Genomic DNA, 57,671 nt, shown 5'->3' with positions numbered 1-57,671 from the left:
ACTTGCTCAACAAAGTCATCAGCAGCGAAAAACTGGGTTTGAAAGAGTCAAAATTTAACATTCCCGACTTCTCAGACAGCGGTACAATAGTCGAATGATTCAAACCCCAAATTAATAATGGCACTGCCGCAACTAAACCCGCCAGGGGCCCGGCAATACTAACATCAAATAAAGCTCGGCGGTTGGGAATTGGGCTCCGTATTTGAATGAATGCCCCAAAAGTTCCCAAGAAAAAAGGAATCGGAATAAAATAAGGCAAAGTCGTGCGAATTTTGTAAAATCTGGCCGCTAAATAGTGGCCGGATTCGTGAATTCCCAAAAATGTAATGAGAGCCAGCGAGTAAGGCAAACCCTGCAGCAACATTGATGGGTTGGACTGCAAAGCTTGTTCAGTAACTCCGGCAAGTCGCGCCCCGACAAGCGTAGTCGTAAACACCGCGATCAGCAGCAAAGCTAATGCAAAAAATGGTCGGGTTACAGATTCGGTTTTGACAGGAGTTTCGCCTGATTGGTGGCTGGGATTGGGAACTATAGCAAAAAAAGGTTGACCGCTCAAGCTGTTTTGAAATACTACTAAAAAGCGATCGCCAAAAAGTCTCTCCACATTCTCCCGAATTGCCTCGTAAGCCGCCTCCGGGTTGGTTCGCAACTGTCCGCGACAAATTACAGCCTGGGGCCGAAATTCCAAATCTCGCAAAAAGTAAATTGACCAAGGAAAACAATCGCGCAAACTCGCTTCTTCTGCAGCATCGATCGGGCGCAGGGGCGGTTTTGGCTTTGCAGGTTCAGTCTCCGAGTCTGCTACCTGCTGTGCAGTTTCGGCGGTAATTTTCTTGCGCCCCAACTGTACCAAAAACCAATACAAAAAAGGGCAAACCAGAAAAGGTATAATTACCAACTCCGGCGGTACAGTTTTGCTGGTGCCGTAAACTAACATCCAACCAGTCCAAATCAGCGCGGGCGCCATCATTACCAGCCACAGCAGCCATATCGGAGTCCTGGTGATGCGGCTGGTGCCGTTTTGCAACAAGAAGTACGATATCAGCCCCAATACGAACAACCATAGTAAAAAGAACATAATATTTATCCCATTCCCTTCTGAAATACTTCCTTGAAACAACAGAGTTCAGTCTCCAAACAACCCAGGCCCGTGCTCGACAATATCCTGGCTTTCCCCCCTAACCGGGATACCCTGGGTGCAACAGCCTATTTCATTGTAGAAAACCAAACTAACATCCTGGTGGATTGTCCCGCTTGGGATGAGATTAATCAAACTTTTTTGCGGGATCGCGGCGGCTTGGGACTGCTGTTTCTCACCCACCGCGGCGCTATCGGCAAGGCGCGCGAGATTCAGGAAGCCACGGGATGCCAGATCCTGATTCAAGAGCAGGAAGCTTATTTACTGCCGGGTTTGAAGGTGACGGTTTTTGAGCGAGAATTTGTTGTGAGCGATCGAATCAAAGCATTTTGGACTCCCGGCCATTCTCCTGGTTCCTCTTGCCTTTATCATAGTGGCAGCGGTGGAGTGCTGTTTTCGGGCAGGCACTTGCTTCCCAACCGAGAAGCCGCCCCAGTACCGCTGTTGACGGCAAAAACTTTTCACTGGCCCAGGCAAATTAACAGCGTGAAGTCAATTATCGATCGATTTTCGCCGGAAACTTTACAGTATATTTGTCCCGGTGCAAATACTGGTTTTTTGCGGGGAAAAGGATCGATCGATCGAGCTTTTGAGAAATTAGCCAATCTGGATTTAGCTGTTTGTTTGCAGTCAAAACCTGAACCCTAAATGTATGCTACAACATTAAAAAACGCTCTGACGCGCTAATTATAGCGGTAAGGTGCGCCTAGCGCACCTATATTATCCCTCTTCTGTCACTTTCGGTAGAGATGATTATCCTACTCCTATTCTAATTAAAGTACGGTGCGTCGCCACCAGAATTCTGATTGTTTGCGACAATCAATGAGCGACGCACCCTACCGCTATACTCTCGCCCGAAGTGACAAAAGAGAGTTATTATTCAATCTCTTAGAGAGGAAGTTCGTTGGCGAATTAGCCGTTTCAACCGCCGATTCTTACCGTGGAAAAAACTGTGGAAAAAACCGAAAAACAAAAAATGCTCGCCGGCGAATTGTATTTAGCGGCCGACGAGCAATTAATTTTAGAGCGCCAGCGAGCCCGCCGCCTCGCCAGAACCTACAATTCTACCCGCGAAGACGAACCAGACAAGCGGTTAGAAATTCTCGCAGAATGGTTCGGTGCAGTTGGGCCAACAGTAGAAATCGAGCCACCTTTCTACTGCGACTACGGCAGCAATATTTATGCTGGAAACGGATTGTATATGAATTTTGGCTGCGTGATTCTCGACTGCAATCGAGTTAACATTGGCGAGAATTTGCTGTGCGGGCCCAACGTACAAATTTACACCGCTCTTCACCCCACAGACCCGGAAATTAGGCTTTCTGGCCTAGAACTCGCCGCTTCCATTAATATTGGCAATAATGTTTGGATTGGCGGGGGCAGTATTATTTGTCCGGGAGTCACTATTGGCGACAATAGCACGATCGGCGCAGGCAGTGTGGTTGTCAAAGATATTCCCGCAAACGTCGTGGCGGCGGGGAATCCTTGCCGAATCATCCGGCATCTACCTTGATGTGGTACGATCGACACAATCGTGCGATCGGCTCCTTGGAGCTTAACCAAAAAATTTTAGCTATTAGAACCGCCGGTTTGAGATTTTTTACGTAAAATCCCCGAAAAAAACCGTGGAATAAATCTCAAATCTCAAATCTCAAATCGCTTAATTTCTCGTTCCCGGTTTCCACACTACCAAGCTTTTCTTATGACTACTGCAACAGTTTATCCCAACGCTCCCGACCTCTGCACCGACGACTACATAGCAGTCGGTGTAGCTACCTGCTTCATCAAAGAAGAAGGCGAAGTTTTTCAAGTGCCCGTAATCGAAGCTATTCCCTCAGCAGCTTTAGAAGCAATTGTCAAGGGAATTCCGACATCCTATTTAATGATTTGCGGGACGACTTTGGGAGCAGTGCTCGACGGCGAAACACCCAAAATGTTGCCGGAATTCCCGACATCATCTCAGTTTAGCGAAGAATTTGGCTTTCGGGCGATCGCCGCTGCCCGCACTTACAAAATCCGCCCCCAAGCTCAACTTCACATTCCCTTGGGAACAGTTCGCAACGACTTTACTTATTCCTTAGAACGCAAAAGGGTGCTCAACTCCGAGCGCATCATTCGCACTGAAGACAATGTGAAACAGCACGAACACACTCACAAGGTTCTTTAAACAAATCCCGCAACTGGGGCAATTTAACAGTGCCTCAGCCAGCGGATGCACCGCAAAAATTTTTGATTGTTGAGATGTAAATTAAAGATTTAACAAGTTTTTCCTTCATTAATAATGAACGAAAAACTTTTAACCTTTCGTTATTAAGCAATACTGCTGACAGTTTTTGATGACAACCGTAGAATAAGGGTTTTAAGGCGATTCAGCAATCGAACTATCAACTGAAAATCTAGGGTTTCAGACTACCAAGTAAAAACCGTCAGGACTTTTGATTAAGACACACACCAAGCATCTCAACCTAAAAAGTCTACTTCTCACATCACCTAAATAACATCAATTATTAACGCCTGTCAAAAAGAATTAAGTAGTTGATGAATCTTTTTAATTTGTCAAAAAAGTGGTATAATATTATTCCTGTTTAACAAAGTGATATCAAATCGAGTAGCATCAGAATTAATATTACCCACCGCTTTCGACACGGCAGTGCCGTGTCCTTACAATTAATCTGGGTAGGAAAACGGCACTGCCGTGTCCTTTATATCATAAGGAGTGTAACCGGAAACGATAGGAGCCGCTCGGCGGGAAAAAAATTAAAAAATCCCGGCAATTATTAAATGCTAGTAGTTTAAGACTACTAGCGGGCGGGCGAGTATATCGTAGGTGAGCTAAAGATTTCAATATCACAAATTGGTCAAACCATGCGAAGCTTTGCGAGAGTAAAGTGGTGGAAATTAACTAGACTATTGCCAGCGGGATTAAAGGGCGAATACCATCTTGGGTACCAAACTGCGCTCTTAATTTTGGGCGTAACAATTCTGGCAGCTAGCATTACTGGTTGTATCAGCTATCAAAGCGTTCGCCGCTTGATTATTACCAAAAGCGAGCAAAATGCTTTGTTAGAAGTTAGGGAGCGCGCCAACAAGATCGATCGCTGGCTCGGCACTAGAAAGGCTGAGATCGAAATCCTTGCCAATACTGCTCCCGTTCGTTCGATGAATTGGTCAGTGGCAGAGCCTTATTTAAAATCGGAAGTAAATCGACTACAAAAATTCCAATACTTGGCATTAATTGATCCCGACGGTTCTTATTTCACCACAAAAGTGGGCAGAGCGTTGATTAATATTAGCGACCGCCAACACTTTAAAAAGGCAATGGCTGGGGAAGTCTATGTTTCAGATCCTACCATGTCTCGCACGCTCAAAAAACAAAAGATTGTTCCCATTTCGGCTCCGGTGTGGTCAAGTTCGGTAAATTCTATTGGTAAAACAGCACAAAAGCCGATCGGAGTAATGAACGGCGTCATTAGCATGGATCGAATTGCCCAAGTAATAAGAAAGCTGGAATATGACCCCGGAACTTACGCTTTTGTTCTCAATTCTCAAGGAGTGCCGATTGTCCATTCCGACGCTAGGTTAATCGGAAATATCGACAATTCTGCTCCCAGTCTTTTAGAGTCTGCAGATGCTAATTTGGCAAATGTAGCGCGGGAGATGGTTTATCAAAAAACTGGCATTGTGCTGACTCAAATCGACGACGCCAGAGTTTATGTTGCCTATCTTCCTTTAGAACAAGCTGAATGGTCGATCGCCCTTGTAATTCCCCGCGACAATCTCGAAAAAGAACTCCTTCCTTTCAAGATACTAGCAGTAGCCGTCGGCATACTTGCCGCCGCAGCTATTTTCTGTGCAATTGTGGCGCTCAAGCTGTTTGCCCTAAATGGCATTCGCAGTCGCACAGAAGCCCTTCTCCACCGCTTGACCGGCCGCATTCGCGCTTGCTTGGAGCTCGATCGCATCCTCCAAACTACAGTAGACGAACTCGGTACTTTGCTGAAGCTCGATCGAGCAATTTTCGCATGGTACGATCCCCGACAAGATACTTTAGAATTTGGCTGGGAATATTGCCGGGAAGGTTTGCCGGGGCGCTTGGGAATCTTTGGCGTTCCAGGAGGGCCCTCTGGAGATTTAGCTGCACGGCTTCACCGCTGCGAAACGGTACTGCTACATAAAACCGGTACCCCTGATGCCACAGCGTCTGAGGAACACCCCCATATCGAACTTACAAATAGTCGCTACGCAGCAGTACCCGTACTAACCGAGAATCATCGGCTGGGATACCTGTTGGCCTGTGCAAACCGCCGATTTGCGACTTCTGACGAGGTGCAAGTTTTGGAAGCAATTGCCGACTCGCTGGCGATTGCAATTTCCCAATCCCAACTCCACGGCCAAGTTCAAGAAGAACTCAAACTTTTGGAAGAAGTATTAGCCAAACTCAGAATCACCGAAGAGCATTTAGCACAAAGCGAAAAAATTACAATGGTGGGTCAACTAGCCGCCGAAGTTGCCCGGGAAATCAATAACCCGATTAACTTTATTTACGGTCGCCTGATACACCTCAATGATTATATCAAAGATTTGCTCCATATAATTCGCCTCTATCGCCAACAATATCCCGAACCTGTGCCGCGAATTGCCAAAAAGATAGAGACTTGCGACCTAGATTTTATCAGCCAAGAGTTGCCGCAAATCCTCAATTTTTTGAAAATAGGAGCCGATGGCATTCGCCAGATAGTCCTGGCTTTGCGAAAATTTTCACTTCCTGACGAAGCCAACAAAGAACACGCCAACGTTAATGAGAGCATCGACAATATTTTGCTGTTGCTGGCTCACAGACTGGAGCAAAAAATATTAGTAGTCAAGGAGTACAACAACCTGCCACCAATTTTGTGTTATCCCGGTCAACTGAGCCAGGTATTCGGGAGTCTCATCATCCATGCTATAGATGCAGTTAAAACTATTGAAAGGTCGGCTCAAATTATTACTATCAAAACCGATATTTTTGAGGATGATACAGGCAGGTTTATTGTTGTATCGATCGCCCACAATGGTTCGACAATTCCGCCGGAAATTCAACAAATAATATTTGAGAAATTTGGCCATACTAAATCGTTTAAAAAATTTACAGGATTGGATCTGTCGGTGTGCTATAAAATTATTGTAGAGTTGCACGGTGGCAGGCTGAAAGTTGAATCTCCGGTTCAACCTAAAATTAAATCTCAAACTGGGGGCGGTGCTGAGTTTATGATAAAATTGCCGATCGTTTGATATCGCATTTTGCCGCCAGGGAAACCCGTCGCCAATCTTGCTAGCAAGCGGCGCGAAAAGCTTAATTTGGCTTCATAGGATCGTCAATTAAATAATTTCACTTTATTCTTGTAGGATGGGCGGGACGCCCATCCCACAAAGGACGGGCAGGACGCCCACCCACAAAGGACGGGCGGGACGCCCACCCACAAAGGACGGGCGGGACGCCCACCCACAAAGGACGGGCGGGACGCCCACCCAGAAAGGACGGGCGGGACGCCCATCCCACAAAGGACGGGCGGGACGCCCATCCCACAAAGGACGGGCGGGACGCCCATCCCACAACATTGATGAAAAGTGGATTTTATTTAATTCTCATCCCATAGTCAAGACTTTAGTCATCATAAAACGGAGGGCTGAAGTCCTCAGTATAGAGCTAACTATCATTTGTTAATAAAAATTGATAGCCTAGGATTTTAGGGAAATAATAAAGGTGCAACCACAGCAAACAACCAGCCTCCCATTACCAAGACTTCCGCAACAATTAATAAAATATTTCTGTTCATTTTCACATTAAGCATTTTCACATTAAGAGCGATCGACCAAAGAGCGAATTTTCTTCCACCAAGCAGCCGGCGAATCTTCCGGGCGATATGCGGCATCAAACATCGACAAAATTAGCGGCCAACCCCCCACCTTCGCACTCATCAACAAGTGCATTGCCAGACAAAATACCAATACCACCCAACCAGAAGCGTGTAAATAATACCAAACCTGCGTCAATTCCCCAGCCGGCAGCCATTCTTCCTTAACCATACTGCCAGAAGCGATCGCCCATGTGAGTGCCAGCAACATCAACGTATTCACAATCCGGTGCAAACTGTACCACCAAATCGGTTTTCCCAACTGCGTTAGTTTCCCAAAAGAATCCGGCTGCACCAAGCGTTTTTGACCTGCGCGGAAACTGTACAATGCAAAAGCCGGCATTATTCCTAACAGCAACATCTTGCCAAAAGTGCCGTGAATCCCGATAATATCGGCAATCTGAGGCACGGGGACTTTGCCAAACCGCCCATCGTAGGTGTTGTAAACCAGAAATGCGCTCAAAATTGCTAAAAGGGCGATCGCAGCGTTAACCCCATGCAGTAACCTAAGCAGCAATGGCTGGTAGGGTCTAGATTGCGGCATAGTCAATTCTGCTACTTGATAAATAATCTTTTACAGAATATAGCTAAGCGCTGATTTTTTCAACCCTCGCCAATTGTGAAATAAATGTGAGTCAAAAATGAATATATTATGATAAAAACGCAATTATATCAAAATATCGTGTAAACTAAAACAGTCAAGAGGAATACTTTACTTAGGAATGAGAATAAAATAACTTCCACAAGTTTGTGGGATGGGCGTCCCGCCCGTCCTTTTTGGCCCATCCCACAATAACAATAAAAATTGTAAGTTATTTAATTCGCGCTCCTTATAACACCTAACATTTTACAAAAATGGATGCAGCAACTACCGTTTTACTTTCCTTGGGACTAGCAGCAGATGCTTTTGCTGTCGCTGTTTCTAGCGGTTTCGCAATCAAACACATGAAGGTGAATAAAGCTTTTAAAATCGCCTTATTTTTCGGAGGTTTTCAAGCTTTAATGCCTCTGATAGGATGGTTGCTCGGTCTTAGTTTTAGTTTTTTAATAACACCGATAGACCATTGGATAGCTTTTGGGATTTTGAGTTTCATTGGCGGGAGAATGATTTATGAATCGCTGCAAAACGAAGAATGCGAGAAAAAGTTCAATCCCTTAGATACGGGGACTTTGATAACGCTGTCGGTGGCGACGAGTATCGATGCCCTCGCAGTTGGCATCGGATTTGCAGTGCTAAAAACTTCGATCGGCCCTGTCGTTAGTGCGATCGGATTTATTACTTTCTTTGTCGTATTTGCTGGCGTGTTCATCGGCCACAAGTGTGGCAAGTTATTTGGAAATAAAATAGAGTTTCTCGGAGGCGTAATTTTAATTGCGATCGGCAGCAATATCTTATTTTCGCATTTAACAGAAGTGTCGGCAGTCATCATTCATTAGAATGCTACAATAATAATATTGCGTTAAAGGATAAAAATTCCGTGCTGAAACTTTACGGCGGAGCTCGCAGCAGAGCATCAATTGTCAAGTGGTATTTAGAAGAAATCGGCGTTCCCTACGAATTTGTGATGCTAGATATGCAAGCAGGGGCACACTTGCAGCCAGAGTATCTCGAAATTAACCCGATCGGCAAAGTACCAGCGATCGCCGACGGAGATTTTAAGCTTTGGGAATCCGGCGCAATTCTGCTGTATTTAGCTCAAAAACATGGTAAAATGCCAGACACTTTGGAGCAGCAAGCTCAAATCGTGCAGTGGGTCACGTTTGCTAACGCCACCCTGGGGCCGGGAATATTTACAGAAGCAACTCGCGATCGCGAAACTCCCAAGTTGTTAAAACCGTTAAATGAAATCTTCGAGAAACAGCCATTTTTAATGGGCGATGAATTCGGCGTAGCCGACGCAGCAGTCGGGTCAATGTTGGCTTACATTCCGATGATGCTAAAACTAGACCTCAGTGCTTATCCCGCCGTTGTAGATTACATCAAGCGGATCTCAGATAGACCGGCATTCAAAAGTGCGATCGGCGGTAGCTGAAGGAAGGCACTACACGGACTAATTATTCATCTCTCTCTTCTCGAACTCTGCGGTCTCTGCGGTCTCTGCGGTTAAATCATTCCGAAACAACCGTAAACGAGATCGGCCCAAAAACTCAACACGTAAAAGCAGGAGCAATTCATAAATTGCCCCTGCTTTTAGCAAAATCAAACTTATCTGAACCCGACAGCCGCCTGCCAAACAAAAGCCAGCAGCAAGAAAAATACGGGAATGACCGGCAAAACATTAACCAAAGGCTCAAAAATCGAATAAGCTTCGGGCAGTTTTGCTAAGAGTAATGCAGCTTCCATGAATCAACCTACCTATCCAACACAATTTTCATAATTGTCGCATATCTTCACCCAAGGCAATCACGATCGATCGACTCTCGGTGCAAGCCAGTAGGCAAACTCTTGTGTAAATCGATCGGCCAAAATCGCCTCCCGCATCCTCCCAGTAAAGCGAATCAACTCCGTCACATTGTGAATCGCCAGCAAAGTATAGCCCAGCACTTCGTTAGCCCGCGCCAAATGGGCCAAATAAGCCCGACTGAATTTTTGGCAGGTATAACAAGGACAAGACTCATCCAGCGGAGCAAAATCCTCCCGGAACCGAGCATTTTTCAAACTCCAGCGTTCCCCACGAACAAAAGCCGTCCCGTGGCGGGCCAGCCGAGTCGGAATCACGCAGTCAAACATATCTACTCCACTCGCCACCGCCAGCGCCATTTCCCGATAAGTCCCAATCCCCATCAAATAACGCGGTTTATTTGCTGGCAACAGAGGCGCAGTCACCTTCACAATCTCTGCGATCAAATCCCCCGATTCCCCGACACTAACGCCGCCGATGGCGTAGCCTGGTAAATCCAAATCTACCAACTGGTTCGCCGCGCGCGATCGCAAATCGGGGAAAACGCCCCCCTGGACGATCCCGAACAAAGCTTGATCCGGGCGCGAGTGAGCTTGAATGCAGCGTTGCAGCCAGCGGTAAGTGCGATTTGTGGCAGCCTCCACCTCCTCCCGCGTAGCGGGGTAAGGAGGACACTCGTCAAAGGCCATAATCACATCGGCGCCCAACTGATTCTGAATTTCGATCGATCGTTCCGGCGTCAAATTAATCATGCGGCCATCGCGGGGAGAGCGAAAAGTCACCCCATCATCAGTAATCTTCCGCATTTGGCTCAAGCTAAACACCTGAAAGCCGCCCGAATCCGTCAGCATCGGGCCCGGCCAAGCCATAAATTTGTGCAATCCGCCCGCGCCTGCGACAATCGCTTCCCCCGGCTGCAAGTGCAAGTGATAAGTATTTGCCAAAACCATTTGAGAACCCGCCGCCTCAAGATGTGCCGGGGTCAAAGTTTTGACATTAGCTAGCGTCCCCACTGGCATAAACTTAGGGGTTTCCACAACACCGTGGGGAGTGGCAAAAACCCCTGCACGCGCTTGGGTATGGCTGCAATTAGCCTGACATTTAAAAGTAAATCTCGCGTTGTCTTCAGTCATTAGTCCCCGACGATCGTTAACCGCTACTCGGCAGTCCGTGTTATCTAATCTATTGTTGATGACATCGCGACAAAAAACTCATGACCGAGAATTTCTAGATGGTACCCGCCACGCGATTTATCCGTGGAATCAATCCAAAATCGACAATCTAAAATCCTCAAGCCCCCGAATTTATAAGAGCGCAAGTCAATCCAAAATCCACAATCGAAAATCTAAAATCGAATGACCCAGCCCAAAAACGGATACAAGTTTCCGACAATCGCCGTGGAGGGCAAAAAATTTTAGACCTTAGTTCTAACTCCCAGATTCACTGCGCTGCAAGTAAATCTAAAATCTAAAATCTAAAATCTAAAATCGACTGACTGACCATTAAAAGGGGGAATCATCTTCGTCCAATTGCAGATCCCAGTTGCCTGAGAGTACCTGATCGACAACCGCATCCAAAGCCGCAGCATTTAAATTTCGGGCGAATTGCTCTTGCAAAGGATTGGAGAGGGGAATTAACCGCAACTGCCGTCCATCTTGAATCAGGTCAAAATAAGCACCATCTTCGGGGGACTGTTTCAGTTCCAGGTAATCAAAACTATACACGTTCAAATAAAGCGCATGGTTGGCAATCAGGGTAGAACGGTGGGGGTTGGCGAAGACTTCGAGCACATAACCTTCCCCTTCGCTGTAAATCTTGCCATCTTGTATGTGAAGGTAGCGGACACGTCCTAAATCAAACAGCAATCTTTTGATATCGCGTTTGTTGACGACAATCCCTGTATCGATGATGCAAGGAGCAACTACCCTGTTATTCAATTGGTCGTGACTCATGGAGTAAAAGCCTCTGTTGTAGTGTATGTTCCCGTCTTGAAAATCAGGGAGTTAGCTAGAATTCTTGGTACGGGAAACGCGGATATTGAGTTTAGTCATTTTAGATAGGGAGCTTTGGGATCGCTGCCGACAGAGGTTTTCCGGGGAAAAGAGGGGGCGACAGGAGGAATGCTCGATCCAAAAAACTAGGGTGTTACAGTCCAATTCTGGCACACGCTAATCGATTGACAACTGCATACCAGATGAAAAATTTTCTATCTTATGGTGCATGATAAATGGGTTCGCTCTACGATCGACTTTTTCCGGAATCAAGGCGCTGCCATCGCAGCCGCAGTCGCTTTTTATACTTGTTTGCCGGTACCGGTGTCTTGGACTTTGGAGTTTCGGGGCATTGCCCGCTTGGCACCGGCGATCGGGCTGTTGGTTGGGGGGATGCTGGGACTGGCGGATGTTGGGTTGCAGTTGTTGGGAATGCCTGCTCTGACTCGATCGGCCTTGGTGGTAGTATCGGGCATCGCCGTGACTGGCGGGCTGCACCTAGACGGCGCTATGGACGCGGCAGACGGGCTGGCTGTACCCGACCCCGTGCGCCGGCTGGAAGTCATGCGGGACAGCGTTACAGGAGCCTTTGGGGCGATGGCTGCGATCGCGATCGTCCTGCTGAAAACTGCCGCTCTCTCGGACTTGAATAACTATCGGTGGCTGGCTTTGATGGGTGTCGCCGGTTGGGGGAGGTGGGCCCAACTGGTGGCGATCGCCCGCTATCCCTATCTCCGGGCCGAGGGTAAGGGAGCTTTTCACAAAGAATCGATTTATTCTCCTTTTGATTTTATCCCCGGTGTGCTGTTGCTGCTTAGTTTGAGCGTGGTGCAAGTTGTCTTGGAGGGCGATCGGTGGCTGCTGGCGGCGGGGATGGCTTTGGGGGGAAGTGCGATCGGAATTTTTGCCGGAGCCTGGTTTAACTACCGTTTGGGCGGCCACACGGGCGATACTTACGGTGCTGTAGTCGAGTGGACGGAGGCTTTATTGCTGTGTCTTTTGGCGGCTTTGGAAGGTTAAATTGTTTCTGAGTTAACGGCATCATTCTGCATCATCCAAACGAAAAAGCTGAGGATTTGCTCAACAGGAGGCAGAGGATAGACGGATAAGTCGATCGTCACAATTTGGTTTTCGAGTTTGATAAATTGCCATTGAATGCCATTACTCACGCTCCCATAGATGATGGGGATGTTTTTTTCTTTGGCTTGATTGAAGCGTTGAGCGGCAACCATTTCGGCAATACACTGACCCAATCCGCTTTTGAGGTCGGTCTTTTTAGCTTCGACAATTACAACGGCGGGGGCTTCAATTTCTAGGACTTCGGACGATCGCGCCAGCAGAAAATCAAACACTCCATTCAGTCCGACAGCTTCGTCGATGGTGAAGTCTTCGCCGGAAAAAAGGCTAATTTGGCGATCGAGAATCCGCCTCACTTCCAGCAGTACGGGATAGATAATTCCTTCCGAGCGCGCTTTTTCACTTCCCGATGTGGCGACGATGGGAAGGCTATCTTTGAGGGTGCCACTGAGAATGTCTGAGGGTGCGATCGGGTTTAGCGGAGGTATAAAGCGAGATCCCTCTTGGACTGTGAGACCGAAAGCTTGTTTCGCTTTGGCGATCGTAGTAAATTGACAGTATGGCATAATTTTTTTAGTTCACCATTATAGGTTTTGTTTGGGTTTAAATTACAGTGTAAATTAGGTTAAACTGTAAAATAGTTACTCTGTTATTGATTGTTGAAACTATTACTTGAGTGCCGAACTATCCGGCTGCCGAAGACTAGAAGAGGCGGAAATCCGAACTCGCATCAGATATGTTTTATCCTGCTGACTGCCAATTGCTGCGTTAAATTATATAAAGCTAACCTCAATTTTTTTGAAAGCTATGGGATACTTGATTGCTGCGATCGTCCTCGGAATGTTAATTTGGGCTGGGTTCGAGATTGTCCAAACAATCCGCAATTGGGAAACGAATCCCGAAGAAACCACCAGCAAAATTCAAGCTGAAATGATCCAAGAAACATATCGCGGTCAATTTGGTGCCGATGCGCTGGAGGGAGGGAGTCAAGCTGTCGGAAACGCACTCCACGCCGGCCACTGCGCCGCCGAAGCTGCGACTTGCGAATCTGCTCCAAGTGCGATCGGTCATGTGGTAGAAGGCTTGTTGCACGTGCTACACCATTAATATCGTGTCTGCTAGCGTAATATCAAATCTATTAGCATCGGAATTATTGATATCTCTAATCTCTTCATCTGCGTGAATCAGTGTCAATCCCTTGTCCGGGGCGGTTAACAAATTCTCTTTTTTTAACCGCAGATGAGGGCAGATAAACACAGATTAACGCAGATGAATTATATCAATTTCGGTTGCAACATCGGTGATTGTTGACTGTTGACTGGATTTTACTATTCCGACATGATATCACAACACAAAATGAATGGAAAATGCCACTGCAAACTTTCCATTCATTCTCAATTTTTACGCTTTCGGGTCAACCCAAACCGTCATCCCCTCAACCCTCAAACCTTTGCCGCGAGTGCCGCAATATTGACCGTTAGCAGTAACAGGAGTATCGCCCACATTCTGAATGTGAGCCGTATAAAATACGTCGTATTTATCAGCTTGCTGCCCTGTCAGCCGCGCGGCAAATCCCTCAATGCGCTTGGCTTTGCCCCGGAAACCGGCTAGCTCCCCTTCCGAGATCCAAGCAGTATCGCCAACTCCTTCAACGTGAGCCATGTACTGCAAATTTAAACCGGCAACGGGAGGCTCTATTTTAATTTGAAATCCTTCCACGCGGCGGCCTTGCGCTTTAGTACCCGCATATTCTCGATCGCTAAAAGTTCGATCGCCAATTCCTTGAATGTGCGCCAACACTTTTAAACCCACAGGCGCTGCAACTTGGGAACTCGCAGACTGGGCGATCCAAACTTTGATACCCTCTATTCTCAAAGCTTTGCCGCGAGTGCCGCAATATTCGCCGTTGGAGGACACCTCGGTGTCGCCGATATTCTGAATGTGAGCGCTATAAAATACGTCGTACTTATCAGCTTGCGGCCCGCTCAACCGCACGGCAAATCCCTCAATTCGTTTCGCTTGACCCCGAAAACCGGCCAATTCTCCTTCGCCGATCCAAGGAGTATCGCCAACACCTTCGACGTGAGCCATGTACTCGACATTTAAACCGGGAATTGGGGGATCGATATTAATTTGAAATCCTTCGACGCGCCGCCCTTGAGCTTTAGTACCCGCGTATTCTCGAGCACCGAAAGTTCGATCGCCAATTCCCTGAATGTGCACCAAAACTTTGATTCCCAAACCGCCCTCTACTGCCACCGCTGGTTGAATGTTTCGGGGTGCGCCAAAAACAATGTTCCCGGAACCGGTTGTCTGAAGAGACTTAGGTACTTCCACGCTGGGAACAATAATTACCTCGTGCATGGGGACAGAAGGCGCGGGGGATTCCAAAATCTGGATCTGTGGCGCAACTGTAACTTGTTTCGGTGCCACATTTCCTGACGGGATGACAATCACTTCTGGCAAAGGTTCGGCGCTGATTTTTTGTTCTGGCGCTGCTTTAAATGCGGGTTCGACTTTTGCAGGTGCTGCTTTTACCATCTCAGCAATGGTTAATTTGCCTCTGGAAATGGCTACGGCTATTTGTTTGCCAAAAGCGGCGCTGACTGTTTCTTCGAGAATTACCCACTGTTCGTCGTCTAATTTGTCTTGCTGTTCCACTAGGGCGAGCACTGCTGAAACTGGGTGTTTGCCGCTGACTAAGGATTCTGCGTCGGAATGCAGTTGAGTTGGGGTTGATTCGGAAATCGCGCGCTGCAGTTCGCGGGCTCTGGCATGAACTGATTGTAAGGGGGCGAAGTCGCTTTGTTCGCGGTGGGCGATCGCCAATACTCGATCGAGCACTTTCAATGCTGCATCGCGAATTTCTGCTTTACCTTCGGAAGCTGCGGCAGTCTCGACTAAGTTTTTAATGTCTTTGAGGGAAGCAATTTCCCCCGGCGCGATCGCCGATTTGTTTGCTTCGATAGCTTGTTTTTGAACTGCTGCAAAGTTGCGGCTGTAGGTAGCTACTTCTTGCAGCAAGCTGTCAGAGGGAGGAAGGCCGGAGTCTTGCAGTTGTTTGGCTGCTTGGGAGAGGCGATCGGCCAAATTAGCATAAGTTTCCGATAGTCGGGCTATTTGTTGTAGCAAATCTTTATGTGCTGCTTCCATAGGGGTCTTGCCGTAGTAAATATTTAACTTGCTGATTATAGACGTTGAGCGTCTTCTGAAGGTAGAAGGCAGTAGTCATCAGTCATTAGTCCCAGGGAAAAAGAAAAATGCTCCCACTCTCCGACTCCCCCACTCGGACACTCTCCGACTTCCCCACCCAGACACCCGGACACTCTCCGACTCCCCACACTCGGACTCCTCCTCTGACATCCCCCGTGCGATCGCCGTCACAACAGTGCAAATACTTAGTCACACAAGGAGACTCCGGCTGTCACGAGTGGCCCGTCACAATGTCACACCTATCGAGCAATAGCCGTCACTGCTGATTCTGTGAAAACATTCGATACTTAGGCTTGAACCAATAAAATCCGGAAGTGTTATGGTACTAATTCGCGACCTCGCCCAGCAAGCTCTGGCTCTGGGCTATCTAACTCTTGAAGCCGAAAATCAACTGCGGCGGATGTTAACTACCACCAAGTATGACTTGGAAGACTTAAATGCTTTTATGGCTTTGCAACTAGCAGCCATGTCGGGAGGAGTGAAACAAGAGTCTCGCGAGCTGAGAAAATTTGAAATTTTTGGCGAGACGGCTTCCAAAATTTCCTGTTAGTAATTAGTTGGCTTTTGATTAGTTTAAATTTAGTAAGGGACATTTCTACCGTGCAGATTCGTGAAGTTATAAAACAAGCTATTGACGTTGGATATCTGAGTTTGGAAGCGGAAAAGGAAATGCAGCAAGTTTTTTCCTCAGCTAAGTGTGATTTGGAAGATTTAAATGCTTTTATGAGCTTGCAGTTAGCTGCGATGGCGGGTCGCGTGAGGCAAGAGTCTTTGGAATTGATGAAGATGCCAATTTTTTCGGAGAGAAGTTAATTTTTTTATTAAGCCATTGCTCCCTCTAAGTATTAAGTTCTCTACTTACTAAAAACTGGTAAAATATAATTACTTTGCTGATTTGTATTAATTAATCTAAAAAATATTGGTATTTTGGTTCACTGGCTGTTGAGCAAATTAACTAAACCTGAAATAAATATTAAAATGAATATGTAAGATGCAACACAGCTTACCCTCCCTCGACCGCAATAAAATTAGTTTGCAATAATTAGTTTGCAAGGAGGACTTTAACCATCATAAAACTCGCTCGTACTTCCGCAGTCACTACAAAAGTTATAACGGTTATAATACCAGATTTCATATCATCACTGAGACTATTTCCTACGACTCCGACGCTCTAACTCTTTAATTACTCTCAGAACAAACAGCGACATTAAAGCGCCAATTAATGCCAGTTGCCACAACCCGCATCCTGCAGCCGTTCCTAAAGCTGCTGATACCCAAATAGCGGCGGCAGAGGTAAGCCCGTGAACTTCCGGTTTGCCTCTTTCCTGTTGATTTTGCCGCAGGATTTCTCCGCCTCCCAAAAACCCAATCCCGGCAGCAATGCCTTGAATTACCCGCGCTACAGCATCTCCTCCGTTTTCATTTTTACCCATTGCCAGCGGCATTAAAACAAACAGCGCACAACCCATGCTAACTAGCATATGAGTTCTCAATCCCGCTGGTTTGTTTCTGAGTTGGCGCTCCCATCCAATAATTCCGCCAACAAACATGGCTAGGCCCAACCTTAACAGTAAGCCTAGCCAATTATCGGGAGACCACAAGTTAGCGATCGACAATGTTTTACTGCAAATAATTAATCCGAAGATTCCAATATTAGCGGAGTACGATGTCCGATCGCAATCTCACTGCCAAATCTTGTTCCGGGCGAATCACCAGCACGTCAACGCTGCGCCGCCCCAACAATACTCCAGCTAAAGCGCCGATTCCAACGCCTCCCAATACTTCTTCAGTCGCGATCGCTTTGTCGCCGGTAATGCCTGCGAGTGCTGCTGCGGCGGCTGCACCCAAGGCGGCACCTTGCGCTACTGAACCTGTGCCAGCACCTTTTTGGACTCTTTCGGTTCGGGTAATAATTCCCGAATAGCCATCAATCCGATAGCGTTGGCGGCGGCTGATAATTAACTCTCTGGCAACAAATTGAGTACCGATTTGATTGCCTCTTCTGACAGGTTGCAGTGCCCCGACTATCTGGCTGCCTCCGGGGATTAACACTCTGCCTTGAGGTGTGCGGATGTCTTGCGCTACTGTTAAAGTTAAAGGTGAAGTTTCTTCGCGGGTGACAACTATTTTGTCTTTTTCATACCTAACTGGAATTACACTGCCCGACGGAATTCGGATGCTATCAAATTGGGAAATTCTTTGTTGGGCTTCTGCGGGAGTAGCTACCACCAGCGGCGCGCTGGTTCCAACTGTAATGCCCAGTGCGAGGATTGCTGCTGTTGCTGAACGCCATTTTTGAGAAGTAATCATATAAATTGTCTCCTTGCTTCGGTTTTTGTTTACTTAGGAACGCACTACTGCTAAATTTGTTTCTTGTTTCGCATTCATCTGATGTTTTGATTATGGCAGGCTGGAATTCTACCAGTTGGGAAGATAAGGTCGATAATCCAGAAGTTTAAAATTTGGAAAAATCTAGAAAATCCGCAAGACAGGGGCGATCGGGAAGATAAGGAAGATAGTCAACAGTCAATCGATTTTAGATTTTAGCTTTTAGATTTTAGATTAAAGAATTGAAGCATTCACCCCACCGATAAATACGTTCGGCAAGTTTCATCGGATACAGGTTTTTTATTTCTGGACGGATCGATCGCGTGGCGCGTATCCTGGATGCGGGAATTGTCAACAGTCAACAGTCAGCAGTCAACAATTAATTGTTGAGAGCGTTTAAAGCTAGCAAGCCAGCACCGAAAGCTGGTTCGTATCGGGGCGAAATTACCTTAGCTTTTGGGGCGATCGCACTTATGGCAGCCTCAAACCGACCCCGGCAATCTGCCTCTCCACCCCACACACCTCCTACGATCACAATTTCAAATTCTTCTGTTTGGTTAAATAACGCTGAAATGGCTATTTTTGTGGAATAGGTTAATTCTGCCACAGCATTATTGATAATGCAGTCAGCGACGCGATCGCCCTCTGCTGCGGCTCGATCGACAATCGGCGCTAAAGCTGCAATTTCTTTGACTCCCCAACCGCGCCCGTAAACAACTTCTACCAATTCTTCTAAGTTATTGAGGCCTAAATGCTTTTGAAATTTTTCCGCCAGCGCGGTAAAATCTTCGCGTCCGTCATAGAACTTCAAAGCAGCTTGCAAACCCTCAAGGGCGATGTTATACCCGCTGCCTTCATCGCCTAAAATATATCCCCAACCGCCGACTCGTTTAGTTTTTCCTTGACGGTTTTGCCCAAAAACAATCGAACCTGTTCCTGAAATAACGGCGATACCTACTGGATAACCTGTACCGCCAGCAAGTGCGATCGCGCAGTCGCTGCTAATTACTATATTCCTGGGCAGGAACGATCGGGTTACTGGTAAAGTATTCGTCAACTGCAAGTTCTGCACTACAAATTGCACTATTTCACGATCTTTTGGACGCCCGACTCCTGCTAGTCCCAGACCAATTGCTTCTATGTTGAGATTGCTATTCGTCTCGATTTTAGCGGACAGAACTGCTCGTTCGATCGCCAATTGGATGGATTGTTTTGCTGTCTCAATTCCCAGGGTTTGATAATTTGACGGCCCTGCTTCACCCCGTCCTAAAACAAGGTGGTTGTCATCCATTAAAAGGCAGATAGTTTTAGTTCCCCCGCCGTCGATGCCGAATACGTAGCTCATGAATAATTTAGAGAATAATAGAGCAACCCAGATTAACAGAGATATCTCTATTCTACGCTTTGTACAATCCGATTAAACTGAGATGTTGCACCATTGTCAATAAGCCTTTTAGGAACAGGCTTTTCGGCCTGTTCCACAAAGAGTAGATTTTTTTGTGGAACAGGCCGAAAAGCCTGTTCTTCAGAATGGTGCAAGATGTGAGATTAAATCGACAGAGCAATGCTAATAATAATTAAACCTAATAATGCTAACCAAACCAGATGGCGCTGACACCAATTTTTGATCGATTGCAGCCCGTCGCCGCTGCTGTAAGGGATCGTCTGCGGCACAAGTGGCTCAGCTCGATCGTGATAAAGCGTGCATTCTTTGGCAAAGGGACGCTGCGGGTAGTTGCAAGTGTCGTCTGCGTGATAAATACAGGTAGTACACAGAAATTCTTCGGGTTTCGATCGATAAAGAGGGATACCCGGATGACCGAAAGCTTTGAGGGGGATTTTGCAGTGCAGACAGGCGAGGGCGAGGGCGTCTACAGGTTGGTGACAGCGGGGGCAATCAGGCATAGACAGCAGGGTTATGGGGTAATGTGGTGGGTAGGCTCATTAGCGGGTTTTCCGAACGCCGAGAATGCGCGATCGGCTCGCCATCAGGTGGCTGGATGCTCCAAAATAGAAAGGTAGGTGTGCGCTGATGTAACTTTAAGTTTACAGATGGTTTCGCAGCGACTGCAGGCGACCTGAGCCGATCGGGTATGAAAGGGCAAACATTAGGAAAAATCTATGGATAACAATAGCAACTTACTCAAACAACTGGTAATGCTGGGCATTGGTACTACCTCTCTGGTGGCAGAGAAATTGCAGGAAGTCAGCGAGCAATGGGTCAAAGATGGCAAAATCAATCCCGAGCAAGCCAAAACCTTTGTCGATGACATGACCGAGCACATCAAGTCTGAACAGGGCAATTGGGAGACGCAGTTGCAGCGGCAACTACGGAATATGCTGCAAGATATGGGAGTCCCCCGACAGTCCGAAATGGATGAGTTGCGGGGAAGGCTCGATCGTTTGGAACGTCAGATACGGGATTTAGAAAACCGTAACTGGCGCTGAGTTCGATCCTCTTCTGCAAGCTTCGCTAACGCCCGCGAGGAGTTCGCTGCTATCTTGTGATAAGATTGTCATCCGAAGGCAGAAGGCTAAAAAAGGCACTTAGGTAGAAGCCATTTATGTAGAATTACAAACATTTTGACTTCATACTTTTGCCTTTAAAATTATCTGATACCAGCCCTTTTTTGGTGGAAAAGTTCAGATAAAATTTGGTATTTCTTGTTGTACTAGATGTCTTAGATATCTGAGATATCGCGGTTAAAAGTATTAGGAGGATAAATTTTGCGAGGAGTTTTAGTCAGCTTGGGAGTAATGCTGGTTTGCTTTTTGTTTTTGATAGTCGCTCAAATGGGCGGTTCTGGATCCCAAGCAGTTGCAGCCGAATTGAACAATCTTTTACCCGATACTGCTATCGAGAATTTGTCAGCGCAGTCTTTGAATGAAAATAGCTTGCTAGTAGCTGATGCTACTTTACTAGAGGTACCAGCTACTATCGCTGGCAATAACATGACTGATAATACTGAGAAAACTGTCACCACCGATTCCGGTCTAAAATATGTTGAATTGAAAGAGGGTAATGGGGCGACTCCCAAAACCGGGCAGAGGGTTGTGGTGCACTACACTGGAACTTTGGAGGATGGCACGAAGTTTGACAGTTCGCGCGATCGCAATTCTCCTTTTGAGTTCAAAATTGGCGTGGGTCAAGTAATTAAGGGTTGGGATGAAGGTGTCGGTACGATGAAAGTTGGAGACCGCCGCAAGTTGATTATTCCCCCTGAACTCGGTTACGGTGCTCGCGGTGCGGGCGGGGTTATTCCTCCTAATGCTACGCTGATTTTTGATGTGGAATTGTTGAAAATCGCTGGCTAGGTAGGTCAATATCATTCAACGTAAAACTTTTACGGTGTTTAGAAACTCGGTTTTTTTTAAGAAACCGGGTTTCTGTGTATGTTCTGGTGGATTTACGATCGCTTCGGAGATGCCAGATTGCGAAAGCAGGTATATTGGGCGTCAAATAATAGTTTGATGATTCCTGTGGGCCCGTTTCTGTGTTTGGTAATAATTACTTCTGCAATTTGGCGATCGGGCGAATCAGGGTTGTAATATTCATCGCGGTAGAGCATAATTACTAAATCCGCGTCTTGTTCGATCGAGTTGTGAACTATGATGTCATTAGCGACAAAATTATGCAGTGCAGGCACTGTTAAATCGTAAACCTCAGCTTCGCCATCAACTTCTATTGAGGCGATTTCATCCCAGTAAATATCGCTCTTAGATAAGAGGACAAGTTCATCACATTTAACAATTGTAGCTAATCTGAATGCTCGTTCCCGACCAAGGTTGTGTTTGTAAAGGGTTGTACCACAATATAAGTTGCCAAGCTGTGCTTGCATCTGGCGTGTAGTTAAACCAGATTGCTGCATAGCAGGAACAGCATACATTTTCCACACCTCACGCGGTATGACATCTCTATTAGTATTGCTAGAACGAATTTCAATGTATTCGGCAATTTCTGTTAGAGCTTGCTGTTTATAGTTACCTACTGCACCAATCAAATGAATAAACTTATCTAAATCAGGTCTTCCTGTTACCCAAACTTGATGTTGATCTCGCCCTTTCCCTGGCTGGGGGCTTAAAAATAAGCGGGCATTGATACCAAGTCTGAGTAAGAGTGACTGAACATCTATTGCCAATTTTTCACTACTGGAAGCATAGTAAACACTAGGGTAATGACATTTACCCCTACCTGTTTTTATGCAACCATCAGTACACCAAAGATGGCGTAAAAATAAAGCTATTGCTTCTTGAGGCTGCTCAAATATTTGATTAGGGACAAACTTCTGGTGAGAACGCAGACCAAAAACACCCAAAGCATCTAGCCATTCAGTTACAGGATTCCTCACATTATGTGTGAGATGATAGGCGGCAGGAAGATAAACTTGATACCAATCACGTTCTTTACAAATACGAGGTATGATTCGCTCTCCAAAGACTTCTATTGCAAGATTTGCAACTGTATTGGCTAAATCTTCCTCTCTAGTAGTGTATTGAATAACGTGTCGAGGAAGAGTACATCCGTCTCCAATCATGTGTCCTAGCAAGGCTATTTCGGCATTGTCCATCGATTGGATGAAGGAACTTGATACGTATCTAGGTAGGGCAATGCGGTCGCCTATTTTTAACTCGTCCAATCGCCGCCAGCCGTGAATGGTTAAGAACTTATGATTGCCAGTGGCTCTAATTGCCCGTCCCAAACGAGTTTGCAGTCGTAGTACAGGCTTAACACCTGTAGCAAAGGCATTGCTAACAACGGCTTTTTCTAACTGCATGGTGGCTTCATTGAGCGCCCAAACTGTGAAGCCTGATTTTCCTATTAATTCACGAATGGGTACGCGGACACCAGTATCTGCTAGCATTACCAAACTATCACCTGTTAAGCAGCCGCTTTCTCTCAAATCAGACATCATCGGCCGCTTGTTTGTCCTCGCTTCCACACCCCGACTCAACTGAGATAAGGCAATAATCGGCACGTTGAGTTCCCGGGCTAAACCTTTAAGACTTCTGGTAATTCGAGATAGTTCTTGCACGCGGTTGTCGCTGCTACCTTCCATTAATTGCAGGTAATCTAGCAATACTAATCCTAGGGTTCCGCCTTGTTCTGCTTGGAGGCGGCGGACTTTCGATCGTATTTCTGTGACGGTAATATTGGGAGTATCGTCAATAAACAGCGGTAGTTCTGATAAATTGCCAATGGCTGTACTGATGGGTTCCCATTCGTTTTGACTGATTCTACCCGATCGCAACCTGTTACTTTCTATTTTAGCTTCGCTGGACAGGATACGCTGCACTAGCTGTTCTTTCGACATTTCTAAACTGAAAATGGCAACCGGTAATTTCTGCTGTCCGGCGGCGATGTGGTGGGCGATGTTGGTACAGAAAGCTGTATTGTGAACGCAGATATCGTTAGCCACAAAATTGTGCGTCTCCGGGATAGTTAAGTCGTAGACTTGCTTGTTTCCCATCGGTTCGATAGAAACTATTTCATCCCAGTAAACCTCGCTATCTGCCAGTTGTTTCAGCCATAAATTATCTAAAGCAGTTGCTAAAACTAAAAATCTTTCCCTGGACAGCGCACGTTTACCAACGTGGATATTTGAATGACCTTTGATACCTGCGCGTTTTGCTAAGGATGCCCAAGATTCGTTGCCTTTTGCTAATGCTAGGTATTCCCAAGCCTCGACAGGAATTAAATCGCGGTTAGTTTGGTATTCTTTATTTTCTAATGCTTCTTTTACTTTAAATAATGCTACATCTTTGCCAAAAATGCCAATTTCTGATATGAATGTTTTGATAGATTTGGCGTCAGTAATATCGATTTGCCAAGCTGGTCTGCGAGTATTTTTGTATTTGACAGAACGCTTTTTGAGGGCAGCAATGATGCCAAATCTCAGCAGTAGATGCTGTACCTGTCTGGCTAGTTGTTCGCTGACAGAACAGTAGCCTAGTTGAGATTGACCGCTGGTAAGCACGGTTGCCCAGCCGTCTGTTGAAAAGAGGCGGTTGAGAAAAAGGGCAACTTGCGATCGTTCTAATTTAAAAACTATATCTGGTACTGTTTTCTGGTGAGCATTTTTTCCCATCAGACCTAACTTTTCTAACCAGTATCTCAGCGGATTTCTATGCTTAATATTAATAGCCTCCATTCCTGGTTCGACCAACTCTTCGGGGTCTACTTCTAGATATTCACAGACGCGACTAAATAATTCTCGCTTTGGGAATGCCGTGCCTTGTACCCAAGATGAGGCTAAAACTGGTAAAATTTGCAATTTTTGAGCGAATTCTTCAACCAATAAATGTCGTTTTTCAAGCTCTCTCTGTAGATTGCAAGCAAAGAAGTCTATTCTCTCTATATAACCTTCTCGATCGCCAATGATATAATATTCTGGTGTGCGTCTCCCTTGAGCCCTGAAGCGTAGTTTCAGACCTCCGAAGCTACTAGCAGCTTCAGCAAAGTCTTGCAGTATAGCAGTATTTCCATTGGTGAAGCGTGGCGCACTCTGTGTCAAACACCCGTCGCCAATTAGATAAGCTAATAGCTTAACTTCACAGTCGCGGATGGTTTCTCGACCAAAAACATTCATCCGGCGAGGTACAGCAATCTTATCGCCTGCTTGTATTTCCGCCAACTGTCGCCAACCCTTAATTGTTAAAAATGGGTGTGTAATTGTAGTTTCTATAAATCGTCCCAATCTGGTTGTGACGCGAAATACAGGCTTAATTCCATCATCTATAAAAGCCGATGGTATAGTTAGATGAAACTTCCAATCTTTTCCTAAAGTTAGTAATTCTGCTTGACGTTTATAATAGATTTGTTGTATAGTAGAAAGGCTTCCATCAGCTCCTACAATTAAGGTGTTTTTTTCCTGGCATTTGCCCATCGCCGGCCTAGCAGCAACGATGATTAAATCCGATCGCTGAAAGCCTCCTGTCATAGCATCTAAGTCATAGAAACCGCAGGGAATACCGGGAAGTGTGAGGCCTTCATTGCGATTTTCTAGGTCTTGAAATGTTTGGTTTAGTGTTTCGCCGATCGACACTAAATCCTGTTGCGGGCGTTCTTGAGTTATGCTAAAAATTTCTTGTTCGGCGCGGTCTAAGACGGTTTCTAGTGGTGTTGCCGTCTCGTAACCTAACTGTACTATGTTGTTGCCAGCTTCGATTAATTTCCGGCGCTGATATTTGTCTTCAACTAAAACTGCATATTGGTCGATGTTGACTGCGGAAACTGTGCGATCGACTAATTGTGCTAATTTAGTTAGTCCTCCTACTTGCTCTAACTGGTTGCGGTCGGTTAGCGCAGTAGTTACCGTCATTAAATCGGTAGGTTGACCCTGTAAAAATAGCGCTAATGCCGATCGATAAATGACTTGATGAGCGGTGATGGCAAAAAACTCCGGTCGCAGAAGTTCGGCAATTCGGGAAATAGCTTCGGGGTCAATTAAAATCCCGCCCAAAATTGCTTCTTCTGCCTCTATATTTGTCGGCATCAAATCGCTCATTTGTCAATAGTCCTCAGTCAGTCGATTTTAGATTTTAGATTAAAGATTTTAGATTTACTCTACAGATGAATCTGGGAGCTTGAACAAGATCCTAAAATTTTAGGTTCGACTCTCATGAGCGTCGGGGCTTGTGTCAGTTTTTCCGGCGGGGTCATTAGTTATTATCAGTGTAAGGTTTTGTAGGAGTGCGCTCTGTCGCGAGCTCGCGTTTATACCAGACTCACGCTCTCTCGATCTCGCACTCCTGAAAAAATGCTTCTTACTCTCTGGAGAGATGCTCCGGTTCTCAATCTGCAAGTTAGCGTTATTGAGTTCCTTACTTAGCAGTGCTTAGTTGTTAGCTAATGACTGATGACTAACAACTAATGACTGACAACTCTTAATTACATTGGAACAACTTGAATATCAACTTCGGCGGTAACTTCGGCGTGTAGTTTGATTTCAGCTTTGTATGTACCAGTTTGGCGAATTTCGGGTAGGGTGATGCCGCGCCGATCGACTTCTTGACTGGTAGAGTTGAAAATCAATTCTGCTACTTCTTGGTTGGTGACAGTACCAAAAATCGCGTCTCCTTCGCCAACTTGCTTGGAGATAATGAAAGGCCCAGCCGATTGGAGGGCGGTTTTGCGGACTTCAGCTTGCTGCTTGAGCTCTAGCTGGCGCAGTCTTTCTTCTTCACGGCGGCGCTCTGCTTGCTTGAGAATGCCCGGAGTGGCTCTAAATCCCATTCCTTGGGGTACTAGATAGTTGCGGGCGTAGCCTGGGGCTACTTCTACTACGTCGCCAGCTTTGCCGAGTTTGCTGACATCTTTATTTAAAACTAATTGAACGCGCTTGGCCATGATCGTGGGTTGTGGGGTTTTAACTGCAACTTTTTATAATAGCGAAGTTTTAGGGGCGATCGCAAGGGAGTTAGGCAACGGATTATGTAGCGGATGTAACGGATGTAACGGATGTAACGGATGGATGTTGAGATTCGAGGTTCGAGATTCTAGGTTCGACGGAAGAAACAAGGATAATATTTTTAACGGGCAAATTCAGTTTGAAATTACGCAAAACGGGGGTGCTGTAATGAGCCAAATCAACTACCGTGCAATGTCTTACCGAGCGCTCAGGCTTTATTTTTCAGGCGCTGGGCGACGATCGATCTCGCTACAGTAGCAACTAACTGGGTCGGATCGATCGGCTTGGCTAAGTGTTTGTCAAATCCGGCTTGCAAAACTTGGCGCTCGTTCGCTTCTCCAGCATAGGCCGTTAAGGCGATCGCCAACAACTGCCGATACTCAGGCGCAAGCTGAGTGCGGATGCGATTTATCAACATATACCCGTCCATCTGGGGCATTCCGATGTCGCTGACGAGCAAATCCGGTGCAGTTTGTTCGATCGACTGTAGCACCTCAGCAGCAGATGACAGGGAAATCACCTCTGCACCCGCTTCCTCAAGCACGAAAGCGACAAAATCTCGCGAGTCGAGTTCATCATCTACCACTAAAATTCTCAATCCAGCTAACGGCAAGGATGAGAGTTCGGGACTAGCAGCCCCATTGACAGCTTTCTCCTCCTGCCTTCTAGAATCATCATTTAATAGCGGTAATCTCACCGTAAACGTCGCTCCTTGACCTTCTCCTGCGCTTTCTGCAAACACCGTTCCGCCGTGAAGTTCGACGAGTTGGCGGACGATCGCCAATCCCAGTCCCAAGCCGCCAAATTTGCGAGTTGTAGCGCCATCTTCTTGTCGGAAATGGTCAAAAACATAAGGCAAGAAATCGGGAAGAATGCCTTTGCCAGTGTCTGTGACTTGAATTTGAGCTTGGCGTGCGATTTGCCCTAATCGAACTTCAACTCTACCGCCTTCAGGCGTGAATTTCACCGCATTTGATAACAAATTCCACACAATTTGCTGCAAGCGACTTGTATCGCCGAGAACTTGCCCGACATCGGTATTTAAGATTGTTTGGATTTGAATTTTTTTAGCTTCTGCTGCTAATTGCACGGTTTCCACAGCAGAGGGAATAATGGTTGCCAGATTCACCGGAGCAACATTCAATCTGAGTTTTCCTTGCAGAATCCGAGACACGTCAAGCAAATCTTCGATTAATTGAGATTGCAGTCTGGCGTTGCGCTCGATCGTCTCAAAAGCCTTGGCACTTTGATTCGCGTTCAGCTTGCCGCCGACGAGCAGTTGCGACCAGCCTAAAATCGGATTCAGGGGCGATCGCAACTCGTGAGAAAGCACCGCCAGAAATTCGTCTTTAATGCGGTTAGCTCGCTCCGCTTCCGCGCGGGCAGTTTGTTCTAATTGGAGAACTATATCGCGCTCGGTTTCCACTTGTTTGCGCTCTGTAATGTCGATTACAGAGCCGATATAACCCTCAAATTGTCCGCTTTCGGAAAATCTGGGAGCAGCAGCATCGATCGCCCAAGAATATCCGCCATCCTTACGCCCGACGCGATATTCCACGCGGAAATGTTCCTGGCGTTCGTTGGCGGTCAAAAATGCGTTCTTGACCTGTTCTCGGTCTTCTGGATGCAGCGCGTTTACCCAACCCAATCCCAAACCTGTTTCCTCAGTTTGACCTGTGAATTCATACCAGTTGTCGCTCAAGAAAGTGCAATAGCCTGTGGAGTCTGTTACCCATACCATAAAAGGAGCGTTGTTAGCCATAGTGCGGAATCGTTCTTCGCTCTCAAGCAGCGCTGCTTCTGCTTGTTTGCGTTCTGTGATATCCCGACAGACAACGACTCCGCCGTTGATTTCGCTGCTAGTATCAACTACCGGATAACCGCTGATACTGATCCAGCGACCTTCGGAATCTTCGCGGCGGACAAATACCTCTACATCGTTGACATATTCACCTTTGATTGCTCTGGCTAGAGGTAGTTCAGCGTCGGGGAAGAAAGTTTTTTTATCTGCCAAAAATAGTCCGTAGGTGCTCGACCATTCCTCACAAGATTTTTCATTCGATAGCTGACCGAATATTCCTACGGCAGCTCGGTTAAACAACACAAACTCCCCTTGTTGGTTGGCCAAAATTAAACCATCGCCAATGCTGTCAATGATGACTTGCAGTAACTTAGTTTGTTCTTCCCGGGCGACTTCTGCTCGTTTGCGATTTGTGATGTCGTTGGAGATGCCAATCAAGCCGATGACTTCTCCTGCCTGATTGCGATAGGGAGCTTTCATGGCCACGAATGTCCGAATGCCATCGGGAGATTCTTCGACGACTTCTGTTTTGCCGGATTCCATAATGCGCCGATCGTTGTCCGTGACTGTGGCTCCAAGTTCTGCTATTGGGTATAAATCGCGATCGCGCCGGCCAATTACTTCAGCAGCAGGTTTTCCGAGTACGTCCAGCGTGGCTGGATTTGCATAAATAATCCGTCCTTCTCGATCTTTAACAAAAATTGGCGTGGGCGCTGACTCGTTAATCAGATTCAAAATCGCATTCTTTTGCTGCAGTTCTTCTTCAGTGCGTTTGCGATCGCTAATATCCATAAAGGCCGCGACACAGCCTCGAACTGCGCCCTGTTCGTCAAATAACGGCACCGCATTCACCAACCAATCAAAGGCTACCCCGTCCTCGCGCACCATTTGAATTTCCACATCTCGCACTTCGACGCCGGAAGCCGCAGCTACTTGCATTGGCAATTGTTCTCCGGGAATTTCTTCTCCGTTGCGGAATCGTCTAAACGGAAGGGCTGCGGCTTGCTCTCCGGTTCCCGAAACATTTGTATCGGGCGGCACTATCAACATCGACTGGGCAAATCGGTTAGGGCGAATTACTTTACACTGCGGGTCGCGGGCGATCGTAATGCCGACGGGTACAGCATCAAGTATCGATTGCAGTTCATTAACTCGCCGTTCTAGTTCTTGGTTGAGGCGTTGAATTTCTTTTTTGGTAGCATTGCGTTCGGTAATTTCATGCACCGTTACATTCACGCCCAGAACGCGATCGTCCTCGGCTTTCAGGGGATAGAGACTCAACAGCCAATCCTGTTCTTGTTCTGGCTGTGCTGAGTTCGTCCTGCGAAGTTCGAGCTGTTGGAGTGGAACTTTAGTTTCAATAACTTGTCGGTAAAGCGGCTCTAAATCATCTGCCATTTCTGGTAAGATTTGGCGCAATGTTTTGCCGATGTGGGCGGCGGCTGGAACTCCGTTAATTTCTGCTAGCCGATCGTTGAGGCGGACAAACCGCAACTCGGTATCGACAAAGCAAAGTCCGATCGGCGCACTAGCATAAATCGCCTCGATTTCTGCTAGTTGTTGATGTGCCGTTTGCGCTTGTTGAATAAAAACAGCCCGATCGGCCTTCTGCTGAGTCACATCTTGAAAATAAACGGCCAGCCCCGATGGGATGGGATAAGCACGTACCGCATACCAAGCATTGAGCGGCGGATAAAAAGATTCAAAACTAACTGTAACTTGGAAGGTGGCGGCGTTGCGATATTCCTGTTCAAACAAACTGCCCACTGATTCGGGAAACTCTTCCCAAATGCTATTGCCAATCAAATCTTTCGAGGGTCGATTCAGCCACCGCGCTGCTTGCGAATTGAGGTAGGTAAATCGCCAGTCTCGATCCAATGCAAAGAACCCGTCCGAAATACTTTCGAGGGTGTCTGAGAGTTGTGGCGCGGGCGCGTTACCAACTGGTTCGGACTTTTGTTGAACGATAGGAGTGAAGGTTGTTACTACCGCATAGGGAGTCGATCGATCTGCCTGAAATAAAGGTTGAGAATTGAGCGTCAGCCAAATCAATTCTCCCTGTGGCCGATCGAAGCCCATGATGACATTTAAACACGGCTGCCCGGTTTGCAGCGCCACCATCGCCGGATGCGTCTCTCCGGGAAAATCCGAGCTATCTTCACGCAGAGTCTGCCAGCGACTGTTGATTGAAGTGCATAAGAGCATCTGTTCTGCTGTCATCCCCAACAGATCCTGGGCGTGAGAATTGCACCCCTGAATGCTACCATCTGCCAATTGCAGAACCATCCCTACATCAGTTGCTAAAGGCGCGGCTGGGTAAAACGCTTTGTTAAAATCCGTTGAAACAGAGGGGTCGATTTTTGCTTGGGGTTCAGTATTGCCTGGGTTTTGCATCAGTTTCTAACAACGCTCATTTTACTTTTAGCAAAGCAAATCGCCCTCAATAATAGGGAAGTAACCAGAGGAACTTGTGATTTGAGCAGGGTGACACTTCAAACCTAAGATGGATGTCGATCGTTCTGCGGTAATATCGATATCTAGACAATTTATTTTATCGTAGAGTCCCACGTCTTAACCATTTGCGGGATTCGGCAGAGGCGACGGGGAATTTTCTGGCTGTTTCAAATACCAGGTTAGTCCCTCTCATCAGTTTTCCGTGTTGCTGCATATTACCAACGGCTGTTGCTGGTTTTCGCGCGAACAGATGGCACTTGCACACAGGTAAATAAGTGGATTAAGCTTGACAATACATCAGCCCTCTCTTGCAGCGAGTGAAACGAAGCAATCCCTCTTGTTAGGCCCGCCTTACATTGTGGTAAACTTTATTTGCGCCTACCTACTTAAAAACTCGGTTTCGTGTAAACCCGATGGTAAATTTAGGCAAGGTTATGTTCGTCTCAACGGTAAACGGGCGATCGTATTTACCCCATACAGGGCCGCCTGCTTCCTGCTGTGCCGACGTTTGTGTCAAGTTTGACAATTCCCGCATCCAGGATACCCGCCACGTGATTCATCCGTCCATAAATAAAAAACCTGTATCCGAGAAACTTGCCGAACGTATTTATTTCGCGCAAGTGAATGCTTCAATTCTTTAATCGATTGACCGCGCGCCTTTTACCTTTGTTAATTTCACAAACTTAATCCTATGCACATATTCATCGCCGGCGATCGCAACTATATTCTGGGGTTGGCAGCACTTCTTAAGTCTATAGATTTGAATGTTAGTAAATCAGGACAAGAGCAGGTAAAAATTACCATTGTATCTACTGGCATAGATCCACAGCAAAAGGAACAGTTACAGAATTGCTGCAAATACCAGATTGAATGGCAAGAATTGCAATCTAGTTACGACCAACTGCTTTCCCTGTCAGGTTCTAAACTTACTTACGTTAGATTGGAGCCGCAAAAATATACCAAGGAAACAGAAAGGCTGATTTGGCTCGACAGCGACACGATCGTTCTGGGAAGTTTAGAGGCGCTGTGGAACCTAGATATTAAAAAAATGCCGATAGCAGCCGCACCCAACGTCTGGGGAAATCCGAACAATTCTCAAGATCGAAACCCTTATTTCAATGCTGGCGTTTTAGTTTACAACATGAAGATTTGGGAGGAAGAGCAACTGTCAGAAAAGTTGATGGAAAACGCTCGATTAAACCTTTGGGTGGATCACGATCAGGGTGCATTAAATTCATTTTTAGCGGGAAGGTGGAAGCAATTAGACCAAATCTGGAACAACCACAAGACTGATGATATGTCAAGTAAAGTGATGCACTTTATGTCAAGACCGAAACCGTGGGAAAGCTCAACCCCCAATCAATTATGGCTCGATATGTTGTCTCAGACACCGTTTAAGGACGAAGTGGACAAAATTCCCAAGAAGTTTAATTGGCTGTCGAGCTTTAAGATAAAATACAGATCGTTTGGCCAGTGGTTGAGGGAACCGATACTCAAGTTTAAGAGTTACCTGAAGAGAAAAAAACGTTAAGGTCAATCAATTTTAGATTTTAGATTTTAGATTTTAGAATTGAAGCATTGACTTGCGCGAGATGAATCACGTGGCGGGTATCCTGGATGCGAGGGGGTCAAAATTGGTCTTTCATGCCGCGCAATCGAGCGAAGGTTTGCACTGGATCGGAGGTGTTGGCGGCTGATTGGAGGTTGGGAAAATCCCAGCGCAAAAACGGGTTTGTGCTTTTTTCGAGGCCGATCGATGATGGTATTGTAGGTTGCGATCGACTGCGCGCTTCTTTGACTTCGGCGAAGCGCTGCTGTAATTCGGGATTGTCGCGATCCACACTCAAGGCAAATTGCAGGTTGTTCAGCGTGTATTCGTGGGCGCACCAGACTCTCGTACTATCGGGCAAGTTTCGCAGTTGCCGCAGAGAGGCTAACATTTGGGCGGGAGTGCCTTCTTTGAGCCTGCCGCAGCCTCCGGCAAATAAGGTGTCGCCGCAAAACAACTCGCCGGTTTCGCTGGGGTTGCTGGGGGGGAAATAGTAGGCGATGTGAGCTTTTGTGTGGCCGGGTAGGAAGAAGACTTCGGCGGTTCTGTTGGCGAAAGAAACTCGATCGCCCGCTTGTAAAAACACTTGCTGTCCGGGTATTCTGCCTCGGTCTTCTGCGCCGCCGTAAACTTTAATTTGGGGAAAACGATCGATCAGTTCCTGATTGCCGCCTACGTGGTCGCTGTGGTGGTGGGTAATGAAAATTGCGGTTAATTCGGCTCCGAGCGATCGCAGTTGCTCTAATACTGGCTGCGAGCGTGCTGGATCGACGACTGCTGCGGTGCGGCGATCGGGGTCGTGCAGCAAAAAAATGTAATTGTCGGACAGTACCGGAAGCCGATAAACCTGCATAGAAAAGTGCCTCTCTCGGAAAAATATTATATACTTAAGTTACTCTGAACGCTATCCGAAGGCTGATTGCAGATTTATTAAGTTCGCATATCTATCTTGGGATGTAAAACTTGGGATGTAAAACTTGGGATGTAAAACTTGGGATGTAAAACTTGGGATGTAAAACTTGGGATGTAAAACTCCGATCCGTTATTTCTGCTGTGCCAGCAAATTGATTGGCGGTCGAGTACGCACCAGTTTTGAGTCAATAACTACAATCGGCTTTAACTATTCTGGCATAAAAGCGATCGAATAAATGCGAACATCTCACAACAAATCAAACTTAACAATTTCTCAAAAAGTCGATCGGATTTTAGCGTCTGGGAAGATAACTCGCAGGGAACATTTAGTTTTGACTTCGGCTATCCTGTCAGATGATAAAATTTCAGAAGAGGATCGACATCAAATCAATCGGATATTTGATTATATCCAAATTGGTCGCCTCAAGTTTATCGATTGAAATTGTAAAATCCCTACCAGACTTCTTGCAGCTACAAAAACAGGCAGAATAAAATGAGTGCAGAAAAACCAACTATTTTGGTGACGGGCGGAGCTGGATATATTGGCTCTCACGCAGTATTAGCGCTGAAAAACGCCGGTTACGGTGTGGTGATTTTGGATAATTTAGTTTACGGTCACAGAGATTTAGTAGATCGGGCTTTGCAGGTGGAGTTAGTAGTTGGCGACACGAACGATCGCACTCTTCTCGATAACTTGTTTGCTACGCACAAGATTGATGCTGTAATGCACTTTTCTGCTTACGCTTACGTGGGCGAATCTGTTACCGACCCAGCTAAATATTATCGCAACAATGTCATCGGCACTATTACGCTCTTGGAAGCAATGATCGCTGCTGGGGTGAAGAAATTTGTGTTTTCTTCTACTTGCGCGACTTACGGTGTACCGCACAAAATTCCGCTCACAGAAGACCACCCGCAAAATCCGATCAATCCCTACGGTGCTACTAAGTTAATGGTAGAACGGATTTTGTCGGATTTTGACGCTGCGTATGATTTCAAGTCTGTTTGTTTCCGCTATTTTAACGCGGCTGGGGCTGACCCTAACGGGTTGTTAGGAGAGGATCACAATCCAGAAACTCACCTGATCCCGCTGGTGTTGTTCGCGGCTTTGGGTAAACGAGATTCGATCGCGATTTTTGGCACGGATTACGAGACTCCTGACGGTACTTGCATCCGGGATTACATTCACGTTAACGATTTGGCGTCTGCTCACATTTTGGGCTTAGAATATTTGCTCAATGGTGGCCAATCTGATTTCTTTAATTTGGGCAACGGCGGCGGGTTTTCGGTGAAAGAGGTGATAGAAACGGCTCGCCAAGTGACGGGAAAAGAGATTAAGGCTGTTGAGTGCGATCGGCGTCCGGGCGACCCGCCTGCTTTAGTTGGCAGCAGCAAAAAGGCGATCGAAATCTTGGGTTGGTCTCCAGAATATCCCGACATTAAGAACATTATCTCCCATGCTTGGCAGTGGCACCAAAAGCGTCACAGTTAGCATAAACTCAAATAAAAAAAGTGCAAAAATTGAGTCAAAAATAATGTTAAACAGTCACAAAGATTTTTGTTTTTGCACCTTAGCTTTTGGAAAAAAGTATCGCGAATTAGCCAAACAACTAGCAGCAGACTTAGAAAGTCATTCTCTAGGGACGATGCTAGTTGTTTGTACTGACTACCCAAAGGACTTTCAAAATTTGACGAATGTTTTCGCCTTTAAAAAAAGCCGCGAAGGTGTAGATTATTGTTATAATGATAAACGATTTGCACTAAAAAAAGCCTTAGAATTATGCCGCGTGGCAATTTTTGTGGATGCAGATACAAGAATTCTAGGAAAAGTGCCGGAGAGAGAATGGATGTCAGGAATTACTTGTAAAGGGTTTATTCCCATTCTAGAACATCCACCAAATCAATCATTGCCGGGGAGAAGAGAGGCAATTCATAAATTAGCAAAAAAGCTAGAAATATCATTAAAAAATGTAAGTTTTGTTCAAGAGAATTTGTTCGTAATTGCGAGAGATTGTGGGAAAGAAATTCAGTTTATTCAAGAATGGGGAAAGATTGGAAGATTTTTTGAAGTGCAAAAAGTCAAAACAAAAGACGGCAATCCCATTGGGTTAGCATCTGCTAAAGTTGGGTGGAATATTCGTAATGACGGCTGGCAGGAACTAGCTCAAATTATGGATCATTCTTTTGCTCATTGGGACTGGCAAAAAAATCAAGTAAGAACCTTTTGGGATAAAGTTGCGGATAAATTGCAGTTTGAGCATTGGCAATATCTCTATCGGTTATTAAAAACACAGTTAATTGCCTTGTTAAATTTCAATTTTTACTATCGTTAGAAAAAAGATATGGATAGAGGATTTATCACCATTTTAATTGGATTGTACTCATTTCAAGACTGCATACATTTTCTAGCCTCAGTCAGGAAATTTCACCGCGAACCAATTATTATTTTAATAGATAGAATTCCGCGATTTTTATATCCTTTACTTTGGGTGTTCGGAAATGTGAGATTGCAGGCCGCACCGAAACACGAAAATCCTGTTTTAGCATCGCGACAAGCTAAGCTGGCTTTGCATCAACAATCTCCTTTTGAGAAAACTATTTATCTGGACTGCGATATTTGTTTGCTGTCGCCAATATATGAAGTTTTTGACTATCTTGATGAAGTAGATTTGCTGATAACAGAAGACGTGCAGCCTGCAATTCCTAAAGCGGCAAATTTATTAAGAGTCAAGCAGGATATTCTGTCAACTTTGCAGTCTGTCGGGTTGCCATTACATGAAAATAGCATTCAATACAATGGCGGATTTATAGCTTTTACGAAAAGCGGTAAAACTCAGGAATTGTTTATAAATTTTAAGAAATATTTCGATATGGTAGTGGCGCATCAAAATGTGCTACTGTTGAAAGACCAGGGCGCTTTTGCTGCTGCTGTTGAATCGGTGAAACCGAAAATGACAACTTTGTCCCCGGTTTACAACTACTTGGATAAGTGGAAAGATGTTTATACGATCGACAAACCGATTAAAGTAATGCACTGCACTTATCCTTACCGCCCTCAGTACGCGAAGAACGTGACGCGATCGCTCTTTACTAGAATAGTCGATCGCATGGCTAAAATATTTTTACCAAATCAACTTAACAATCCCTGGCGTTTAAAATAATTAAAGTTTGTTGGCAAACTGCATCAAAAGCAACAAAGTTTTGCCCAAACACAAAAAAATTAGCTTCAACATATCCGAAAATTTACCTAGAAGAATTATTGCTGGCTTGAATAACAGTCTTGGGTTCATTATTGTGTTTTTTGACCAAAAGACGCGTTGCCGCCCTTTCCCCTGCTTAAAAATCTGGTTGCTTTGGTCGGGAGTGCGTGAGTCCCCATAGCCTTGACAAAAGCTCGGTTAAGCAGGAAAATTAAACAAATGTTTTAAACAAAATACTCAGTGAAAGTTTCATTAGTAGTGAGCGATTTGTCAGGAGGAGGTGCAATTCGTGCTTTTTTATTAGCTCAAGTCTTGATAGAGCTTAAATGTGATGTAGAAGTTGTTGGATTTCAGTTTGGCAAGGAATTGTACGCTACTCCTCCCAGAGACATCCCGGTATGTGCGATACCGGGTAAAAATTATCCGGGGTTTTTAATGGATGCTCAAAAACTTTGGAAAAAAATAGATGGGGATATTATTTATGCAGTTAAACCTAAACCTACAAGCTTTGGATTATCACTGCTAAAAAAACTGGCGACTCGCCACTCTATAATTTTAGATATAGACGACTGGGAACTGAGCTGGTACGGAGGAGATGAATGGCAATACCGTCCCTCTTTCAAACAAGTTTATCGAGATATTTTTAAACATAACGGTCAATTGAGAGAACCAGATCATCCCCTCTATCTCAAGTGGATGGAAGGTCTCATTCACCGTGCGGATGCAGTCACCGTTGATACTGAGTTTTTACAACAGCGTTTTGGTGGTGTATATTTGCCTAATGGTAAGGATACTGCAATGTTCGACCCTGCTAAATACAATCCTGAATTGAGCAGACAGCGTTACGGCTTGTCCGGGTATAGAATCTTAATGTTTCCCGGTGCGCCGCGACCTCACAAAGGTGTTGAGGATGTTTTGATGGCCCTCGAACAGTTAAATGAACCCGATTTAAAATTAGCGATCGTCGGCGGGAGTCCTTATGATGATTATGATGATAAACTTGTGAAACAATGGGGGCGTTGGATTATTAAACTGCCAAGGTTTCCAGTGGAGACGATGCCGTCGGTTGTAGCGGCGGCTCATGTTGTCGTTGTTCCTCAGCGAGCAACTCTCACAGCCGTGGCTCAGTTTCCGCTCAAGCTAACAGATGGTATGGCAATGGCTAAGCCTGTTTTATCTACGCGAGTCGGGGATATTCCAACAATTTTAGGAGGAACGGGTTATTTAGTCGAACCGAGTTCTCCCGCTCAAATTTCACAAAAAATTCAATGGATATTTCAAAACTTGACAGCGGCTAATTTACAAGGAATGAAAGCTAGGGAAAGATGTGTGAGAAAATATAGTATTCAAGCAATGAAACCGATACTTTCAGAAATAATCGCAGGTATATAAATGTTAGTTTAAAACTACTCAAGGGAGGAAGAAAAGCTGGCTGTTATTCAAGAATATTTTGAGATGCCGTACTGTTTAGCTGGGAATGCTTCATGTCTGCCAATAAGCTACTCCTAAAATTTGCCAGACGATATCCCGGCAGGATTCTCTTAACTGTGATGCTGGGCTTTTCTGGCGCTTTATTCAACGGTATCAGCACTACTCTGATTGTACCAGTGCTTTTGAGTTTTTTAGAGGAAACTATCGAGCTGCGGGGTGCTCCACCTCTAATTAAAACTTTGATGTATCCCTTTGAGGGAATGCCCGGAAATCAGCGTTTAATGTTGATGACCGGGGCGATTGTGCTGGCAATTTTTTTAAAAAATATTGCGAGTTATATCAATACTTTAGTAGCTACTTCTCTGACGCGCTCTCTGACTTTTGATTTGCGAGAAGCAGGTTTGCGGTTGTTGTTAGAAGTAGATTTAGATTTTTACTCTAAAACAAAAGTCGGGGATTTAATTAATAGATTGGGCGGAGAGATTGGTCGGACTGCTAGTGCAGTTGGTACGGCCATCGGAATGTTTACTACGTCAATCACGGTTTTGGTGTTTGTGGGCCTGCTACTTTCTATCTCGTGGAAACTGACGGTGACAGCTACAGTTTTGCTGGCGTTAGTTGCTTGGGCAAATCAATATATTATTAACCGTTCCAAGCATTTTGGCCACCTACTTTCTGAAATGTCGAAAGATTATTCGGTTAGGGTGCTGGAAACGATTACGGGGATTCGGCTGGTTAAGTCAACGGGGAACGAGGAAAGAGAGTATCAGCGGATAAAGTATTTAATTCAAAGGCGAGAACAAGCGGATTTTCATGCTCAGGTAAATTATGCGGCGATCGCCCCAATTAACGAAGTTGTTAATTTGATAGTTATAATTTTGATTGTATTTATAGGTCGCACCATATTTGCGAATGAGATAGAGTCTATTGCTACAATTTTATTAACCTACTTATTGGTACTTTTTAGGTTAATTCCTTTAATTTCACAGTTGAATAGCGGGCGCAGTCAATTTGCTAATACCTCGGCTAGTGTAGAGGTGGTTAATGATTTTTTGAGCTGCGAGGACAAGCCATTTATGCTGAACGGTTCTGTGCCTTACACTCATTTGCGATCGGGAATTCATTTTAATAAAATATCTTTTAGTTATCCCAATCACAAGAATTTAGTTCTGCAAGGAATTGATTTATTTCTACCTCACGGCACTACTTTAGCTTTGGTAGGAACTTCGGGTTCTGGGAAGTCAACTTTGGCAGATTTACTGCCGAGATTTTACGATCCTACTGAAGGTCATATCTCGATCGATGGTAGAGATTTGCGCGAATTTGAGCTGAAAAGTCTCAGACAAGCGATGGGTATTGTTAGCCAAGATACGTTTTTGTTTAATGCTTCTGTGCGCGAAAATATTGCTTACGCTAGGCCTCAAGCGACTGAGGAAGAAATTGTGGAAGCGGCGAAGGGAGCTAATGCTTACGAGTTTATCCAACTGTTGCCGGAGGGGCTGGATACTCAAATTGGCGATCGGGGCGTGATTTTATCGGGAGGGCAGCGTCAGAGAATTTCAATTGCTAGAGCCCTGCTGCAAAACCCGGAAATCTTAATTTTAGATGAGGCAACGAGTTCGCTGGATACGGTTTCGGAAAGGTACGTGCAAGCGGCGATCGAGAAATTGAGCTGCGATCGCACAACCTTAGTCATCGCCCACCGCCTCTCCACAGTCCAAAAAGCCAACAAAATCGCCGTGATCGATCGCGGGCAAGTAGTAGAAATGGGTTCCCACGAAGAATTGCTAGCAAAAGGAGGATACTACACTCGCTTGTATTCAGTGCAATTTGCCGAAGAAACCGCTCGCGATGAAGCTCTAATTAGAGGTTCTTACGAAATTCGCACTCGCCTGACTCCCATGATAGCTTACCTCAAAATGCTCGTAGATGAAATGGTAGACTCTCCCGAAGAAAGAGACGAGTTAATCAGAGAATCATTTCACTCTGCTGCTAATATTTTCACGACTTTAGAATTTATAGAAAAGACTATTAAGCGTCAGGCTGTTAAAAAGTAGTCATTAGTCATTAGTCGGTTGGCAGTTGGCAGTTGGCAGTTAACAGTCAACAGTCAACATTCAATAGGAAAAATTCCCAATTCCCAATTACCATGTCTAAATATTATGTATTTTTCACCAGAAATGTCTTGCCACAACCCAATGTAGCGAGCTTAGTTCAAGTTGCACACTCTGCTAATGCCGCAGCAAACCTCGGTTATCGAGCCGTTTTGGTATACCTCCGTAAAGGCTGGAGTGCTTTGAATCCGGTTGATTTGCTTTTTCCTTTTCAACCCAGGAAACCAGATGACAAACTTGCCAATATTTACAATATTCAAGATAAATTAAAAGTAGCAGATTTACCGATGCCGTGGCCGATCGACCTTTGGGACAGCAAGTGGACGAGTTCCAGTACAATAGTATCAAAATACTACTTACCGATTCACCTGCTTAAATCAACTAAAATTGTCCACACCCGCGACTGGAACTTTGTCAAAGCAGCAGTTAAAAACGGAATTCCCGCTATCTACGAACAGCACCACCATGAAAACAAGCAATTTGAATCAGAAATTGTCCGCAATCCTCTGTTTCAGATTTCCGTAACTGTTGCAGATACAGTCCGAGACAGCATGATTAAGAATGGAATGCCGCCGGAAAAAGTAATTAAACTGCACAACGGTTTCAATCATTTGTTTCTCGCGAGACAAACAGAAGCTGCCCAGAATTGGCGACAGAAATTATTAGAAGATGACAGACAGCATTTAGCAGTTTATGCGGGAGGACTTTACCCGTTTAAAGGTGTTGATATGTTGGTGGATGTGGCTGAGGAATTGCCGCTGGTTCAGTTTGCGATCGCGGGCGGTGATTCATCCCAAGTAACAGCATACCAGCAATTAGCAAAAGACAAGCAAGTTAACAACATTAAATTTCTCGGCTACATCCCTCAAAATCAACTGGCTAGCTTGCTGCAAGCAGCCGATGTTTTGACTCACCCGCACTGTTTGACAGAAGCCGCGACGTTCACATCTCCTTTAAAATTCTTTGATTACATGGCATCGGGAACTCCGATTGTTGCGACGGAGATTGCATCTTTAATGGAATTTAAATCGGGAAATATAGCAGCAACTTGGTGCGAACCGGATAACCCGCACCATTTCGCGCAAAGCATTCGAGATTGTTTAACAAAATATCCGAGGAAAATCGAAGGTTATGCAGAAACATTGAATTTTGTCAAGCGATTTTCGTGGGAAAATAGGATAGAAAGAATTTTAAGTTATGTGGATGAGTCATTGGTAGGGTGCGTCAGTCCGCAGGCGACAGACAATTGATAAAATTATCAAAACTGACGCACCATTAACTGTGCGGTGCGTCAGCTTTTAAATTATCAATTATTGCGAAAATCACCCAAGCTGACGCACCCTACATACGACTAATTATGAACCCAAAAATCATCGGCACAATCACCACCTACCCAGGCATGAATCAAAGCGACTGGCTGTGGCAACAAACCCCCCAAAACTTCGGCAAATGGGGCAACATTCAAATGCTAGCCAACCACCCAGAACCAGACTTTCTACTCATGTATCAATTCGACTTTCCCAAGCCGCCCAAAAAGCAGTCATGGCTCGACAAAATTCGCCGTCCAAGCCCCAAAAATCCAGAAAACGACATTCGAGACAAATTGCGCGGTGTCCCCAAAGAACGCATAATTTACCTGATCCGCGAGCCGCCATTACCCGAAGTTATTGAAATTACCAAAGCCAACTACGAACAAGCAAAACTTTATTGCGGTTACGTTTCCGGGCCAGACAATTTCGCACCAAAACCAGATTATATGCCCGCGATTTGGTATCACTCTAACTCGTTTCGAGAACTGAATGAAATGCCTGCGCTGCCGAAAACTAAATCCTGTTCTTGGATTACTTCAGGTGTTAGCCGCAGCGCCAATCACCGCCAGAGATTAGATTTTATCAAATTGCTGCAACAACGAGAATTAGATTTTGACCTTTACGGGCGAAACTTGCCAACTTGGGCGCGCGGAAACGGGACTGTAAACAATAAATGGCACGCCGTCGCACCATACTATTACAACTTAGCTATTGAAAATTATGCCGAAAATGATTGGTATGTCAGCGAGAAGCTTTGGGATGCTTTGTTAGCTTGGTCTTTGCCAATTTATTACGGCGGTTCGGCGGCCGATAAATTGTTGCCTGCAGGGAGTTTCCTGCGGCTGCCGAGTTTGGATGAGAAAGGAGTAGAATTTATTAAAGAGGTTGTTGCTACGCCGGATTATTGGCATGAAGCGAGGGAAAAAATTGCCGAAGCCAGACAAATCATTCTCCATGAATTGAACTTGCTCAATTGGCTGTCTAAGTTTGCATCTTAGGAAATAGCGCAATGACAGAAAACCAAAATCAACCCAGAGAATACGATGCCGTACTCGGCGGTCAAAATCCTCCCCCCCTCGGTGCTGCTGTCTTAGGCGGGATTCCCGGCGTTAAGAGTCGTTTGGCTTCACCGATTGTCGAGGTGAAAATTTCTGCACTGTCTGAAGCACTCAGACATGGGCGCGCAGGTTTAGATTTAATAATTGGGGCGCTGCAAGATGAATCAATGCAGGTGAAGTTTGCAGCCTATTCGCTGCTGAAAGATAGAGATGAACCAAATCTAAAAGAGCAGTTCCAAAAATATTTGCCTACTTTTGACTTTGATGTGATAACAGTTGATGCTAAAGGAAAAGAAAACAGTCGTCGCCGTCATTATGCTCATTTCTTTCCTGAAGACTTAGGGAACGAAGTGGTGCTGGAAATGGTTTATATTCCCGGGGGTACATTTATGATGGGCTCGCCAGCAACAGAAGAAGGTAGAGACAGTTGTGAAAGTCCGCAGCATCAAGTAACAGTACCCGCTTTTTTTGCAGGCAAATACCCTCTCACCCAAGCACAGTGGCAAGCAGTGATGGGAAACAACCCATCATCATTATCATGGTTTCAAGGTGAAAAACGTCCTGTAGAAAAAGTATCGTGGGATATGGCAGTGGAATTCTGTGGCCAACTCTCGCAAAAAACCGGGAAAAAATATCGCCTCCTGAGTGAAGCAGAATGGGAATATGCCTGTCGTGCGGGTACGACAACCCCATTTCATTTTGGGGAAACTATTACCCCGGAATTAGTCCGATATCGCAGACACACAACTTATGTCGGGGGTTGTCTCCCCAATGCCTTTGGACTTTACGACCTCCACGGTCAGGTTTGGGAGTGGTGCAGTGATAGATGGCACGAAAACTATAACGGGGCACCAACTGACGGAAGTTCCTGGGAAACTGGCACATCTGAATACCGAATGCAGCGTGGTGGTTCCTTGCACAGCCCTGCGTTCAGTTGCCGCAGTGCCTATCGTGTCAGGGACTCGACGGGCAACCGCCAATATTACATCGGTTTTCGCGTCGCTCTGGTTTTCGGTTCTATGCTTTAGTCTTCCCCGATCGCACTTCTCTACCATTTTACTAAATGGTTCGGCGGTGGACACCGCAACTACATAAACCAAGTCCGCCTTCGCGGACTAATAGATATGAACGGAATTTGCACCCTAGCCAACGACACAGTTTACGACCAACTAATTGCCTTGCTCAACAGTATTGAAGTTATCTTAGGCTCAAATATTCCTGTCTGTATTTATCCTTTCGACGACCAGATACAGCAAATCAAAGCTGAAATTGTGAACCGTTCCAACGTCTTTATTTATGAAGATAGCGCCTCAATTCAGCGATGGGACAAATTCATGCAAGCAGCCGCACCAGAGCGTTTGAACCGCAAAAAATTCCGGCTTTACGGCGCACACCGGCGCTTTTGCGCTTTCGACGGCCCGTTTGAAAAGTTTATCTATATGGATGCGGATACTTTGGTGATGAATTCCCTTGAGGCGGTTTTTCATAAGTTAGAGGAATCGGATTTTGTGGTTTATGATTTTCAATTTCGCGATTCAACTAAAGTATACAATATTCAGTCACCAAAACTGCTCGAAGTTTTTGAGCAAAATCGGATAGACTCGGAAATATTTTGTTCTGGATTTTACGCCAGCAAGCAAGGATTGTTTGAGCAAGATACTAGGGAATGGCTGTTAGCTCAACTGCAATCGGGCGAGGCAGAAATTCTCTATGAAGGTGCGGGAGAACAGCCGTTGCTCAATTATATGGTGATGAAAACGGGGATGAATAGCTATAATTTTGCTTATAGCCTCCCCGATGGCGAAAAAACCGGGTGCAGCGTCACTTCCAAACATTTTGAAGAGCGCGATAGGATTTTGTACGATAAGGGAAACCGACTTACTTACATTCATTATATTGGCGTGCAGCCGGATTTAATTCGGAGAGTTTGTGCGGGCGAAAATATTGGGTTTCCCTATCGCGATTTGTTCCTGCATTACCGCTATCTCCGGGAACCGGAAAAGCGGCCGATTTTTGCCCAACCGCCAAAGTCTTATACTGAGATTTCTGGGGCGAATTTGTTAACCAGGGTATTGAGAAGGTTGAGGATAAATGTATGAATCGCGGTATTTATATTGTGGCGAATGATAAGGTGATCGAAAGTGCGATCGCCCTTTTAAACAGCATACGTCTGTACAATTGTCAAGTACCTATTTTTTTGATTCCCTTCGACGACAATTATCAGCAAGTCGCAGCCGCACTCAGCAGTCTCCACGGGGTGCGATTGTTCCCAAATCTGGAGTTTGTCGAACAGTTTACCAGAGAAATTGGCCAAATGTTCGATCGCCACTTTTTAGCCCTCCCCAACAAAATGCGAAAACTCGCCGCCTGGTTTGGCCCCCTAGATGAATTTCTGTACATCGATACCGATATCATCGTCTTTGAAGATATCGCAGCCAACCTCAACAAACTATCAGAAGTAGACTTTTTTTGCTGCGACTACCACCACCTCAGCGAAAAACTGCGAAATGTATTTTCACCACTTGTAAAAGAACAGAATATCTTTACCGACTCACAGCTTCAAGATGTATTCAACAGCGGTTTTTGGGCTTCCAGAAAAGGAACTATTACAGAAGCGCAAATGTATGGAATTTTGCGAGAATGTTCGCAGCATCGAGAATATTTTGACTTTACTCAAAATGTCACAGACCAACCTATACTAAATTATATCATTCTTAAACTGATTCCCAAACGCTGCAATCTTGTTAAAGATTCAGCAACCGAACCGGGAAGCTGGGCTGGTTCCAAGCATTTTCAAGAATTAGATTATGTTCTTTATGACAAAGGCAAAAGGTTAAAATATCTTCACTGGGCTGGAATACCAATTAAATCGGGTAGTCCTTATTGGAAACTGTGGAAACATTATCGTTATTTGTCTGAGAAAAAACAAAATTTAATGCAAAAAATATTGGAAAATTTCGGTAGGTGAGTATTAACTGAGATGTTAAATTATTATCAAAAAGCTTTGATGAACAGGCAAGATGCCTGTTCCACAATTGATAATTTTTTTTCTTGTGGTGTGGGCATCTTGCCCGCACCTAAAAAGCAATATATATGCGCTGGTCTACTTATTCACTAAAAATTATGACAAATGGTATTTATATTCTAGCAAACGATGTTGTTTTCGACCACTTAGTCGCTTTATTGAACAGTCTCGAAGTGAACGGGGCAAAAGATATTCCAGTTTGCATCATTCCCTATGATGATAACTTGAAAAAAGTGCGATCGCACATTTCCCGCCTACACAATGTCACCCTGTTTGAAAATACCGATTCCATCATTTTATGGGAAGACTTTGCGACTCAAGTTTGGAAAACTCATGCAAAAGCTCAAAAAGTATGGAAATCTCAAGGTTGGAAACCAGTTCAATGTTTGGAAATGCACCGAAAATTATGTTGTTTCGACGGCCCTTTTGATAAATTTATCTATTTTGACGCAGACACTCTGTTAATGGGTTCTCTAGATTATATTTATCAAAAGCTTGATGATTTTGATTGGGTAGCAAACGATTTTCAATACAAATCCGACCTCAATTATATATTTGATTTGTCCTCCCCCAAATTACCTGAAATTTTAAATATTGACGAACTGCAATCTCATACTTTTTGTGCGGGTTGGTTTGCGTCAAAAGCGGGGGTTTTCAATCGAAATAATTGCTCTCAATTTTTAGAAAAATTAACATCAGGAGAAGCGGAAATTATGTCTTTGCGGGGGGCTGACCAATCTTTACTTAACTATTTAGTCGCCCGCAGCAAAATATCTTTTTACAACTTTGCATATGCTGAACCCGAACAGATAACGGGAAATCATTGGTCTTCTCAATTTGATGTGATAAATGATGTTTTATATGATAAAGGACGGCGGCTTACTTATTTGCATTACATGAGTATTTCGGCTGCAAAGTTTACTCGCTTGTGTGCTGGCGAAGATGTTGAAATTCCCTACCGAGATGTATTTCTGCACTACCGCTATTTGAATTCGCCGGAAACACAGCCAAAACTCGCGCCTCCAAATGTGTTGGTTCGCTTGCAGAGAAATCTCAAAAGTTGGGGAATTAAAAAACTTAATAATGTTCAATTTAAGTTGCGGAATTTTGGGGATAAATAGTATCTAACTGTACAAAGACTGAATCCACTCCCATTCGCGCCTCAATCCTTCTTCTAGAGCAATTTGCGGCTGATAACCTAAAATTTTCTTGGCTTTAGACACATCTGCGCTAGTGTGCCGCGCGTCTCCCCTCGCAGCTTCGGTAAAATCTATGCGAATAGGTCGATCGACAATCCTTTGTATTGTATCAATAACTTCCTTCAAAACCACCCGACTTCCCCCACCAATATTAAAAACTTCCCCCGCAGCTTCCGCAACCTCAGCCGCCGCTAAATTCGCCGCAACGCAATCGCTGATAAACGTAAAATCCCGCGTTTGCAATCCGTCGCCGAAAATAGAAATCGCCTCATCAAACAAAATCGACTTAAAAAACTTGTGAAAAGCCATATCGGGGCGCTGTCTCGGCCCATAAACGGTAAAATAGCGCAGGGAAGTAGTCGGAAGGCCAAAATTTTTGTAATAAAGCCCGCACAAACGTTCACCGGCTAACTTCGTAATTCCGTAGGGAGAAACCGGCTGCGGACAAGCATTTTCATTCGTGGGAAAAGATTCAGCATTGCCGTAAATTGAAGAAGAAGAAGCATAGACAAACTTTTGCAATCTTGGCGCATCTTTCGCCGCTTCTAACAATACTTGAGTGCTGTTAATATTGCGTTCCGTATAGCTGCGAAAACCGTCGCCCCAGCTAGCACGAACTCCTGCTTGAGCCGCCTGATGAAATATCACCTTAGCATCAGATAAAAGACTACGCCAATTTAGAGACAAAATATCGCCTTCCACCAATTCAAAACCCGGATACTTTTCAAATCGTGCAATATTCTTGCGCTTGAGCTCCGGATCGTAATAATCGTTGAACTCATCAACACCGATAACCGTCTCCCCTCGATCTAAAAGAGTTTCTACTAAATTAGAGCCAATAAATCCCGCCGCACCCGTAACAATTAAAATACTCATTCGATTTTAGATTTTAGATTTTAGATTTTAAAAAAATTACACCAATTATTGCCTAACTTGTCATCTTCTTCTTTCTCTTCCTCTGCGTTCTCTGCGTTCTCTGCTGTTCAAAAAGCATCAAATAGGATAATCCTAGATAACTATCAACCCCCTTCCTTCTCACAAAAGAGGTTGATAGTTAACTTTCATTGTTCAAAAGAATCTAAATCCAGCGCTTGGGAACCTCCACGTTCTAACTCGATCAAAAGCTTACCTAGCTGAGTCCAAACTAGCCAGCCTGTGAGTAGCGTCAGTGGCAAAGCTAGGGCATAACAAAGTAGTTTTGGGAAGCCAAAAATCTCCATCCCAGAAGCTAAAAATACGCAAATTCCGCCCGCCATTCCCAGAAAAGGTATGACCAATTGCAGCCTTGGCAGGTTAGCCAAGGTGCGAGTAGAACGATTTTTAGACCACTGTTGTACGGATTGTTTGAGAGTTGCTTCAAATGCTACGCCGGAGGCCATACCTGCTAGTAATCCAGCCGACATTAAAAAATAGGGAGGTTCTGGAAAATAATACACGAATAATTCCTTAATTTGGGTAATAGGAAATGGGGAATTGGGCATGGGGCATGGGGCATTGGGTATTGGTTGTTAGTTATTAGAACCAACAACTAACAACCAATAAATAACCAATGACTAATGACTAAAATCGAGTTAGCGCGGCTGCTCCTGCTGTGGAAAACTCCGTCAAAGCGCCTAGAGCAACGTTGAACAGGCGACCGGGCTGCAAATCTTCCTTGACTAAGTTCCACAGGCTGCGAACTTCTTCGGTATGGAGTCGATCGTCCTCAATCAAAGCTAACATTAGCTGGCGTCTCAAAAACGAGCCTTCCTCGGACAGCAAAAATTGCAAGCCTAGTTGGGCGGTGGGGAGCAAGTCGAAACTGCGATCCGATCGGGCGATCGCGATCATGTCCTCTAACCTGTTCCACTGGAATTTGCCATCTTTGAATAATACCTCAATCAGACGCCGCCGCAGAGCCGGAGATTCTCCGTTCAACAAACGCCGCGCTACATAAGGATACGCCACCTCGACTATCTTGAAATTCGGATTCAGCGTCAGGGCCAAACCTTCTTCTGTCACCAGAGAGCGAATAATTAAGGCAAATTTCGCCGGCACCCGGAAAGGATAATCGTACATCAACTCCGAAAACTGGTCTGTAATCGTCTTGAAGTTAAAATCTGACACCTTTTCGCCGACGATATCGCCGAGCACAGATTCCAGCGCCGGGACGATCGGCATAATATCTGTATCTGGAGTCAAAAAGCCAAGTTTGACAAAATCCTTGGCTAACTCTAAGTAATCTTTGTTGATCAAATGAACGACAGAATCAACCAAAGTTTCTTTAGTTGTTTCTTCCATCTGATCCATCATCCCAAAATCAATGTAAGCCATGCGGCCGTCCGCTAAGGCAAACAGATTTCCCGGATGCGGGTCAGCGTGAAAAAATCCGTGTTCCAGCAACTGCCGCAAACCGCTGCGGACTCCGACTTCAATTAAACTATCGGTATCCAAACCTGCGGCTTTAACACTTTCCATATCTGTCAGCTTGATGCCGTCAATCCATTCAAGAGTCAGAACGCAATTTGAAGTATAGCGCCAGTAAATGCTCGGAACTTTTACTGTCGGGTCGTCGGCAAAATTTGTCGCAAATTTCTCGGCGTTGCGGCCTTCATTGATATAATCAATTTCCTCGAACAATTTGATACCGAATTCATCGACGATCAAACAAAGGTCGTGACCGAGATTCAGCGGCAGCAACGGGCCCAACCATCCAGCGGCCCAGCGCATTAAGTAAAGGTCAAGGCTCAATACGGGCAGCAAATTCGGTCGCTGAACCTTGACTGCTACTGCTTCCCCGGTGAGGAGGCGAGCTCGGTAGACTTGACCGAGACTTGCCGCCGCGACAGGTTCGGAGGAGATTTCGCTGTAGGTTTCGCTAATTTTGCGATCGAGTTCCGCTTCAATAATCTCGAAAGCGCGCACCGAGTCAAACGGCGGCAATTGATCCTGAAGTTTGATCAGTTCTTCGAGAAAGTCTTTGCGGATCAAATCCGGTCTGGTAGAAAGGGCTTGGCCGACTTTAATGAAAGTGGGGCCCAAGCGAGTGAGTATTTGTCGCAGGTGGGCGGCCCGTTCCGGCTGGTGTGCTGCGACGGAGTGCTGCCAACTGTCCCACAGCATCCCGATGACAAAGCCCGCAAAAGACCAAATAACGGTAATTGCGCGCCAAATTGCTTTCTGCGGACGTTTGCGGTAATACTGAGCGATCGCTTGTGGATCGTAGCGTCTAGCCTGAGTGAATTGATACTGAGGCACTCGTTTATTTTCCTCTTATCTTATGAAAATTACAGGTTAAATTGAGAATTGGGCATCGGGCATCGGGCATCGGGCATCAGGCATCGGGCATTGGAAGTCGAAAGTTAAAACCTAGTTCCTGAAATCCGTTACATCCGTTACATCCGTTACATCCGTTACAGAATCCGTTGCCGAACTTCCTTCTTCATCATTGACCGATCGCACTGCAAGGTTTAGGCGAGCGGAAAATGCACCCGTTCGAGGCGGATTGCTAGCCTAAATTTGTTTCTTTTCATTAAATATAGTACATAAAAGTACAAGTGATCGGTCAAAATACTTAACAGCTCTCCCTGAACCAGCCCCAAAACGGATACCGTGCCACGTACTTAAGTCGTGGAGAGATAAAAATTTTAGACTAAGGTTCAAGATCCCAGATTTATCTGTGGGATAAATCTAAAATCTAAAATCTAAAATCTCAAATCGACTGAACCCTGCACATTCTCACACCACTGCAACCCTGCAATTCTTTTCTCCTCCTGCATTTCCCTCGCTGATGCCATCGCGCCAAAGCTACCGGATGCGATCGGCCTTTGCCAAGCAATCTTTCAGCCCATAAATCGTCCGCTCTTGTTGATCCCTCGACAGTTCCGGGAACATCGGCAAAGACAAGACTTCGCGACAAACTTGCTCAGCCTTTGGCAACTGACCTGCTTGATAGGCCAAAGATTTGTAAACAGGTTGCAGGTGCAAAGGTAACGGATAGTAAACCATCGAACCGATGCCGGATTCCTGCAACTGAGCCCGCATCCAATCTCGAAAATTGCCAGAGGGATTTTGGGCGTCTTCTGGAGTTGTCAGCCGGATCGTGTATTGATTCCAAACTCCTTTTGCTTCGGGCAATTCTTTGGGGACGGCAACTCCGGGCACGCGGGAGAGAAATTCGCTGTAAAGTGCCGCTTTCTCCTGCCGCTGAGTGTTCCAACTGTCGAGATATCGCAATTTAATGCTGAGAATCACCGCTTGCAGGGCATCTAAACGGCTGTTGCAGCCGATTTCTTCGTAGAAATATCTAGAAGACTGTCCGTGTTCTTTGAGCATTCGCATGGATGCTGCGAGGGCTGGATCGTTTGTCGTCACCGCGCCACCGTCACCGCAAGCGCCTAAGTTTTTGGTCGGATAAAAACTGAAGCAGCCGACATGGCCGATGCTGCCGACTTTTCGAGACTGCCACTGGGCCCCGACAGATTGGGCGCAATCTTCAATTACGGCTAAATTGTGCCGCGTCGCAATTTCCATCAACCGAGTCATGTCTACCGGTTGCCCGAAGATGTGGACGGGCATAATTGCTTTGGTTTTGTCGGTAATTGCCGCTTCGAGGAGCTCGACATCCATGTTAAATGTCGCACAGTCAATATCGACAAATACTGGAGTCGCGCCGACGGCGCTAATTGTCTCAGCCGAAGCAAAAAAGGTAAAAGGAGTGGTAATCACTTCATCGCCGGGGCCAATTTTGAGAGCTCGCAAAGCCAAAATCAGGGCATCGGTGCCGGAGTTGCAGCCAACGCACTCGGAAACGCCGATGTAGTCGGCGAACTCTCGTTCAAAACTCTTGACGGCCGGGCCGCCTACGTAGCCGCCAGAGGCAAGCACTTTTTGCACCGCAGCGGTTATTTCGTCGCCAATCTGGGCGTACTGGCGGGTTAAGTCGAGGGGGGGAACATTATTCACTCTTGACACCACAAATTTCAAGCATTATCAAAGCAAATTCTTGCAGCAAAACTGTTTCTCAGAAACCTTTATTCAAATATCTTATATTTGGACAGGCAAACAATCACATTATCGAAAGGGTGGGCCGGTGTTAATTCTGCTAGATTTTACAGATTTGGGTTGGGCTTTGGGGATGGTGGCGATCGCGATCGGGCTTTCGGCGTGGCAGCAATTGGGATTGGAGGGGGCGATCGCGATCGCGGCGGGGCGCACCCTGATCCAGCTAATCTTAGTCGGATACGTGCTCGCAGTCGTATTCGACCCGGAGGGGAAAAATCCTTGGCTGGTTTTAGCAGTTTTAGCAATCATGCTGACAACAGCTAGCATGGTTGCCAGCAACCGCATCAGCAAAAAAATCAAGAACTTACTGCCCTTAGTTTGGGGTTCAATTTTTATCAGTACGGCCTTGACTCTCGCCTATACAAACTTGCTAATTTTGCAACCTGACCCTTGGTACGAACCGCAATACCTGATTCCTTTAGCGGGTATGATTCTGGGCAATGCCATGAATTCCGGGGCGATCGCGGGCGAAAGACTTGTCAGTACAGTTAATAGCAGCCAGTTAGAAATAGAAACTCATTTAAGTTTAGGTGCGACGCCGCAGCAAGCAGTAAAACAGTACCGCAAAGATGCGATCAAAGCTGGATTAATCCCGCTGTTAAATACAATGACAGTGGTAGGAATCGTGACTTTACCCGGAATGATGACAGGTCAAATGCTCAGCGGTGTCAGTCCTCTCGATGCAGCATCTTACCAGATTTTAATTATGTTTGTGTTAGCGCTGGCAACTGTAATCGCAACTCTGCTGTTGACTGAGGGATTGTCCCGGAAGTTTTTCAATCAAGATGCACAATTGATAAAATGGTAATTGGGAATTGGGCATTGGGAATTGGGAATTGGGCATTGGGAATTGATAGGTAATATAATGTAGGTAGGAACTTGCATATGGCACTATTTTTAAGAACAGGCAAGATGCCTGTTCCACAAGACTTAAATTTTCTTCTTGTGGGGAGTAGGGGTTGGGCTTCTAGCCCGCCCGAAAAAAACAATTTAGATGCCAGACAGCTTATCTATTAAACCCGCAGTATTTTTAAGAACAGGCAAGATGCCTGTTCCACAAGACTTAAGCTTTCTTGTGAGGTGGGCCCAACAGGCAAGATGCCTGTTCCACAAGACTTAAATTTTCTTGTGGGGTGGGCCGAAGAGCCCGCCCTGGTCATCACTAAGGATAAATAGCCATGATTCAAAGTCCAACTCAACCAGTAACCTTTGAAAAATTTGTCGAATGGAAACCAGATAACCGACGTTACGAACTGCAAAACGGAGGGATTATTGAAATAGCCCAGCCACCGGGAAAACATGAAGAAGTTATCGGTTTGTTAGCCTCGGAATTAACTCTTGAATTTGTCAGACTAAACCTTCCGTACCTAATCCCGAAACAAGCATTAGTTAAGTCGCCCGAAAACGAATCAGCCTATTCGCCCGATATTTTGATATTAAATCGCCCCAATTTAGCATCAGAACCTCTGTGGGAAAAGTTCTCAACCGTGACTCAAGGGGCATCAATTCCGCTGATTGTTGAAGTAGTTAGCACCAACTGGCAAGATGACTACATCAAAAAAGTAGGGGAATACGAACTAATCGGGATTCCTGAATACTGGATTGTGGATTATCTCGGTTTGGGCGGCCGCAGGTTTATCGGGAATCCCAAGCAACCGACTATCTCGATTTATCGGTTGATTGATGGTGAGTATGAAATTAGCCAATTTCGGGGAAATGATAGTATTGAGTCACCAACTTTTCTAGAGTTGAAACTAACGGCGAAACAAATTTTTCAAGCTGGATTGACTGGGGATGAAATTGCTGGGGGTGCGTGAGTGTAAATATTGCGATCGCTCTGACAGATTTTTCGCCCTCACGCACCCTACCACTACAACTATTTCGGTTCGTGACTCCCAATCCGCTTGCCTTCGCCATCGTACACCTGCATCGGGATTTTGGCGTTTTCGGCGATCGCCTCCAAAGCTTTTTGCAATGTTTGAACGTGCTTTTCTACAGCTTGGCGAGTCTTCACAGCATTGTTGTTGTTTGCTTGGATGAAGGTTTGTTGCAGTTTCTGCACGTAACCTGGAGTCATCTGCACCGCAATCAAATCTTTGCTAACAGTATAGTCGCAAATCTTGGGGTTGCCTTTGCAAGTTCTATCTAAATCGGTACGGGCTTTTTGCAGGTTCCTTTCTTCCTGCAACTTTACTTCTGCTTGCTGCAATGAATTTTGATAAGAAGCGATCAGCGGTTGGGCTTTCTGAGAATAGGCAGTTGCCGCCGGCACTTGCTCCGCGTAACTCAAAGCTCTCCGCCAGGATTCTGATGCTTTAAACCAGGCGTTTTTGCCCTCAAAAATTTGAGCTTCCGCTGCTAAAGTGACAGCTTGAGTATAGGCATTTTCCGAAATTCCTTCGACATTTTTGCGCTCGCGAGCTTCTGAAAGTTTGGTTTCGTATTTGGGAACTAGCAGTTTAGCTTGTTGGTAAGATGTCGTGTTCGTGGGAATTTCTGATAGGATGTCGAGGGATTCTTCCCAACCTGATTGCACTTGAGCCCAAGTCTCGGCTGTCTGAGCTACGGCTTCGCGAGCTTCTGCTATTTGGGCTGTACTTTTGGCCGCGAGCAGGGTTTTTTCGGCTTGTTTCTCTGTGCTTAACTGCCGATTTCCTGTTGCTACATTCTTCCGGTATTCCTGCTTTTTTTTCTGAGCAAACGGATAAACTGGACTGTCTGGGGGGATTTCTCCGAGTTCGCCGATCGCACTTTGCCACAGAGCTTGCGCTTCCTGCCCGTTCTCGGCAGAATAAGGCGGATTTTGGGTTTTCTGGGCTGCTGACTGTGCGAGCCGCGCTGCATCGATCGCAGAGTTTAAATTCTGATTTTGCGAACGATAGCTTTCCAAGGCGCTTTGAGCTTCACCGCGATGAATTGACCAGGAGGGAATCGGTTCCAAAAGGGCGATCGCCTGTTTTAACTGTTTCTGCGCTTCTTGGGGGCTGTTGGCAACTTTTGAGGTTTTCAGCGTCTTCGTCGAATTCTCGCTCAACTGTTTGGCATTAGCTAAAGCACTACATTCTCCGATGACGCAGGGGCGGCTCAGCATATAATAAGCGCCTGCCAAAACTAGCGCGGCGACACTGATGATTCCTACTGCAGCCAGCATCGCAAACGGTGACTGCTTGGGTTTTTGGGCAACTGTTACCGCTTCCATATCCAGCGGATTGAAGGGATTGTCTGCAATATCTGCCGGGATTGCTTGCACGCTGAAGGCGATCGGATCTGAATTGCTGGAACTCTCAGAAAAATTTGGGAAATATTCTTCATCCCACGCATCTTTCCCATCAGTTTCTAACGGTATCTCCTCCTCTACATCCGCCGTCTGTACCACATTTTCTGTTAAGACTATCCCCGTTTCTTCAGCAGGGGGATTCTCTGTTTTTTTGAACAACTGCACTGTTTTTGGTCTTGACAAAACAGGGTTGTGCATGGTAAAAGAATGGAAAGCATAAGGCTGTTTTTGCCCGGTAATTTTTAGGCAAAGTCCAATCTGTTGAATAGATTCTGGTTTTATTTCGAGAATTGCTGCTTCTAGCACCGCAAAAGTCGGTTTGGCTTTGAGAACTAAACTGCGCGGGTGTTCTCCCACAACAGTTAAAAATTCATCTCGAAAATCGCAACTAATATAAAGCGGTAAGTTTTTAAATCCGGCTGCTTGCAAGTGTTGCTGCAATTTGACTTCTAGAATTTGTGCGTTGCTTTGGATCGTTGCTGCTGTCATATTTTCTCCTCTGTCTTATCTCACCAGTTTCGATTTTAGATTTTGAATTTTAGATTTTAGATTGCAGAACAGTCGGGTTTTTTGATTAGTTTGAACTCGGGCACCGATTCATTCCAAATCTTAAGTCGGAAAATTCAAGTTGCCACAAAATCTTAACTCTCAAATCTCAGCTTGCAAAGCCTGTCCATAACTTTCGCTGTAATAAACTTGAGTCACGTCAAAACGCCCGCCATATTGTTTGAAAGGTGCGGCTGCATAACCAAGGGGCAGCAAACAGCAAACATCTACTTCTTCGGGGATTTGAAAGGATTCTTTCACCTTAGCGCTGACAAAACCTTCCATCGGACAACTGTCTACCCCAAAACTTTTAGCCACAATCATTAAGTGGGCTACTGCAAGCATTGTATGTCTGTTTGTCCAAGCTTCTAGGGAGTCGAAGCAGGGACGGTTATCGAACAATTGCGGGATTGCTTGTCGCATATAACCGGCTAAATTGTCATTCATTGCGCCTGTGGTTTGGCCCAATTCGATGACGGCTTCGGTGTTTTCGGGGCTGGCGGCGCGCCGATCGCCACAACAGATTAATACTACTGGGGCTTCTACCACTTGGCGCTGATCGAAGGCGCAAGTTTTTAATTTTTCTTTGCTGGCTGCGTTTTTAAGTACGATAAACCGCCAAGGCTGCAAGTTGTAACCAGAGGGCGATCGCACTCCCAATCGCAAAATCTCTGCCAAGATTGCTGGGGGAATCGGATCGGGTTGGAAGCTGCGCGCGGCCCGCCGGCTTTCGATCGCCGTTTTAACATTAATTGAAGGTTGGATTTCAATTGTCATGGATAATTGGTAATTGGTAATCGGTAATTGGGCATTGGGTATCCGATATCGGGTACTGGAAGTTGAAAGTTACAAGTTCAGTCCTGGCCGAATCACCTAATTATTTAGGGTGCGCCGCGGGCAGCTTGCGCCCATTAGGAATTGGCAATTATACCAGTTCCCAAAAGGATGCAACTCTCAAGAATATCCCAACCATTATGCAGTCATTCCCAATTTTTTAATCGAAAATCGCAAATCGAAAATCGCAAATCGAAAATGGTATCATCCCAAGCCCAACTCGCGCTTGAGCAAATTAATCGACTTAGAGCCGATGTAATTTTCGGAGCAGATCAGTTGCGGGGGACGAATAATATCTTCTCTAGCCGCATTGATGGCAGCTTTAACTGTAGCAAAACTCGGTTGGTCGCAAAAAATTGTTCTGGCCGATCGCACGATCGAGTTAATCTTGTACTCGTCTGACACCAAGGCCGTCATCACCAGCAAATCCTCTCCCCGGATGCTGTGGATGATGACTTCGGTCGATCGCAGCATTCCCGGACTCAGGCTGACGAGACCCAAATAACTGTCTTTCGGCAAACCCCCGACTAGCTGGATTTCCTGGCTGTAGTCGTAGATGTCTACGGGAATAACCCGCACCGAACGCGGTGCCGAAATCGATTCTGCTTCTCCGATAAAATATCGACTCGTGATCACAGTTCCCGAAGAGATTTGATCCAAAAAAGTACCTAGCTGTTCCATCGGCACTAACTGTATGGGAATGCGGAGAGCTTGTTCGAGTTCTTTCGCCATCAGTTCACCCACGCCGATGTCTTCTGTGGGGGCTGTGACGACCACGCGGGCGCTGCACCTGAGCCGCCAGTCAATTTCGGTCAAAAATAATTCCCTCGCTTGGTTGAGCGTACAGCCCTGTTCCAGCAGTTGATCGATACTTCCTTGCACTATTTTGTTGGCCAGGGGATATTCTTCGAGGATCGGAGATTTGAGTTTGTTGCCTACAACTTCGTTGCCTTGAGCGCGGACGTAAATGCCCGATCCTGCTTGGGCTTCTACGAGTCCGGTATTTTCTAGCTGGCGGTATACTTTGCTGATGGTGTTGCGGTGCAAACCCGTCTGCATGGCTAGCTGTCTGGTGCTGGGCAAGCGGTGTCCGGGCGGAAATTGTCGCGAGGCGATCGCAAACCTGATTTGATTGAATAGTTGGGTGGATGCTGGAATATCGCTATCGGTTTGAATATGAAATTGAACCATTATTAAAGGCTCCGACGACTTCAACTTAATATTTTTATAACGTCGAGTACCGCGCATAGAATTGCTCGGATATCTCTGTCTATAGCATAATCTGATTTGGTCGATATGCTGCGACCGTTTTGCTTGTCTGGCGGTCGCGCCTTGGAGGCGATCGATCGCAGCCTCTGGCATTTCCTCAACAATCAGGTACTTTCAAGTCTTAGGAATGAGAATTAAATAACTTCCACAAGTTTGTGGGATGGGCGTCCCGCCCGTCCACTCATGACGGGCGGGACG

General features: G+C 45.6%; 52 protein-coding genes (1 of these 52 running past the window's edge). 29 read left to right on the top strand and 23 right to left on the bottom strand.

All coding sequences use genetic code 11. The features are described 5' to 3' along the window. A protein-coding gene (locus QUA50_RS16355; RefSeq protein ID WP_333265099.1) for a site-2 protease family protein crosses the window boundary here: on the bottom strand, positions 1–1,078 show its 5' portion. The gene continues 395 nt to the left of window position 1, outside the view; 1,078 of the gene's 1,473 nt are visible here — the first part of the coding sequence; its start codon is at positions 1,076–1,078; its stop codon lies beyond the left edge, outside the window. A gap of 33 nt (positions 1,079–1,111) precedes the next feature. Between QUA50_RS16355 and QUA50_RS16350 the strand changes: the two genes are divergently transcribed. The 4 genes from QUA50_RS16350 (at position 1,112) to QUA50_RS16335 (ending at position 6,409) form a co-directional block, all read left to right on the top strand. Further along, entirely contained in the window at positions 1,112–1,786 is a 675-nt protein-coding gene (locus tag QUA50_RS16350; RefSeq protein WP_333265098.1) for an MBL fold metallo-hydrolase, read from the top strand. 304 nt (positions 1,787–2,090) lie between these two features. Then, positions 2,091–2,651, top strand: coding sequence for a sugar O-acetyltransferase (locus tag QUA50_RS16345; RefSeq protein ID WP_333265097.1), 561 nt, complete (start codon positions 2,091–2,093; stop codon positions 2,649–2,651). Positions 2,652–2,840: 189 nt separating this feature from the next. Continuing rightward, positions 2,841–3,305: a hypothetical protein gene (locus tag QUA50_RS16340; protein WP_333265096.1), complete on the top strand. Its 465-nt coding sequence runs from the start codon at positions 2,841–2,843 to the stop codon at positions 3,303–3,305. Between the two features lie 800 nt (positions 3,306–4,105). Next, positions 4,106–6,409, top strand: coding sequence for a cache domain-containing protein (locus QUA50_RS16335; protein ID WP_333265095.1), 2,304 nt, complete (start codon positions 4,106–4,108; stop codon positions 6,407–6,409). A 102-nt stretch (positions 6,410–6,511) separates the two neighbouring features. Here QUA50_RS16335 and QUA50_RS16330 read toward each other — a convergent pair whose 3' ends face one another. Both QUA50_RS16330 and QUA50_RS16325 read right to left on the bottom strand, forming a co-directional pair. Next, complete coding sequence (locus QUA50_RS16330; RefSeq protein WP_333265094.1) at positions 6,512–6,736, bottom strand: hypothetical protein; 225 nt, start codon at positions 6,734–6,736, stop codon at positions 6,512–6,514. A gap of 240 nt (positions 6,737–6,976) precedes the next feature. After that, positions 6,977–7,576, bottom strand: a complete 600-nt coding sequence (locus QUA50_RS16325; protein WP_333265093.1) for a cytochrome b/b6 domain-containing protein — start codon at positions 7,574–7,576, stop codon at positions 6,977–6,979. A 311-nt stretch (positions 7,577–7,887) separates the two neighbouring features. Here QUA50_RS16325 and QUA50_RS16320 point away from each other — a divergent pair, with 311 nt between their 5' ends. Both QUA50_RS16320 and QUA50_RS16315 read left to right on the top strand, forming a co-directional pair. Then, positions 7,888–8,469 (top strand): manganese efflux pump MntP family protein, encoded by a 582-nt coding sequence (locus QUA50_RS16320; RefSeq protein ID WP_333265092.1) that lies wholly within the window; start codon positions 7,888–7,890, stop codon positions 8,467–8,469. Positions 8,470–8,510: 41 nt separating this feature from the next. Further along, the gene (locus QUA50_RS16315; RefSeq protein ID WP_333265091.1) at positions 8,511–9,065 is read left to right on the top strand and encodes a glutathione S-transferase family protein; all 555 of its coding nucleotides are present in this window, start codon (positions 8,511–8,513) and stop codon (positions 9,063–9,065) included. A 173-nt stretch (positions 9,066–9,238) separates the two neighbouring features. On the opposite strand, the gene QUA50_RS16310 is transcribed toward QUA50_RS16315, so the two are convergent. From QUA50_RS16310 to QUA50_RS16300, 3 genes are all read right to left on the bottom strand, one after another. Continuing rightward, positions 9,239–9,376, bottom strand: a complete 138-nt coding sequence (locus tag QUA50_RS16310) for a photosystem II reaction center protein K (RefSeq protein ID WP_006634808.1) — start codon at positions 9,374–9,376, stop codon at positions 9,239–9,241. 60 nt (positions 9,377–9,436) lie between these two features. After that, positions 9,437–10,567 carry a tRNA guanosine(34) transglycosylase Tgt gene (tgt, locus tag QUA50_RS16305; RefSeq protein ID WP_333265090.1) on the bottom strand — a complete coding sequence of 377 codons (1,131 nt, stop codon included), beginning with the start codon at positions 10,565–10,567 and terminating at the stop codon, positions 9,437–9,439. A gap of 369 nt (positions 10,568–10,936) precedes the next feature. Continuing rightward, complete coding sequence (locus tag QUA50_RS16300) at positions 10,937–11,386, bottom strand: hypothetical protein (protein WP_333265089.1); 450 nt, start codon at positions 11,384–11,386, stop codon at positions 10,937–10,939. 261 nt (positions 11,387–11,647) lie between these two features. Here QUA50_RS16300 and cobS point away from each other — a divergent pair, with 261 nt between their 5' ends. Continuing rightward, positions 11,648–12,445 carry an adenosylcobinamide-GDP ribazoletransferase gene (cobS, locus tag QUA50_RS16295; RefSeq protein WP_333265088.1) on the top strand — a complete coding sequence of 266 codons (798 nt, stop codon included), beginning with the start codon at positions 11,648–11,650 and terminating at the stop codon, positions 12,443–12,445. Here the strand turns inward: cobS and QUA50_RS16290 are convergent. Beyond that, positions 12,442–13,068 (bottom strand): hypothetical protein, encoded by a 627-nt coding sequence (locus QUA50_RS16290; protein ID WP_333265087.1) that lies wholly within the window; start codon positions 13,066–13,068, stop codon positions 12,442–12,444. The genes cobS and QUA50_RS16290 overlap by 4 nt on opposite strands. A 241-nt stretch (positions 13,069–13,309) precedes the next feature. On the opposite strand from QUA50_RS16290, the gene QUA50_RS16285 reads away from it, so the two are divergent. Continuing rightward, the gene (locus QUA50_RS16285; protein WP_333233050.1) at positions 13,310–13,609 is read left to right on the top strand and encodes a hypothetical protein; all 300 of its coding nucleotides are present in this window, start codon (positions 13,310–13,312) and stop codon (positions 13,607–13,609) included. A 294-nt stretch (positions 13,610–13,903) separates the two neighbouring features. Here the strand turns inward: QUA50_RS16285 and QUA50_RS16280 are convergent, their stop codons facing one another. Then, positions 13,904–15,655 carry a hypothetical protein gene (locus QUA50_RS16280; protein WP_333265086.1) on the bottom strand — a complete coding sequence of 584 codons (1,752 nt, stop codon included), beginning with the start codon at positions 15,653–15,655 and terminating at the stop codon, positions 13,904–13,906. Positions 15,656–15,762: 107 nt separating this feature from the next. Here QUA50_RS16280 and QUA50_RS16275 point away from each other — a divergent pair, with 107 nt between their 5' ends. Genes QUA50_RS16275 through QUA50_RS16265 form a run of 3 tightly spaced genes read left to right on the top strand, consistent with a single transcriptional unit; the run spans position 15,763 to position 16,528 of the window. After that, positions 15,763–15,981 (top strand): hypothetical protein, encoded by a 219-nt coding sequence (locus QUA50_RS16275; protein WP_333265085.1) that lies wholly within the window; start codon positions 15,763–15,765, stop codon positions 15,979–15,981. Between the two features lie 53 nt (positions 15,982–16,034). After that, positions 16,035–16,265 (top strand): hypothetical protein, encoded by a 231-nt coding sequence (locus tag QUA50_RS16270; RefSeq protein WP_333265084.1) that lies wholly within the window; start codon positions 16,035–16,037, stop codon positions 16,263–16,265. 50 nt (positions 16,266–16,315) lie between these two features. Further along, a complete protein-coding gene (locus QUA50_RS16265; protein ID WP_333265083.1) occupies positions 16,316–16,528 on the top strand; it encodes a hypothetical protein in 213 nt (70 codons plus the stop codon). Between the two features lie 335 nt (positions 16,529–16,863). Here the strand turns inward: QUA50_RS16265 and QUA50_RS16260 are convergent, their stop codons facing one another. From QUA50_RS16260 to QUA50_RS16245, 4 genes are all read right to left on the bottom strand, one after another. Then, positions 16,864–17,331 carry an MgtC/SapB family protein gene (locus QUA50_RS16260; RefSeq protein ID WP_333299479.1) on the bottom strand — a complete coding sequence of 156 codons (468 nt, stop codon included), beginning with the start codon at positions 17,329–17,331 and terminating at the stop codon, positions 16,864–16,866. A gap of 37 nt (positions 17,332–17,368) precedes the next feature. Further along, a complete protein-coding gene (locus tag QUA50_RS16255) occupies positions 17,369–18,025 on the bottom strand; it encodes a hypothetical protein (protein WP_333053838.1) in 657 nt (218 codons plus the stop codon). 397 nt (positions 18,026–18,422) lie between these two features. Further along, complete coding sequence (locus tag QUA50_RS16250; RefSeq protein WP_333265081.1) at positions 18,423–19,388, bottom strand: BadF/BadG/BcrA/BcrD ATPase family protein; 966 nt, start codon at positions 19,386–19,388, stop codon at positions 18,423–18,425. A gap of 203 nt (positions 19,389–19,591) precedes the next feature. Continuing rightward, positions 19,592–19,948 carry a zinc ribbon domain-containing protein gene (locus QUA50_RS16245; protein WP_333265080.1) on the bottom strand — a complete coding sequence of 119 codons (357 nt, stop codon included), beginning with the start codon at positions 19,946–19,948 and terminating at the stop codon, positions 19,592–19,594. Between the two features lie 216 nt (positions 19,949–20,164). Here QUA50_RS16245 and QUA50_RS16240 point away from each other — a divergent pair, with 216 nt between their 5' ends. Then, positions 20,165–20,491 carry a phasin family protein gene (locus QUA50_RS16240; protein ID WP_333265079.1) on the top strand — a complete coding sequence of 109 codons (327 nt, stop codon included), beginning with the start codon at positions 20,165–20,167 and terminating at the stop codon, positions 20,489–20,491. Between the two features lie 279 nt (positions 20,492–20,770). Further along, entirely contained in the window at positions 20,771–21,358 is a 588-nt protein-coding gene (locus QUA50_RS16235) for an FKBP-type peptidyl-prolyl cis-trans isomerase (protein ID WP_333265078.1), read from the top strand. A 92-nt stretch (positions 21,359–21,450) separates the two neighbouring features. Here the strand turns inward: QUA50_RS16235 and QUA50_RS16230 are convergent, their stop codons facing one another. The 3 genes from QUA50_RS16230 to QUA50_RS16220 form a co-directional block, all read right to left on the bottom strand. Then, positions 21,451–25,548 carry a replicative DNA helicase gene (locus QUA50_RS16230; protein ID WP_333265077.1) on the bottom strand — a complete coding sequence of 1,366 codons (4,098 nt, stop codon included), beginning with the start codon at positions 25,546–25,548 and terminating at the stop codon, positions 21,451–21,453. Between the two features lie 383 nt (positions 25,549–25,931). Beyond that, positions 25,932–26,390 carry a 50S ribosomal protein L9 gene (gene rplI, locus QUA50_RS16225; protein WP_333265076.1) on the bottom strand — a complete coding sequence of 153 codons (459 nt, stop codon included), beginning with the start codon at positions 26,388–26,390 and terminating at the stop codon, positions 25,932–25,934. A 269-nt stretch (positions 26,391–26,659) separates the two neighbouring features. After that, the gene (locus QUA50_RS16220; protein WP_333265075.1) at positions 26,660–30,646 is read right to left on the bottom strand and encodes a PAS domain-containing protein; all 3,987 of its coding nucleotides are present in this window, start codon (positions 30,644–30,646) and stop codon (positions 26,660–26,662) included. 494 nt (positions 30,647–31,140) lie between these two features. On the opposite strand from QUA50_RS16220, the gene QUA50_RS16215 reads away from it, so the two are divergent. After that, a complete protein-coding gene (locus QUA50_RS16215; protein ID WP_333265074.1) occupies positions 31,141–31,347 on the top strand; it encodes a hypothetical protein in 207 nt (68 codons plus the stop codon). Positions 31,348–31,397: 50 nt separating this feature from the next. Next, the gene (locus QUA50_RS16210; RefSeq protein WP_333265073.1) at positions 31,398–32,237 is read left to right on the top strand and encodes a glycosyltransferase; all 840 of its coding nucleotides are present in this window, start codon (positions 31,398–31,400) and stop codon (positions 32,235–32,237) included. A gap of 97 nt (positions 32,238–32,334) precedes the next feature. On the opposite strand, the gene gloB is transcribed toward QUA50_RS16210, so the two are convergent. Then, a complete protein-coding gene (gene gloB / locus QUA50_RS16205; protein WP_333265072.1) occupies positions 32,335–33,108 on the bottom strand; it encodes a hydroxyacylglutathione hydrolase in 774 nt (257 codons plus the stop codon). A 295-nt stretch (positions 33,109–33,403) separates the two neighbouring features. Here gloB and QUA50_RS16200 point away from each other — a divergent pair, with 295 nt between their 5' ends. The 12 genes from QUA50_RS16200 to QUA50_RS16145 all read left to right on the top strand — a co-directional run bounded on the left by QUA50_RS16200 (position 33,404) and on the right by QUA50_RS16145 (position 46,426). Continuing rightward, the gene (locus tag QUA50_RS16200) at positions 33,404–33,607 is read left to right on the top strand and encodes a hypothetical protein (protein WP_333265071.1); all 204 of its coding nucleotides are present in this window, start codon (positions 33,404–33,406) and stop codon (positions 33,605–33,607) included. Positions 33,608–33,660: 53 nt separating this feature from the next. Continuing rightward, positions 33,661–34,659 carry a UDP-glucose 4-epimerase GalE gene (gene galE, locus QUA50_RS16195; RefSeq protein WP_333265070.1) on the top strand — a complete coding sequence of 333 codons (999 nt, stop codon included), beginning with the start codon at positions 33,661–33,663 and terminating at the stop codon, positions 34,657–34,659. Positions 34,660–34,702: 43 nt separating this feature from the next. Further along, positions 34,703–35,500, top strand: coding sequence for a hypothetical protein (locus QUA50_RS16190; protein ID WP_333298461.1), 798 nt, complete (start codon positions 34,703–34,705; stop codon positions 35,498–35,500). Positions 35,501–35,509: 9 nt separating this feature from the next. Continuing rightward, positions 35,510–36,328: a hypothetical protein gene (locus tag QUA50_RS16185; protein WP_333265068.1), complete on the top strand. Its 819-nt coding sequence runs from the start codon at positions 35,510–35,512 to the stop codon at positions 36,326–36,328. A gap of 279 nt (positions 36,329–36,607) precedes the next feature. After that, positions 36,608–37,759: a glycosyltransferase family 4 protein gene (locus QUA50_RS16180; protein ID WP_333265067.1), complete on the top strand. Its 1,152-nt coding sequence runs from the start codon at positions 36,608–36,610 to the stop codon at positions 37,757–37,759. A 92-nt stretch (positions 37,760–37,851) separates the two neighbouring features. After that, on the top strand, positions 37,852–39,855 hold the full coding sequence (locus tag QUA50_RS16175) for an ABC transporter ATP-binding protein (RefSeq protein ID WP_333265066.1): 2,004 nt from the start codon (positions 37,852–37,854) through the stop codon (positions 39,853–39,855). 92 nt (positions 39,856–39,947) lie between these two features. Beyond that, positions 39,948–41,162 carry a glycosyltransferase family 4 protein gene (locus QUA50_RS16170; RefSeq protein WP_333265065.1) on the top strand — a complete coding sequence of 405 codons (1,215 nt, stop codon included), beginning with the start codon at positions 39,948–39,950 and terminating at the stop codon, positions 41,160–41,162. 107 nt (positions 41,163–41,269) lie between these two features. Continuing rightward, positions 41,270–42,220: a glycosyltransferase family 10 domain-containing protein gene (locus tag QUA50_RS16165; RefSeq protein ID WP_333265064.1), complete on the top strand. Its 951-nt coding sequence runs from the start codon at positions 41,270–41,272 to the stop codon at positions 42,218–42,220. An 11-nt stretch (positions 42,221–42,231) separates the two neighbouring features. Next, complete coding sequence (locus tag QUA50_RS16160) at positions 42,232–43,308, top strand: formylglycine-generating enzyme family protein (protein WP_333210319.1); 1,077 nt, start codon at positions 42,232–42,234, stop codon at positions 43,306–43,308. A gap of 96 nt (positions 43,309–43,404) precedes the next feature. Next, the gene (locus QUA50_RS16155; RefSeq protein ID WP_333265063.1) at positions 43,405–44,379 is read left to right on the top strand and encodes an Npun_R2821/Npun_R2822 family protein; all 975 of its coding nucleotides are present in this window, start codon (positions 43,405–43,407) and stop codon (positions 44,377–44,379) included. Then, positions 44,376–45,248 carry an Npun_R2821/Npun_R2822 family protein gene (locus QUA50_RS16150; RefSeq protein ID WP_333265062.1) on the top strand — a complete coding sequence of 291 codons (873 nt, stop codon included), beginning with the start codon at positions 44,376–44,378 and terminating at the stop codon, positions 45,246–45,248. The genes QUA50_RS16155 and QUA50_RS16150 overlap by 4 nt, the downstream gene beginning before the upstream one ends. Before the next feature lie 155 nt (positions 45,249–45,403). After that, the gene (locus tag QUA50_RS16145; RefSeq protein ID WP_333265061.1) at positions 45,404–46,426 is read left to right on the top strand and encodes an Npun_R2821/Npun_R2822 family protein; all 1,023 of its coding nucleotides are present in this window, start codon (positions 45,404–45,406) and stop codon (positions 46,424–46,426) included. A gap of 3 nt (positions 46,427–46,429) precedes the next feature. On the opposite strand, the gene QUA50_RS16140 is transcribed toward QUA50_RS16145, so the two are convergent. The 4 genes from QUA50_RS16140 to QUA50_RS16125 form a co-directional block, all read right to left on the bottom strand. Beyond that, a complete protein-coding gene (locus QUA50_RS16140; protein ID WP_333265060.1) occupies positions 46,430–47,380 on the bottom strand; it encodes an NAD-dependent epimerase/dehydratase family protein in 951 nt (316 codons plus the stop codon). A 185-nt stretch (positions 47,381–47,565) separates the two neighbouring features. Next, on the bottom strand, positions 47,566–47,985 hold the full coding sequence (locus QUA50_RS16135) for a hypothetical protein (protein ID WP_445243168.1): 420 nt from the start codon (positions 47,983–47,985) through the stop codon (positions 47,566–47,568). 79 nt (positions 47,986–48,064) lie between these two features. After that, entirely contained in the window at positions 48,065–49,741 is a 1,677-nt protein-coding gene (locus tag QUA50_RS16130) for an AarF/ABC1/UbiB kinase family protein (RefSeq protein ID WP_333265059.1), read from the bottom strand. A gap of 549 nt (positions 49,742–50,290) precedes the next feature. After that, positions 50,291–51,448 carry a DegT/DnrJ/EryC1/StrS family aminotransferase gene (locus QUA50_RS16125; protein ID WP_333265058.1) on the bottom strand — a complete coding sequence of 386 codons (1,158 nt, stop codon included), beginning with the start codon at positions 51,446–51,448 and terminating at the stop codon, positions 50,291–50,293. Positions 51,449–51,575: 127 nt separating this feature from the next. Between QUA50_RS16125 and QUA50_RS16120 the strand changes: the two genes are divergently transcribed. Both QUA50_RS16120 and QUA50_RS16115 read left to right on the top strand, forming a co-directional pair. Beyond that, complete coding sequence (locus QUA50_RS16120) at positions 51,576–52,355, top strand: ABC transporter permease (protein WP_333265057.1); 780 nt, start codon at positions 51,576–51,578, stop codon at positions 52,353–52,355. Positions 52,356–52,725: 370 nt separating this feature from the next. Beyond that, positions 52,726–53,364: a Uma2 family endonuclease gene (locus tag QUA50_RS16115; protein WP_333265056.1), complete on the top strand. Its 639-nt coding sequence runs from the start codon at positions 52,726–52,728 to the stop codon at positions 53,362–53,364. A gap of 59 nt (positions 53,365–53,423) precedes the next feature. Here QUA50_RS16115 and QUA50_RS16110 read toward each other — a convergent pair whose 3' ends face one another. The 3 genes from QUA50_RS16110 to QUA50_RS16100 all read right to left on the bottom strand — a co-directional run bounded on the left by QUA50_RS16110 (position 53,424) and on the right by QUA50_RS16100 (position 57,395). Further along, entirely contained in the window at positions 53,424–55,313 is a 1,890-nt protein-coding gene (locus QUA50_RS16110) for a hypothetical protein (RefSeq protein WP_333265055.1), read from the bottom strand. A gap of 159 nt (positions 55,314–55,472) precedes the next feature. Next, complete coding sequence (locus tag QUA50_RS16105) at positions 55,473–56,147, bottom strand: nitroreductase family protein (RefSeq protein ID WP_333265054.1); 675 nt, start codon at positions 56,145–56,147, stop codon at positions 55,473–55,475. Between the two features lie 261 nt (positions 56,148–56,408). Continuing rightward, positions 56,409–57,395 (bottom strand): GntR family transcriptional regulator, encoded by a 987-nt coding sequence (locus tag QUA50_RS16100; protein WP_333053807.1) that lies wholly within the window; start codon positions 57,393–57,395, stop codon positions 56,409–56,411. Between the last annotated feature and the right edge of the window lie 276 nt (positions 57,396–57,671).

It is taken from the genome of Microcoleus sp. M2_D5 (assembly GCF_036701935.1).
Lineage (GTDB): Bacteria > Cyanobacteriota > Cyanobacteriia > Cyanobacteriales > Microcoleaceae > Microcoleus.
The sequence above is the reverse complement of the archived record's forward strand: the minus strand, read 5'-3'. Positions and strand labels throughout refer to the sequence as shown.

Bases quoted from the DNA above. Each gene is read 5' to 3' on its own strand.
- QUA50_RS16340 (WP_333265096.1), top strand. From the start codon at position 2,841: ATGACTACTGCAACAGTTTATCCCAACGCTCCCGACCTCTGCACCGAC.
- QUA50_RS16255 (WP_333053838.1), bottom strand. From the start codon at position 18,025: ATGATTACTTCTCAAAAATGGCGTTCAGCAACAGCAGCAATCCTCGCA.
- QUA50_RS16320 (WP_333265092.1), top strand. From the start codon at position 7,888: ATGGATGCAGCAACTACCGTTTTACTTTCCTTGGGACTAGCAGCAGAT.
- QUA50_RS16200 (WP_333265071.1), top strand. From the start codon at position 33,404: ATGCGAACATCTCACAACAAATCAAACTTAACAATTTCTCAAAAAGTC.
- QUA50_RS16280 (WP_333265086.1), bottom strand. From the start codon at position 15,655: ATGGAAGCAGCACATAAAGATTTGCTACAACAAATAGCCCGACTATCG.
- QUA50_RS16105 (WP_333265054.1), bottom strand. From the start codon at position 56,147: ATGACAATTGAAATCCAACCTTCAATTAATGTTAAAACGGCGATCGAA.
- QUA50_RS16240 (WP_333265079.1), top strand. From the start codon at position 20,165: ATGGATAACAATAGCAACTTACTCAAACAACTGGTAATGCTGGGCATT.
- QUA50_RS16115 (WP_333265056.1), top strand. From the start codon at position 52,726: ATGATTCAAAGTCCAACTCAACCAGTAACCTTTGAAAAATTTGTCGAA.
- QUA50_RS16185 (WP_333265068.1), top strand. From the start codon at position 35,510: ATGGATAGAGGATTTATCACCATTTTAATTGGATTGTACTCATTTCAA.
- QUA50_RS16290 (WP_333265087.1), bottom strand. From the start codon at position 13,068: ATGCCATACTGTCAATTTACTACGATCGCCAAAGCGAAACAAGCTTTC.
- QUA50_RS16100 (WP_333053807.1), bottom strand. From the start codon at position 57,395: ATGGTTCAATTTCATATTCAAACCGATAGCGATATTCCAGCATCCACC.
- QUA50_RS16220 (WP_333265075.1), bottom strand. From the start codon at position 30,646: ATGCAAAACCCAGGCAATACTGAACCCCAAGCAAAAATCGACCCCTCT.
- QUA50_RS16275 (WP_333265085.1), top strand. From the start codon at position 15,763: ATGCTCCCACTCTCCGACTCCCCCACTCGGACACTCTCCGACTTCCCC.
- galE (WP_333265070.1), top strand. From the start codon at position 33,661: ATGAGTGCAGAAAAACCAACTATTTTGGTGACGGGCGGAGCTGGATAT.
- QUA50_RS16330 (WP_333265094.1), bottom strand. From the start codon at position 6,736: ATGTTGTGGGATGGGCGTCCCGCCCGTCCTTTGTGGGATGGGCGTCCC.
- QUA50_RS16210 (WP_333265073.1), top strand. From the start codon at position 31,398: ATGCACATATTCATCGCCGGCGATCGCAACTATATTCTGGGGTTGGCA.
- QUA50_RS16300 (WP_333265089.1), bottom strand. From the start codon at position 11,386: ATGAGTCACGACCAATTGAATAACAGGGTAGTTGCTCCTTGCATCATC.
- QUA50_RS16325 (WP_333265093.1), bottom strand. From the start codon at position 7,576: ATGCCGCAATCTAGACCCTACCAGCCATTGCTGCTTAGGTTACTGCAT.
- QUA50_RS16155 (WP_333265063.1), top strand. From the start codon at position 43,405: ATGAACGGAATTTGCACCCTAGCCAACGACACAGTTTACGACCAACTA.
- QUA50_RS16140 (WP_333265060.1), bottom strand. From the start codon at position 47,380: ATGAGTATTTTAATTGTTACGGGTGCGGCGGGATTTATTGGCTCTAAT.
- QUA50_RS16230 (WP_333265077.1), bottom strand. From the start codon at position 25,548: ATGAGCGATTTGATGCCGACAAATATAGAGGCAGAAGAAGCAATTTTG.
- QUA50_RS16160 (WP_333210319.1), top strand. From the start codon at position 42,232: ATGACAGAAAACCAAAATCAACCCAGAGAATACGATGCCGTACTCGGC.
- QUA50_RS16215 (WP_333265074.1), top strand. From the start codon at position 31,141: ATGTTCGTCTCAACGGTAAACGGGCGATCGTATTTACCCCATACAGGG.
- tgt (WP_333265090.1), bottom strand. From the start codon at position 10,567: ATGACTGAAGACAACGCGAGATTTACTTTTAAATGTCAGGCTAATTGC.
- cobS (WP_333265088.1), top strand. From the start codon at position 11,648: ATGGTGCATGATAAATGGGTTCGCTCTACGATCGACTTTTTCCGGAAT.
- QUA50_RS16175 (WP_333265066.1), top strand. From the start codon at position 37,852: ATGTCTGCCAATAAGCTACTCCTAAAATTTGCCAGACGATATCCCGGC.
- QUA50_RS16165 (WP_333265064.1), top strand. From the start codon at position 41,270: ATGAACCCAAAAATCATCGGCACAATCACCACCTACCCAGGCATGAAT.
- QUA50_RS16250 (WP_333265081.1), bottom strand. From the start codon at position 19,388: ATGAGCTACGTATTCGGCATCGACGGCGGGGGAACTAAAACTATCTGC.
- gloB (WP_333265072.1), bottom strand. From the start codon at position 33,108: ATGCAGGTTTATCGGCTTCCGGTACTGTCCGACAATTACATTTTTTTG.
- QUA50_RS16310 (WP_006634808.1), bottom strand. From the start codon at position 9,376: ATGGAAGCTGCATTACTCTTAGCAAAACTGCCCGAAGCTTATTCGATT.
- QUA50_RS16170 (WP_333265065.1), top strand. From the start codon at position 39,948: ATGTCTAAATATTATGTATTTTTCACCAGAAATGTCTTGCCACAACCC.
- QUA50_RS16285 (WP_333233050.1), top strand. From the start codon at position 13,310: ATGGGATACTTGATTGCTGCGATCGTCCTCGGAATGTTAATTTGGGCT.
- QUA50_RS16245 (WP_333265080.1), bottom strand. From the start codon at position 19,948: ATGCCTGATTGCCCCCGCTGTCACCAACCTGTAGACGCCCTCGCCCTC.
- QUA50_RS16150 (WP_333265062.1), top strand. From the start codon at position 44,376: ATGAATCGCGGTATTTATATTGTGGCGAATGATAAGGTGATCGAAAGT.
- QUA50_RS16190 (WP_333298461.1), top strand. From the start codon at position 34,703: ATGTTAAACAGTCACAAAGATTTTTGTTTTTGCACCTTAGCTTTTGGA.
- QUA50_RS16135 (WP_445243168.1), bottom strand. From the start codon at position 47,985: ATGCCCAATTCCCCATTTCCTATTACCCAAATTAAGGAATTATTCGTG.
- QUA50_RS16145 (WP_333265061.1), top strand. From the start codon at position 45,404: ATGACAAATGGTATTTATATTCTAGCAAACGATGTTGTTTTCGACCAC.
- rplI (WP_333265076.1), bottom strand. From the start codon at position 26,390: ATGGCCAAGCGCGTTCAATTAGTTTTAAATAAAGATGTCAGCAAACTC.
- QUA50_RS16270 (WP_333265084.1), top strand. From the start codon at position 16,035: ATGGTACTAATTCGCGACCTCGCCCAGCAAGCTCTGGCTCTGGGCTAT.
- QUA50_RS16110 (WP_333265055.1), bottom strand. From the start codon at position 55,313: ATGACAGCAGCAACGATCCAAAGCAACGCACAAATTCTAGAAGTCAAA.